We start from the raw sequence: 53,944 nt of genomic DNA, 5'->3' as shown, positions 1-53,944 counted from the left end.
CTCCCCAAAGGGGCGAGGGACAAAAGAGTGCACCAAACCATCCCCTCTCCCCTTTGGGGAGAGGGTTAGGGTGAGGGGAAAATGAAATGAAAATTTCGTTACGGCGGAAAATCTTAGTACTGACGGGCTTTTTTCACCTGCGCCTGAGCGTGCGCCGCGGCTTCACGCACGGCAGACGACTCTGCCACCTGCGCATCGCCGGTTCGCCACCAGGAGGCGTAATCGTGGGTCATGGTCTTCGGCAGCACCTTGATGTCCAGCAGCGTCGGGCCCGGATGCGCGCGCGACGCCTCCAGCGCTGCCAGCAGGCTTTGCTCATCGTGTACCCGCCACGCGCGGCAGCCGTAGCTCTCCGCGTTTTGCGCAAAATCGACCTTCACCAGCGGCCCGTCGAGCCGCCCTGTTTCCGGGTTGCGATGGCGGTTTTCCGTGCCAAAACTGCCCATGCCGTGCCCCATCTGCAGGTTGTTAATGCAGCCGAAGCTGGCGTTATCAAACAGCAGAACGGTGACCTTAATGCCCTCCTGCACCGCGGTTTGCAGCTCGGAGTGCAGCATCATGTAGGATCCATCCCCCACCATGGCGTACACCGGCAGCTCGGGCCTGGCGAGCTTCGCGCCGATGGCCGCCGCTATTTCGTAGCCCATGCAGGAGTAGCCGTACTCCAGGTGATAGCTGTCCGGCGTTTTAACCTGCCAGAGGCGCTGTAAATCCCCCGGCAGCGAACCGGCCGCCCCCACCACAATGGCGCTTTCTTCAATATGCTGGTTGATCAGCCCCAGCACCCGCGTCTGGGTCAGGCGGGTGTTGAGCGTCTCGCCGTACTCCGCCAGCCGCGCGTCCAGGTGCCCCGCCACTTCGGGCGCGTCGTCCGGACGCCACTGGCGATCCCACAGGCGGCGGCACTCGTCGCGCCAGGCGGATTTCACCTGGGCGATCGCCTCTCCCCAGCCGCTACGGTAATTGCCAAGCGCCTGGGTCAATGCCTGGAGCCCGGTCTGGGCATCGGCAATCAGCGCCGTGGCGTCCAGCTTCAGGGCGTCGAACTCGGCCACGTTCAGCAGCAGGAATTCGACGTCCGGATGAGAGAAGAGCGCCTTAGAGCCGGTGGTAAAGTCGGTGAGGCGCGTGCCGATGCCAATCACCAGATCGGCCTGCGGCGCGAGCTGGTTGGCCGCCAGCCCGCCCGTTACCCCCACGCCGCCCAGGTTAAGTGGGTGGTCACTTACCAGCGCCCCCTTTCCGGCCTGGGTTTCGGCGAACGGTAGATGCAGCGTCTCGACGAAGTCGCGAAACGCCTCATGCGCGCCGGAGTAGCGCACGCCGCCGCCGCACACCACCAGCGGACGACGCTTGCGGGCGATCAGCGCCCGCGCCTGCGCCAGACGCTGCGGATCGGGCGGACGACGCTCAATGTGGTGCACGCGACGCGCGAAAAAGCTCAGCGGATAGTCCCAGGCCTCGCCCTGCACGTCCTGCGGCAGGCAAATCGTCACCGCACCGGTATCTGCCGGGTCAGTAAGCGTTCGCATCGCGCTGAGCATGGCGCTCATCAGCTGCTCGGGACGGCTAATGCGGTCCCAGTAGCGGGAGACCGGACGGAAGCAGTCGTTGGTGCTGATGCTGAGATCGTGATACTGCTCGATCTGCTGCAGCACCGGGTCCGGCTGGCGGCTGGCGTAGATATCGCCCGGCAGCAACAGCAGCGGGATGCGGTTAGCCGTGGCGGTGGCCGCGGCGGTCACCATATTGGCCGCCCCCGGCCCGACGGACGAGGTGACGGCAAAGATGCGCTGACGGCGGTGCTGTTTGGCAAATCCCGTCGCCATATGGGCAATGCCCTGCTCGTTGCAGCCCTGCATCACCTGCAGATGGCCCGGATCCTGCTCCAGCGCCTGGCCGATACCCAGCACGTTACCGTGCCCGAAAATAGTCGCCACGCCCTCCACGAAGGGCGTTTCGTCACCGTCCACGCTGACGTACTGTTGATTAAGGAACCGGACCAGCGCCTGGGCCATGGTCATACGTTCGGTTTGCATAAAACCTCCTGTCAGCCCAGCGTCGGCATGGAGAACGCAGCGCCTGTCTCCTGCTGCATTTCCGGCCAGCGCGCGGTAATGGTTTTCATTCGGGTGTAGAAGCGCACGCCGTCGCTGCCGTGGACGTTGAGCGCGCCGAAGATGGAGCGCTTCCAGCCGCCAAAGCTGTGGAACGCCATCGGCACCGGGATCGGCACGTTGACGCCCACCATGCCCGCCTGCACCTCCTCGCAGAAGCGGCGCGCGCAGCCGCCGTCGCGGGTGAAGATTGCCGAGCCATTACCATATTCATGGCGGTTAATCAGATCCACCGCGCTGGCGTAATCTGCTACGCGCACCACAGAAAGCACCGGACCAAAAATCTCTTCTTTATAGATGGTCATCTCCGGGGTGACGTTATCGAACAGCGTCGGCCCGACGAAGTAGCCCTGCTCGTGGCCCTTCACGCTGAAGCCGCGGCCGTCCACGCGAAGCGTCGCCCCCTGCGCTTCCCCGCTGTCGATATAGCCCAACACCTTGCTGCGGTGGGCGGACGAGATGAGCGGCCCCATTTCGTTTTCCGGCGTCTGGTCCAGACCCGGCCCGACGCGCAGCGCGGCAATCTGTTTTTCCAGCCGGGCGCAGAGGTCATCGGCGGTGTTATCGCCCACCGCCACCACCACCGAGAGCGCCATGCAGCGCTCTCCCGCCGCGCCGAAGCCAGCCCCCATAATGGCGTTGGCCGCCATCTCCATGTCGGCATCCGGCATTAAAATGCAGTGGTTTTTCGCCCCGCCCAGCGCCTGACAGCGCTTCCCGTGGGCGGACGCGGTCTGGTAGATGTATTCCGCAATAGGCGTGGAGCCGACAAAGCTCACCGCCTGCACGCGCGGGTCGGTCAGGAGCACGTCAACGGACTCCTTATCGCCCTGCACCACGTTGAAGACGCCGTCCGGCAGGCCGGCCTCTTTCAGCAGCTGCGCCAGCGCGAGCGCGAGAGAAGGATCTTTTTCCGACGGTTTCAGCACGAAGGTGTTGCCGGTCGCCAGCGCAATCGGGAACATCCACATCGGCACCATCGCCGGGAAGTTAAACGGCGTGATCCCAACGCAGACGCCGAGCGGCTGCATCAGCGAGTGGCTGTCGACGCCGGTACCGACGTTCGCCGAGTGTTCGCCCTTTTGCAGATGCGGAATACCGCAGGCAAACTCCACCACTTCCAGGCCGCGGGTCAGTTCACCCACCGCGTCGGAAAAGACCTTGCCGTGCTCTTCGCTGATGAGGCGGGCCAGGCTCTCCATATTCTCTTCCAGCAGCGCCTTGAAGCGGAACATCACGCGCGCGCGCTTAAGCGGAGCCTGGCGTGCCCACGCGGGAAACGCCTGCTGCGCGGCGGCAATCGCCTGCTCCGTTTCCTGCGCCGTACTCATCACCACCTGGCGGATCTGCTTGCCGGTGGCCGGGTTGAAGATCGCCTGAACGCGCTGGCCTGAACCGGTGACACATTCGCCGTGAATAAAATTCGCTACCGTCTCCATCCTTAACCTCTCGCTGTTGATACGTGACTGTGACCTGAACGCTGTGTACTGGACACTATATATGAAACAAATATTCCATTTTAAGTTGAAATAAAATAAATGATGATTATTGTGATCAAGGATGGATTTTTATGTTAACAGCCAGCACCACTGACGCCACGTGCGCTATTAAGGAATTTCGGGCGAGGAAATGGCTGAAGCTTCTGTTTCATTTTTGCTGCCAGATGGATGGCCGACATTTAAAAGACGCGGTTTTGCGTTTAGAATCATATGACTGTATTTGGGGGATAACATGAGCACAGCAACCAGCCTGAACGAACTGCAGCAGCAAATCCGCGATCGCTACGATAGCCTGAGCAAGAGGCTGCAGCAGGTTTCCCGCTACGTGCTGGACAACACTAACAGCGTGGCCTTCGATACGGTTGCCGTTATTGCCGAGCGCGCCGACGTGCCGCCATCGACGCTGATCCGCTTTGCTAACGCCTTCGACTTCACCGGCTTCAACGAAATGAAACAGCTGTTTCGCATGAACCTGGTAGAGGAGACCGCCAGCTACAGCGACCGCGCCCGGCTGTTCCGCGAAATGGAGAGCGAGGCCGTGCCGGAAACGCCGCTCGATATCCTGCAGGAGTTTGCCCGCTCGAACGCGCAGGCGCTGCAGCAGCTGGCCGCCCGCGCCGAGCCCGAAATGCTGGAGCGTGCGGTACAGCTGCTGGCCGACGCCGACACCATCTACATCGCCGGACTGCGCCGCTCCTTTAGCGTTGCCGCGTACCTTACCTATGCACTGAGCCACCTGGAGTGCCGCCCTATCCTGCTCGACGGCATGGGCGGGATGCTGCGCGAGCAGATCAGTCGCATTAAGGCACGCGACATTGTGGTGTCGATCAGCTTCTCGCCGTACGCGGAAGAGACGGTGATGGTCAGCGAAACCGCCGCCAGCGTCGGCGCGCGGCAGATTGTGATTACGGACAGCCAGATCAGCCCGCTGGCGACGTTCAGCGATCTCTGCTTTGTGGTGAAAGAGGCGCAGGTGGACGCGTTCCGGTCTCAGTCGGCGACGCTGTGCCTGGTGCAGTCGCTGGTGGTGGCGCTGGCGTATAGGTTGGGGAGCGGGGAGAAATAGCTTACGGTAACGCTCAACAGGCCGGGTAACATAAACCCGCTACCCGGCATAATCACCGTTTCCGGTGAACATCCGCCCGCTCTTAGCGGTTTTCGATCTCAGGACACTCAGGATAGCTGACCGAAGCGAGGGCATTTAGACGCTGCCCCGTAATCTGTAACACGCGCAGCAAAAGCATGATGCCGCGGCGGGTATCAGGGTCGTTGAGGATAGTAAACACCTGACGAAGCGAAATATCCCCTTCCCGGTTAACCTGCTCCCCCACGCCATGCGTAGCGCGGTTCCCCCCTTCCCAGCCGACGGTCACGACATCGTCAAAAACGCCAGCCAGTTTTTCGACCATCGCGCTATCGGTCATTTCCAGCATGTCTGCGACGACAGCAAGCAGATCAACCAGATTATTCAGGCGATTGCCCGCCATAAGCGGGGCAAGGCTCTTTAGTAACTGTTCCTGGTCACTCATCAGAACATCCCCCTCACAACGCCCCAATACAGTCCACGAGTATAAAGAGTCACCGGAAAAGCCCTGACCCGGTCTTTCGGGTCCGGCAGAACGCATCTGATCCTCACATGTACCATGTCGAAAATCCGCGCCCCCTTTTCGCCATTTTTAATGTCCGATATTTAATTATTTCTACTGTCCGCATTCCGCCATTTCATCATCACTTATTAGCGTTGCGCTTTTGGCCATTTTGTGGCGCGTTTTTCTAGCTGATGGTTCAGGGTAATTAAGGTACCGCCTGACTGTACGCTCAGAGCAACCAACCTGGGTTGCAATATCGACAATGTTCGCACTTTGCTTACGCATTTGCTTTATCATGTAAAAGTCTTCTCTGCTCAGCATGTCGATGTACTTTCTGGTGTGAGAACCTCAAGGAAAAAACATGTCAGGTGGAGCGGACAATTCAAATGGTGAATTACAGTCCTATATCACTGGCGCTAACAGCATAGAACGTAAAGGTATTTTTGGCCTATCATGCGTCATTAAGATGCATAAACCTGCTCATCATCGATTAAGCGCTGGTGCTTCAGTTCCTTAAAAGTTCCCTCGGACAGATAAAGGACCCGGTCTGCAGATGCAATGGTTTCGGGGCGATGAGCGATGAGCAGGACAGATATACCCAGTTGACGTAGCGTCTGGCTTATCAGTATTTCACTCTCAATATCAAGATGGCTCGTCGCTTCATCCAGTAACAAAAATCCCGGTTTCTTGTACAGCGCCCTTGCCAGCAGAATACGCTGCTTCTGGCCTCCAGATAGTCCTCCACCGGTTTCCCCGATCAATGTCTGATATCCCATCGGCATTGCCATGATATCGCTGTCAATCATCGCAAGGCGGGCACAGTGGATCATTCTTTCAGGATTGCGGTCCTCACTGAAAAAGATGATGTTATCTGCTATGGAGCCCCGGAACAGGTGGTCATCCTGTAGTACGGTACCAATGCGCCGGCGTATCCGGAAATAATCCGGATGGGTATGCGGTATGCCAAATGTTCTGATCGTTCCTTCATCAGGGATATAAATCCCTAAGATAAGCTTTACCAGCGTCGATTTGCCACATCCGGATTTACCCGTAATGGCGACCACTTCGCCCGGGTGCAACGTCAGCGATACGCCGCGGAGTAGAGGCTTATTGCTACCCTTATGGCTGAAGATTATATGTGTAAGTGATAACGAAACATCGGCAGTTTCGGACTCTCTGTCCTGGAATACAGAGGAAACGGTAGATATGCTGCCACCCTCCTGAACGGGTTGCTGCAGATGGCCTTCTGTCGGAGTGAGCACAATATCAGCCAGACGCTCGTTATAAACATCAAGCATACGCCAGGCAAAAAACTTATCCGTCAGACTGCTGATGCTCGAAGAAAAACGCATCTGGTAAGACAAATAGGCAACCAGCATCCCGACGGTAAAGGTACCGTGCAGCACCTCATCGGCACCTTTCCATAAAATAACCGCCGATACCAGACTGCCGGTCAGTGTATGTGCAATGTCATAGCACATCAGCAGGCGGTTCTGGCGTAGCTGTGTATTTCTGCGGACTACATTTAAATTCAGCCAGGCGGCTTCGCGGTGTGCGGTGACACCGTTTATTCTCAGGCTCAGGATTCCGTTGAGGGTTTCAAGAAAATGCCCGGACTCCCTTGCACCGGCATCCCAGGCATCTTCCGCCGACTGCCGCAGGGATGGATACCACAACGCTCTCAGTACACCGTAAATGGCGGCAGCCAGCACCGCGATCACCGTCATTTCAGGACTGTACAGCAACATCATGAAGAGGGCGGTTACCACAAGCAGCACATCAAGAATACCTTCCAGTAACTGCGAGGTCAGCGCCTGTTGGATAGCATTTACTGCATCAAAACGTGCATTAATACTCCCCTTACTGCGTGCATCGAACCAGGATAAAGGGAGACGCACCAGATGATGAAATACCCTGGCGGTCCACTGCATATTAAAATTGACGGAGAGTGTGATGCTTGCCCACTGGCGGGCCAGCGACAGCAGCATCTGAGTCAGTGACAGCAGCAGCAGGGCAATGATGATGACGGTTAACAGGCTTCGATCTGCGGCCACAAGGACCTCATCGATAACCAACTGGTTGAGAAGAGGACTTGCCAGCGTCATGATTTCAAGTGCCAGGGAAAAAATCATAATCCGCGATATTGCAGGAAGCAGGCCGCTCGTCTTACCTATAAGCTGGCGCAGGCGTATTTTTTTTCTTTCATCCTTGACCGTGAAATCGCTGGCTGGCATCAACTCCAAAGCAACGCCGGTGAAGTGCTTTCCTGCCTCCTGCAGGGAGAGTGTGACCTTTCCTTTGTCGGGATCATAGATAATGAGATGTCTCCCGCGAACGCTGTGGAGCACAACGAAATGATTCATATTCCAGTGGAGAATACACGGTAAGGATAAGGACTTCAGATCTTCCGGTTCTAACCTGACGGCACGGGAAGACAGCCTGATATCTGCTGCGCACTCGATCAGCCTTTGAAGTGTCATCCCCTGAGTACTGGTACTAAAGCGTTCACGCAGTGTGGGTAAATCCGTCTGCAGACCATGCCAGCAGGCCATCATCGCCAGGCACGCCAGGCCACATTCCGCTGACTCTGTCTGACGAATCAGGTGAAGCCGTCTTTTGCTTGTCCAGTTTAGCGATCCCACTACAGTTTTCCTTTCAGGCTCCAGAGCGGTTCTGTCAGCCACTCCCATAAATGACGAGTATCCAGACTGACATCCCCCTCGAGTGTCATACCGGGACGCAGGGTTTCTTTTTTTCCATAAGCCAAGATGAAGGATTTATCCGGTACGACTATGACGCGATAGTGCCCTTCATTCTCCTTCCAGGTGACAGGAGAAACAGAGAGCAAATCCGATGGGCTCAGCGTTGTGCGGCTGATTTCACGTATAGTGCCGTACTGAACGCCAAACTTCTGATAGGGAAAGGCTGCGAACCGCAAAGCCACACGCTGCCCTGGTTGAATGAACCCGGCATGCTGACTTGTGGCGTAGAGTTCAATCTGCAGGCTTGCGTTGTCAGGCACTACCGTCGTCACCGGCTCCGATGCTCTGACAGACTGTCCCTGTCTGACAAGCACTGCCGCAACAGTGCCGGATACGGGCGACGTCAGGGTGAACTTCTCCTGTCCAGCCAGTTCCTCCTGCTGTTGTTTGATCCCCTGAAGCTGTCTGTCCAGTTCAGCTCTCCGGCTTTCTCCCTGGACGATTAGGTGATTTAGCTCGTCTTCAGCCGCTTTTATTGTGGTATTCAACTGCAAAAGCGCCTGACGCTGATCCTCTGCGTTTTGCTGTGCCGCAGAGTCATCGATTTGTTTCTGCTGGAATTCGATATCCGAAACGTAATGCGTACCGGCCAGTTTTTTATAGCGTCCCATGACTGCGGTGGTCAGCTGGACCTGCCGTTCAGCCAGCATCAGACGTTGCTCAGCACTTTTCACCTGTGGCTGCAGGGAGACAATTCGCTGCCGCACAGCTTCCTGTTGTTGCTGGTTATCCCGCGACTCTAGAATCTGCTGAGAGGCCAGCATGGAATATTGTGTTTTCAGGGAAAGACTTTCATTCGCCAGGGTACCGGTTCCCAACCCGTTAAAATGCTCACCACTTATAATATAAAGGGATTCGCCTGCGTCAACATGGCGGCCTTCTGAAACCATTAGATGAGTTACATATCCGGCATACTGCGGTGTAATCTTTACCAGGCCGGATGAGGGCATAACGATCCCCACCAGATGTGCCTTACGGGTGTAGTGACCAAAATAAACAAATAACGATATGCTCAAGAGCATGAAGAGAGCTGCTACAGAAAATATTGTTAGCGAAAAGGATGCCGGCAATATAATGGTTCCATATTCTGACTCTTTTTGATAGTTAAGCGCTTCATCCCTGAATATTTTCATTGTTAATCTTTATATTTTTTAGTTCATTTTATAATCACACAATGCAGCACAATGTGATTCAGCAATAATAATCTCACGCGCTGCATCATAAAATATGGTAAAAAATCATTTGGTGGATAATGATATAAATGAAAAGTATTTTTTACATCAGAAAATCACCACCGACACTCCCCTGACATACCACCAGGGTTGGTATCATGCCAGCCACCACCTCGCTCACTACCGCCAGGTTTCAGGCAGTTTTGCATATAAGACTTGATGCCATCGACAGCCGCGCCTCTTATTGCTCCACGCACAAAACCAGTTGTGGCCCCCCCTACAACGCCAGGAACTCCCCCAGGTATTCCTGATATACCTCCAGCTATCATTCCGGCGTAACCAGAAGCTATGGCACCATGCAATGCATCGTTCTTAACAGAGTTCCAGCAATGTTCATGGTCACCTGAGTTACCTCCACCACTCACCGCTGAAATGTCATCCACACTTAATTCTATGATATTATTCATTTTTTTCTTTCCTTTGAAATAAAATCGACAACGACTATAGATAACCCTACATACAATAAAATGATTTCTGTAGAGTACGCCTCCAGGCTATTAACTCTCTCTATGAGAAAAGCTAATGGGATACAAAGTAAAATTGCTATTACCTCAAGAATAATAAATAGTTTTATGTTTCTTTTGCGTTCTTTAGCGGGCATCAAGAATGACACTTTTTCACCTTTAACCTTCGTAAAAGATTATTAATTCAAACATCCCGCATTCTATTATAAGAATACGATTAATGGCTGAGTTAGGTTCTGATAATGGAATATTAGCGAGGAACTTAAAGCGTTATTTTTCATTCCCGCCTAATGCGAACATAGTTATACTAATAGCTCCGATGAATTCTATTAAATCCATTTTTTGCGTTATTTCCTCTACTCACTATTGCACGCACTAAAAGTGGATGAATAGTGAATATTTGTAAACTTTTGTAAGTTTAATACTTATTCACAACTTATAGTTTTAAAAGACACCACTGCTCAACTCCATCTATTTTACAACTACTTATATTTGTAGGCGGACTATTCAGAATACACCTGTAAAGATCGCAACCTAATCTGACGCTCCGTTCAGCATGAAATGTAAACCGAGCCAGTGGCGTCCTTTCAGGGCGAGCGTCACCGCTTCACGGCTCCGATGGTTTGCATGCCCTGAGCCCCGTTTTATACTCTTCTTCATGTATATTCCGCGCGCCGCAATTTACGATTTACTCTCTGGCCTGCTCTGACGTATGTATCATAGATACAGGAACTCACTAGCATGATCGGAGATTGCATATGCTGATATATAACGTTTTTGGACGGCATATTGGCGTTCAACGTAAGAATGATCGGTGGCTGGTATTTCGTGCTGACCTGACGGAGAGAAAGTTTTCTCGACTCTATGACATCGCTATTCCAGACGATATGGCTGAAGGCGAGATTGCCGGCTGGCTGAGTGACATTTTCCATGAAGCCGCAACCGATCGTCATCCAAATGTGGAACGCATCGAATAAGGATTTAATGGATAGCCTTACATTGTGCCCGCACCTGGCACTAACCTGACATGGTGTTGCCAGCCTTTGTCCTAAAAAAAGCCCGCAATCCGCGGGCTTAGAGATAATTTAGAACCTGTTAGTACCAGACGTTTCCGGTTGGGAAATCATTCCCACTCTATTATCAACGATCAAAAAAATCCTTTTAATTACATGAAATTGAATAATAAATCCATAGTAATACCACTGATAATACCATTCTCAGCTGATTCAACTGAAAAATGTTTGATCTGGCAACACTCGTGTACCTCGGCCGATCGTACAGATATTACTATACCCACCAACATATGATGCAGACACCTCGTTCACGCAATGCATAGAGGCTCCAACTCTCAGCCACCCGGCGATCATTTCGGCCGCAACTTCCTCAGTGATGCAAAGCGTCTCGGTTTGAGTTGTTCTGAGTATCGTCATACCTCTCTTTTCCCGAGAACGCCTACCTACAACTGTGGTTATTTATACCTATGCCTTCACCAACTTAGCAGACATAGGGTCATATACATACTCGATAATGCTACCATCCTTGATACGTGAAACAGCCTCATCGATGATGAATAACGGAACGAGAAACCATTCTTCGGGCTGCACAGGATGGCCGAAACGATCGTTAATGGTAATGTTAAGCCGAGCGGGTGCGAACAATCTGTGAAACAGGTTTTCCATCCGGGTGCGGTTGATGCCTGCGAGCTTGTATGAAGCTACCACCTCGACCTTCGCTAATAGATATGTGGAATCGTGTTCAGCATTGGCAATACGAGTCTCTACCTTGCCGCCAGTAACACCAATCTTGTGAATGACATCACGATGTTCGGTCACATAAGGGTTATCAGATAGCGAACGCAATACATAAATGGTGCCACTTTCTAGATCATTCTCTTCTAAAGCATCGCTGAATAAAGGGCCCATGTCTGGATCGGTAATTCGACGTGCTGTTTCGTCTTTATACAAAGCACGAACCAATGACAGCCGAAGTAGGTTGCTTTCTGTACCATTCGAGTAAATGACACGCAGCCGAGCATCTTTCTTCCCCTGTGGCGAATCGAACTCTTCACCTTCCTCAGCCACATAAGCCGTTTGACCATCCAGGATGAACCAATGGCCCACTTCAATCGTTGCATACTGCCCAAAAGGTCGGGTCACTCTTAACCCTGAACTTAGATCGCTGCGCACCTGCTCAAATAGCGGTTTGAACGCATCAAAATCCTCGCACGGCTTGCGATCCGCGACCCCTTGTACAGCACGCTTTTCGGCGCTAGCACGAACATAACGCAAGACTGTAATATCGTCCTCGCTGCTAACATCAGCCAGTTCGGCAGCCAAATTATCGATATCAATAACTTCGTCCGCTGACTCCACTACTTGGCCCCCTCCGGTCAATAAGCCCTGATGATCCAGTGGCTCAAGCAAGGCACGACAGTCTGGAAGACTGCGTAAACGGTCAAGCCGCACAGCATAGAGACGCTCGAATATCTCACGATCTTCGCCGTGTTGCGGCGATCGTCCATATTGTTCAGCGAAGCGCTGGATTTCCTCAAAACCTGCGATAATACGTTCCTCGCTGGCTGAACGTCCTTTTTTCTTCTGAGGTGGTGCAAACTCGGCAAGTTCATCAGCCAAATCGTCTAGATCAAATTTACTCATAACGCCCCTCCGCCCTAAAACGCATAAACGCGGCGGCACCTTCGGCAAGGTGCTTTTCCCAAGCATCCGGTGAAGTTAGCGATGGAAGGCGTCCACGTTCACGTTTGAATTCAGCAGCACGCTTTGCGATAACTTTGGCATCTTCAGGTGTTATAGCAGTACGCTTGGCCGAGATGGCCGCCTCGACCTGCTTCAAGCTGTCTTCGCTCATCGTCTTAGCGAGAATGGCGTAAGCTTCACCGAAGGGATTGATGCGATCGATAAGGTCTATGTCTAAATCACGTACATCCATCGCAAAGCGACGCACGCCATCGATCAGAGCAGTATTGAGTGTCCCATTGTTCTCATCGGTGATAAGCTTCTTGGCCTGCTGAGTAAGGTTGAGGGCGGCTATGGCGTGCTGACGTACAGCCTCCTGATCTTCAACGTCAAGTTCAGGGTACTTTTCCTTGATGATCTTACCCATACGAACTTGTGTTAATTCTTCGGGTATCAGCTCTTCGTCGAACAGACCTCGTTCAATGGCAGATTTATCCTGCACAAAGGCCGCGATCACTTCGTTTAAATCTTCCTGACATATGCGCGCAGCCTCTTTGCTCTTGGGCTCGGCAAGACCCTTAATCTCGATTTGATACGTTCCTGTCTGCTCATTTACACCAAAATTGTAGTTATCCGGATCATACCCTTTATCACCATAGTCATAGCCTGGGATCGGTCCGCTTTCTGGGTTTTTGGGCCTGAACTCGAAGCGCGGAGCAAGTACCTGCTCCATCAGCAGGCTGGCTGCAATAGCTTTCAAAGTATCGTTGACTGCCTCAGTGACAGCCCCTTCAACAGCGTCTGGCTCGGCGATCAGGTTAGTAAATCTCGCGCGGGTTTTACCCGGTGCGTCTCGAGTTGCGCGACCGATAATCTGCACAATCTCGGTCAAGCTAGCACGGTAGCCCACTGTCAGAGCATGTTCGCACCAAATCCAGTCGAAACCTTCCTTCGCCATACCGAGTGCAATAATGATGTCCACATAATCGCGATCTGACTTCATTTCTGCTGCACGAAGGCTTTCCTGAATCTTGCCTTGGCTAGTTGGGTCCACCAGATCAGCAATCCGTAGCACGCGTCCATCGAGGCATTTGACTAGCTGAAAACCAGTCACAGGATCCGCTCCTTGCCAATCGCCAAGCTCGCCGAGAATGTGCTCCACCTCTTTGATTTTATCCTTCGTGCTCTCTCGCGAATTGACGTTGGGTATATGGATAATGGTCTTCTTGTCAGGATCGAGGACATTAAGGATGTCATCGACGTAGGAGCCACTGTAGAAGAAGTAGCCGATGTCGAGTTGCTTAAGGTATTCGTAACCGTTGAGTTGTTCGTAGTAGGTGTAGGTGACGGTATCGAACCTCAACTCATCCTGCGGGGCCAACACGGCCTCCGCATCGCCCCGGAAGTAGGAGCCAGTCATGGCAACGATATGCGTCTTGTCCCGCGCGATGAACTGCCCCAGATGCTGACCGAGCTTGTTATCCGGGTTAGCTGACACATGATGGAACTCATCAACGGCAATCAGGCGATTGTCAAACGCCTCTACACCGTAGGCATCGACCGCGAAGCGAAAGGTCGCATGTGTACAAACCAGCACCTTATCGCTACCTTCAAGAAAAGTGCCGAGAGAATTCACCTTTCCGCCGTTGTCGTTACCGGGTGCGTTGCATAGGTTCCACTTAGGTTCGACATGCCAATCAGTCCAGAAACCATACTGCGACAGCGGTTCATCGTTGAAGCTAGCACCGATGGATTTTTCTGGCACGACGATGATGACCTGCTTTATCCCCTGATTTTCGAGTTTATCGAGAGCGATAAACATCAGCGCACGACTCTTGCCGGAAGCGGGCGGCGACTTGATGAGAAGGTATTGTTCTCCGCGCTTCTCATAGGCCCGCTCTTGCATTGGCCGCATTCCAAGGGTATTAGCCTTAGTCGATGCTCCATTGCGTGAATAAGTAACAGAGACGGAAGGTACTGACTTGATTTTGACGCTCATGCGTTGGCTCCCACTTTGCGCTTTTTGCCCTTGTCTGATGCAGCCGAAGCGGCCATCTTGGTGTAGAGGTCGAACAGTTTCTCAAGCCGCTCAGTGTCATTCTTAAAGCGACGACCAATGTAAATGCGTTCAAGCACTTCGTCATTACGCTCATGCGCCCCCCGCAAGTCAGCGGGCATCTTCTCGGGGTCGTAGAGATCTGCAATGGTCGCCGGAAAATGACGCTCCCGCGCCAGAAGTATGTCCTCTGCACAGCGCGTTAAGTCAGCCTTATTTTTCTCTGTCAATATCGGCATCGGGAAAGTGTTCCAACCAAGGGTATTGGAGTAACGAAAGTCGGTTTTCATCTTGCCGCAGACAGTAGCGATCCAAACTAAGTGTAAGCGGCTCGCGATAACTCCCATATTCCAAAGCGGGGCGTCGTAAAGAGCGAAGGCGAGGTTACTGACGACAGTTCCAGCAGGTTCGTAACCGCAGGGTAAGTACTCTCGGGATTCGGATGAAACACTGGGGACGATAAGAGTAGAGTGTTTCCCAATGAACATACGTTGGAATTGGTGTGACCTTTCGGCAATGTCCCTCGCAGTCTTTCCTCCATTGAGCCGCAAATCCCGTACTCCACGGATGCGTTGAGCAAGAGGAAGTATTGTTTGAGCCTCATCCAAATGCTGATCTTCAATCCACAGGCAATAGCGTTCCAAGCCACGAATTAACTCAGCAGAACCAACAATCCGTTTGACAAAGCGATGTTGTTGTTCGGGAGTAAGTTGAAGCGCGTCACGCTCCTCCCGTGAGAGCAATAAGAGACCACCGTCTATCGGCGTGTTTCCGAAAGTCATCTCGCTAAGTTCTGATAGAGGCTGACTGGCCTTCTGCACGATTATGGTTTCGCCTAAGGCCAAATAGGGATTTATGTATGAACCTTGGCGCTCAATTGTGTTTCCCGAACGATCCAAAGAATACAGGAGCCTCGGACTGTGAGGCTTCGCCGTTATACCAACGATAACCACAGTAACGCCTGCGTTATGGCTGGCGAGATTGGCCCATCGAAAGGAGGTGTATGCAAAATCAATCTGACAGCCGCTTGCAAAGATCGCTGGCCATAGAATTGGCACCTGCAAACCTTGGCAAATAGAATTCGTGGAAACAAAGGCGGCTATACCGTCGGTATGGGCGCAGTAGTCGGCCGCTTTAATCCACCATCCAGCAACATAGTCAAGGGATTTCCAGTTTTCGACTCGCTTATCGAAAAGAACTCGAAGATCGGATTTTTGCTCGTCTTTCTGATCACGGGAGCCCAAGTATGGAGGGTTACCGCAGATATAAGTTTCCCCCCCCTCGTTTTCGAAATCGATCTCAGCTTGCTCGTGTGGAAAATCAAGTAGACTATCAGTCTGTACTTTCACACCGGTTCCGCTCGGAGGACACACGCTCAACCAGTCAATCCGTAATGCGTTGCCACAAGTGATCCAGTTCTCGTTGCGTAAGGGCAGGAACTCGGCTAATGCCAGCTTCAAACCCCGATACAGCACGTCGCACTGGTACTCGGCGATAACCAACGCGAGGCGGGCGATCTCCGCCGGAAAATCACGCAACTCGATCCCGCGAAAATTGGTAAGCGGGATATCAGAGGCACGGTTTGGCTCTTCGCGACGCTGGTTAATCTCGGCCTCAATGGCGCGCATTTCCTTATAGGCAATGACTAGGAAGTTGCCCGAACCACAAGCTGGATCGAATACGCGGATGCGGGAGATTCGCTTGCGCAGGTTGATCAAGGCGCGTGGGTTGTCACCCGCTTCTTCCAGTTTTGACCGCAGGTCATCAAGAAACAGCGGGTTTAGGACCTTCAAGATGTTGGGAACACTGGTGTAATGCATTCCAAGCTTACCGCGTTCCTCATCATCGGTGACCGCCTGGATCATTGATCCGAAGATGTCCGGGTTGATTCTAGTCCAGTCCAAATTGCCAACATGCAGCAGGTAGGAACGAGCGATACGGCTAAAGCGCGGCACTTCTTCAGTACCCGAGAACAAAGCACCGTTAACATAAGGAAACTCCGCAGCCCAGCGCGGAATACCGATACCGGCACGCTCATCACTTGGAGTGTTCATAGCACGAAACAGCGTGGCGATGACGTCGTGCATATTTGAAGCATCACGTTCACTCATCTGCTCAATGGTCTCGGTGAAGCGTCCCTTGCCGATAAATATATCGGTATCTTCAGCGAAAAAGCAGAAAATTAGTCTCGCCATGAATTTGTTCATGTCGTGACGACGCTTCGCAGTACCCCATTCAGGGTTATCTTTCAATAGTTCGACATATAGACGGTTTAGACGGCTGGTAGCTCGAATGTCAAAGGCGTTCTCGCTAATCTGGCGAACGGTGGTAATACCTGCCAGCGGCAAAAAGAAGCCGAAGTGATCGGGAAAGTTTTCAAAGGCACAAGCGACGGTCTGGCCGCTATTGAGATCTTCGGCTTCAAAGTATTTTCCGTCCGTGGCCAAGATGAACTTCGCTTTGGCCTTAGTTGTTGCCGGGCTGGCTTTGAGTGCTGCCAGCATCTGCGTTACCTGATCTGTTTCGCAGACCAAAATGTGAATGTTGTTGGTCTGAAGAACGCCACCTAAGTCGGACTTGTTCGATGCCCCGGCGCGCAGGCGTTTGATAGTCGTTGCCTTGTTACCAAAAGCCTCAAGAAAAGCATAAGGAAACTCCACGGGATCAAAGTCTTGTTCCGCAAGATCCGTTATGGCTTGCTCAATTTCTACAGGGTTCATTTGCGTACAGCTCTCCATTGGCATGCTACCGCACTGCTGCTACCGATAATGTGCAGTGAACTCATGTCAAATCCTAAGTTTTCTTGGAAATTTTGGGCCATAAGCTTAACAGAATAGAACCCTGCTATGTATCGGATTCAGTCCCCTACTCAGCCTTCCACAAGGCACTGGTACCTTTTTAAAGCGAGAATTGTAGTTTCGAGAAAAGACTGCAGGCTGAAGCTGGAACTTTCATGACACTTCAAGGGCGGCTGTATTATGACATATGAGGTAGCAGCGGATTGATTATGTCCGTCGTTGTTCCTTACAATATCGCAACGCGTCAAGATTGCTCCAGAAGTCCTCATCAGTTCTAAAAATCGTAGCAAGAACGCGAGCTTCATCATCCGTAAGACGACGCAAACCGCAGATAATATCGTCAATATACCGCTTGCAGATACCCATAGCTTCCGCCAGTTCATCATGAGACATGTTCAGCGGTTTCAAAAATTCCTCTACCAGCATCTCTCCCACTGTCACAGGCCCGACGTTATCTGATTTTGTGTAGTGCGCAAAAATCTCAGAACGCCCCTGCTCATACGTCAGCTCACCTGAAATAATACGTGCCTTAATGGACTCATAGAGCGCAGTACCACTGGGGTCCATTCCTTCAAGTCTCAGGGAAGCCTCTGCTTTGCGAAAGCCCTCAATACGTAACTGTGAATCGGGAGTCCTGGACATGTTTTTTCCTTTTAGTTCCGTGAGTTAGGCTAGCTCAGTGAAAGCGTCAGCTCACGCTACCTCGTTAACTGACGCGCGTGATTCAAGATTTATTATTGCCGGATAAGCTATCTCCGGCAAAATCATCATGTTCGCGGTTATCCCGATGAGTAGCTGTCTGCTTACGTATCTGAGTCGCCAACTCCCCTCCAATAGTTTGTTGGACACGAGAAGAATTGCTACTTCGCTTCATTTTCTGGTACTCAGCAGCTCCGTTGGCCATGATGCTTCCCATATGGCTTGCCATGCGGCCAGCTCGTGAGAATGAAGCAAACCCCTGACTTCCTCCGCTGGCGCTAACTGAACTGCTCCATGCTGACGAACCACCGGAACTGCCGGAGGGTTGGCCTCCAGAAGTATCTACAGAACCGGTATCTTCCCCGCCGCCAAATCCTCCACCGGAACCGCCTCCACCGCCTGAACCAGATTCCTAGGCCATGGCAGCTTGCGCAGACTCGAACGCTGCCTTTAATGCAGAGGCTCCGCCGCTGACTTGAGCTGATGCCCCCATTGCCATTGCTCCAGCACCGCTGATGGCAGTAGCGGCAGCGCCAGTAATCATACCCGCCCCAAATCCACCAATCCCTTGTAAAGAAGCCCCTCCTACAACACCTGATAACAACAGTGGTAGCTTATTCGTTAATACTAACAGGATAATTGACGCCAGAAGCAAAACGATAAGACTATTAAGATCAGGAACATCATCTTTAATAAGAGAAAAATATTGATCTATAAATGATTGTCCAATCCCAATAATTAATGTCATCGTGAATAATTGAATGCCAATCGATAAAACAGTTCGTAAGTAATTAATTGCTATATCAGAGGTCCATTTCGAACCACCAAATCCAAGCAATATAACTCCTGCATAACATAACACCCATGCAGAAACCAACATGATTAGCATATTTATCGCTATAAGGGACATCACTACCAAAACGATTATCGCTACTGTTATCATAATGGTGGATATCATTGGCGACCAAATTGCTGCGGCTGAACTGACCTTTGTTAATATCGCAAACGCCATATCAACTATGCTTGAGGGCGAAATACCAGTACTTATTCCTAAAGCGTTTGCTGCAAGTTGCCTCATTGAATTAATTATGGATTGCGATATGGATGGGCCGTTGATTAAAAGATAATAAAAAAAACCAATGACGGCAAAAAAGCGAACTATTTCAGCAAGTACGCCTGTCAACCCTTCTCCTTGCATTGCCATCATACCAAATGTCCAAACCATACTTATTAATACCAGCCCCCAGAAGAGCCAATTTGCATAGTCAGCAATTACTGTTGTCCATGTACTGGCTACTTGTTGAAACTTATCTAATAAAGAATCAAGTAGCCCGCTACTATCTAATTCACCAGCATAGACATTTATAGAAAAGAAAATTATGATACCTAGAAAGGTGAGCTTACTCACTATTTTCATGATTACCATTCTCGTTTAGGGCTTGGATTGTTATTACTACGCAATGCACACTTATCGGATCTATGTGCATCAAATTTATTATCTGGTATCGATGAGCAATCGTTATCTTTTTTTCGCAAGAACATATAATCATTGAAATGATTATAATAAAAACCATCATAATTTTATTTTCATTCAGTTGTTCTTCACCAAATTCGCTTCGGGCTTGGTGTGTTCTGCCCAGCTAATACGTTCTCATCAGCAGCTATTTGTTGGGCTTCTTTATCGGCCTGAGCCTGTGCCAGTGTTGCCGCAGCGTTTTGTTGAGCTATCAGAAGCGAGCGGATTTGCAGTAACTGGTTTGTCTGCGCGCTGGCAAGCTGGTAGCGGCCTGAATAGCTTCCATTTGCCCTTGTGAGCCGGTTGCCTGAGTTTGCAAATCTGCAAGGTTATCAGCATCGCTCTGCAGGGTGTTCTGCTGTTCGTCAATTACCTTAAATAGAGCGTCATTGGCCTTTTTACGTGCCCCTGAACTGTTCTGTTCAGCTTCACGCAATGCGCTAATTTCAGACGAGGTACATTTAACATTGCTATTAAAGCAAGGTTATGTCCTGTAGTAGTTAACATCCTGATATCGTTTCAGGTACGCATCGAGACTCCCGGCCTGATTCTTGTAGTAATTAAGGGTATCCTGCACCCAACATGGTTTATTATTTTCCTTTATCAAAAAATACCATGTTGTAAAAAATTCAGAAAAGTCATTTAACTATCTGTTTTTAATCGATTTATAAAAAACAAATACCATAACTCAACCGAAATTTATCACATGGTACTTTTTCAAACCTGAATTCAAAACCAGAGAGTACCATCAAAAATTCCATTGAAAAAACCGTGCTTCCCGTTGCTAACAGCTGCCAGAAAGTGCCAGACATAAAAACAAAAAAGCCCACAGTTACGCGGGCTTAGAAGTAATTTACTGCTTATACGTGCAGGCTGTTGCCAGACGCGAAATCATTCCCACTCAATCGTAGCCGGTGGCTTACCGCTGATGTCATACACCACGCGGGAAATACCGTTTACTTCGTTGATGATGCGGTTAGACACGCGGCCAAGGAAGTCGTACGGCAGGTGCGCCCAGTGCGCGGTCATGAAGTCGATGGTTTCCACCGCACGCAGGGAGACAACCCAGTCGTACTTACGGCCATCGCCCATCACGCCGACGGAGCGAACCGGCAGGAACACGGTGAACGCCTGGCTTACCTTGTTGTACAGGTCAGCTTTGTGCAGCTCTTCGATGAAGATAGCGTCCGCGCGACGCAGCAGGTCGCAGTACTCTTTCTTCACTTCGCCCAGCACGCGCACGCCCAGACCCGGGCCCGGGAACGGGTGACGGTAGAGCATGTCGTACGGCAGACCCAGTTCCAGACCGATCTTACGCACTTCATCTTTGAACAGCTCGCGCAGCGGTTCAACCAGGCCCATCTTCATCTCTTTCGGCAGGCCGCCCACGTTGTGGTGAGATTTGATGACGTGTGCTTTACCGGTCGCGGAGGCCGCAGACTCGATCACGTCAGGGTAGATGGTGCCCTGCGCCAGCCACTTCACGTCTTCCAGCTTCAGCGCTTCTTCGTCGAACACTTCCACGAACACGCGGCCGATGATTTTACGCTTCGCTTCCGGATCGTTCTCGCCTTTCAGCGCGTCCAGGAAGCGCTGCTCGCCTTCCACGTGAACGATGTTCAGGCCGAAGTGGTCGCCGAACATGTCCATCACCTGCTGGGCTTCGTTCAGGCGCAGCAGGCCGTTATCCACGAAGACGCAGGTCAGGTTTTTGCCGATGGCGCGGTGCAGCAGCATCGCGGTCACGGAGGAGTCCACGCCGCCGGAAAGGCCGAGAATGACCTTGTCATCGCCAACCTGCTGGCGGATACGCTCCACGGCGTCGTCGATGATTTTTGCCGGGGTCCACAGGGCTTCACACTGGCAGATGTCGCGAACGAAGCGCTCCAGCATGCGCATACCCTGACGGGTGTGGGTCACTTCCGGGTGGAACTGCACGCCGTAGAAGCGTTTTTCTTCGTTCGCCATGATGGCAAACGGGCAGCTTTCGGTGCTGGCAACGGTCACAAAGTCAGATGGGATGGCGGTAACTTTGTCGCCGTGGCTCATCCACACGTCCAGCAGCGGTTTGCCGTCTGCGGTCAGGGAATCCTCGATACCGCGCACCAGCGCGCTGTCGTTAACCACTTCAACCTGCGCATAGCCGAACTCGCGCTCGCTGGAGCCTTCTACGTGGCCGCCCAGCTGCATTGCCATGGTCTGCATACCGTAGCAAACGCCGAATACCGGCACGCCCGCTTCGAACACGTACTGCGGCGCGCGCGGGCTGTTCTCTTCGGTGGTGCTTTCCGGGCCGCCGGACAGGATGATGCCGCTTGGATTGAATTCGCGAATCTGTGCTTCCGTGACATCCCACGCCCACAGCTCACAGTAAACGCCCAGTTCACGTACGCGACGCGCCACCAGCTGAGTGTACTGCGAACCGAAGTCCAGGATGAGAATGCGATGTTTATGAATGTTTTCCGTCATTGACGCTAATTCCGAGGCAAGTGAAACAGATTAAATAAATCGCCCGACACAAGGTCGGGCGAAGAAAATCAGGAGCCCAAACGATAGTTCGGAGACTCTTTGGTGATCGTCACGTCGTGAACGTGGCTCTCCTGGATACCCGCACCGCTGATGCGTACGAATTCCGCTTTGGTACGCAGCAGGTCAATGGTACCACAGCCGGTCAGACCCATACATGAGCGCAGGCCGCCCATCTGCTGGTGAATGATCTCTTTCAGGCGGCCTTTATAGGCAACGCGACCTTCGATACCTTCCGGCACCAGCTTGTCGGCGGCGTTATCGGTCTGGAAGTAACGGTCAGAGGAACCTTTGGACATCGCGCCCAGAGAGCCCATGCCGCGGTAAGATTTGTAAGAACGGCCCTGGTAGAGTTCGATCTCACCCGGGGATTCTTCGGTACCGGCCAGCATGGAGCCTACCATGACGGCAGCGGCGCCCGCGGCGATCGCTTTGGCGATGTCGCCAGAGAAGCGGATACCGCCGTCGGCGATAACCGGAATGCCGGTGCCTTCCAGCGCTTCAACCGCGTCAGACACGGCGGTGATCTGCGGAACGCCCACGCCGGTGACGATACGAGTAGTACAAATTGAGCCAGGACCGATACCCACTTTCACCGCGCTGCAGCCGGCGTCAGCCAGCGCGCGAGCGCCTGCGCCAGTGGCCACGTTACCGCCGATGATCTGCAGGTCAGGGTATTTGGCACGGGTGTCACGAATACGCTGCAGAACGCCTTCGGAGTGGCCATGAGAAGAGTCAATCAGCAGGACGTCAACGCCCGCCGCAACCAGCGCGTCAACGCGCTCTTCGTTACCGGCACCTGCGCCAACCGCAGCGCCAACGCGCAGACGGCCATGCTCGTCTTTACAGGCGTTCGGTTTACGTTCTGCTTTCTGGAAATCTTTAACGGTGATCATGCCGCGCAGGTGGAAGTTGCTGTCAACAACCAGCGCTTTTTCAACGCGTTTTTCGTGCATTTTTGCCAGCACCACGTCGCGGGTTTCACCTTCGCGAACGGTAACCAGACGCTCTTTTGGCGTCATGTATACGCTGACGGGCTGGTTCAGGTCGGTCACGAAACGCACGTCACGGCCGGTAATAATGCCGACCAGCTCGTTCTCTTCGGTCACCACCGGGTAACCGGCGAAGCCGTTACGCTCGGTCAGAGCTTTCACTTCGTGCAGGGTGGTGGTTGGCAGAACGGTCTGCGGGTCAGACACAATGCCGGATTCATGTTTCTTCACGCGCCGAACTTCTTCCGCCTGACGCTCGATGGACATGTTTTTGTGGATAAAGCCAATGCCGCCTTCCTGTGCCAGGGCGATAGCCAGGCGCGCTTCAGTCACGGTGTCCATAGCCGCGGAGAGCATAGGAATGTTCAGGCGAATGGTTTTCGTCAACTGCGTGCTGAGGTCGGCAGTATTCGGCAGAACGGTGGAGTGAGCGGGAACGAGGAGGACGTCGTCAAACGTCAGTGCTTCTTTAGCGATACGTAGCATGGGCAATATCTCTGACCTGGGTGGTTAAATATTGCCGTGGCATTATACAGAGCGTAACCGATTGCATCCACACTTTTTTAAAAAAAATGCTTGCGCTCACCTCTCAGCAGGTTACTATCGACTGAATAACTTGCTGATTTAGAATTTGATCCCGCTCACATGTTATCCTCTCAATCCCCCTCAATTTATACCGTCAGCCGCCTTAACCAGACGGTGCGTTTGCTGCTTGAGCAGGAAATGGGGCAGGTCTGGATCAGCGGTGAGATCTCTAACTTCACGCAGCCCTCTTCCGGCCACTGGTACTTTACCCTAAAAGACGATACCGCCCAGGTGCGCTGCGCGATGTTCCGCAACAGCAACCGCCGCGTGACGTTCCGTCCGCAGCACGGCCAGCAGGTTCTGGTGCGCGCCAATATCACCCTGTACGAGCCGCGCGGTGATTATCAAATTATCGTCGAGAGCATGCAGCCAGCGGGCGAAGGCCTGCTGCAGCAGAAGTACGAGCAGTTAAAGTCGAAGCTCTCCGAAGAGGGACTTTTCGACCAGCAGTTCAAAAAGCCGCTGCCCTCGCCTGCCCACTGCGTGGGCGTCATCACCTCGAAAACCGGTGCGGCGCTGCACGATATTCTGCACGTGCTGAAGCGTCGCGACCCTTCCCTGCCCGTCATTATCTACCCGACCGCCGTTCAGGGCGACGATGCGCCGGGCCAGATTGTGCGCGCTATTGAGCTGGCGAACGCCCGTCATGAGTGCGACGTCCTCATCGTCGGGCGCGGCGGCGGCTCGCTGGAAGATCTCTGGAGCTTTAACGACGAGCGCGTGGCGCGGGCAATCTTTGCCAGCCTAATCCCCGTAGTGAGCGCCGTCGGGCACGAAACGGACGTGACGATAGCCGATTTTGTCGCGGATTTGCGTGCCCCTACGCCGTCCGCGGCGGCGGAAGTGGTCAGCCGCAACCAGCTGGAGCTGCTGCGTCAAATCCAGAGCGGCCAGCAGCGTCTTGAGATGGCGATGGACTACTACCTCGCCAACCGGACCCGGCGCTTTACCCAGCTGCATCATCGTCTGCAGCAGCAGCACCCGCAGCTGCGCCTGGCGCGTCAGCAGACGGTGCTGGAGCGTCTGCGCCAGCGCATGAATTTTGCGATGGACGCGCAGCTCAAGCGCGCGGTATCGCGCCAGCAGCGCGTGACCCAGCGTCTGAACCAGCAGAACCCGCAGCCGAAAATTTATCGCGCGCAAACGCGGATCCAGCAGCTGGAGTACCGTCTGGCGGAAAACCTGCGTGCCCGTCTCAGCGCCACCCGCGAACGCTTTGGCAATGCGGTGACCCATCTTGAAGCGGTCAGCCCTCTTTCCACGCTGGCGCGCGGCTATAGCGTGACGACGGCAACGGACGGCAAGGTGCTCAAGCAAACCAAACAGGTCAATACCGGCGATGTGCTGACGACGCGTCTTTCAGACGGCTGGGTAGAAAGCGAAGTGAAATCAATAAAACCGGTGAAAAAGACGCGCCAGCGTAAAACCGGATAATTCTTCGCCGGTTACTTACTATACTGCTGCTATTCCCTTTTTTAATAAGGAGAGCAGCATGACCCATCTTTATAGCGTTATTCCCCCGTATATTCTGCGTCGTATTATCGAAAGCGGTTCCGAGCCGCAGCAGCGCTGTGCCCGCCAGACCTTAACCCATGTCCAGACGCTCATGGCCCATATGCCGGGCAAACCCGCCGCGCCGCACGTGAATAAAGCCGGACAGCTGGAGCGTGATATCTACGATGCGAAGCAAACCCAGGAGCTGCCGGGTACGCAGGTGCGTTATGAAGGCCAGCCGTCAAATGGCGATGTGGCGGTCGATGAAGCCTACGATTATTTAGGGGTTACCCACGATTTCTTCTGGAAAGAATATCAGCGCGATTCGCTCGATAATAAAGGGCTTATTTTAACCGGCACCGTGCACTACGGCAGGGAATATCAGAACGCCTTCTGGAACGGTCAGCAGATGGTGTTCGGCGACGGCGACGGGGAAATATTTAACCGCTTTACCATCGCCATCGACGTGGTGGCGCACGAGCTGAGCCACGGCGTGACCGAGACCGAAGCCGGGCTCATCTACTTTGAGCAGTCCGGCGCGCTGAACGAGTCTCTCTCTGACGTGTTTGGCTCGCTGGTGAAACAGTACCATCTGAAGCAAACCGCCGATAAGGCGGACTGGCTGATTGGTGAAGGGCTGCTGGCGAAAGGGATCAACGGCAAAGGGCTGCGCTCCATGTCTGAACCGGGTACCGCCTACAACGATCCGCTGCTCGGCAAAGACCCGCAGCCTGCGCACATGAAGGATTTCATTAAAACGCGCGAGGATAACGGCGGCGTGCATCTGAACTCCGGCATCCCCAACCGGGCATTTTATCTGGCCGCGACGGCGATCGGCGGCTACGCCTGGGAAAAAGCGGGTTATGCCTGGTACGACACGGTTTGCGATCGCAATCTGGCGCAGGATGCGGATTTTGAGGCCTTCGCAAAACTGACGATCGCGCACGGAGAGAAGCGCTCCGGCAGCGACGTTGGGGCGGCCATTAAACAAGCCTGGGAACAGGTGGGAGTGCTGTAAATGCAGGTTCCGGAACTGACGGATGACGCCGTGGTTGAGCTGGCCCGGGAAGGCGGCGTCGCTTTTATTCCCAAGCTCAGCGGGCAGCGCACCATCGCGCTCGCCTCGCTCAATGAGGCCCAGCGCCAGCGCCTGGTGAGCATCCTGGAGCAGGCGTTTCCACGCGGCCAGCCGCCAGGGCAAGCTACGTCACCCGGCAGCGGCGACCAGCGCTATTTCCGCATCCAGATTATCTGGACCGGACAAAATCAGGCGCACTACGCCGATATCATTGTGCTGGTGCCGGAGCAGGAAGCCCCCGAGTCGCTGGTCGAGCTGTGGAAGAAAGGCGAAGGCTGCGTGTGCGATTAACCTTCGACCGGAACAAACTCCACGCGTTTTTTAGAGATCAAGCCGTGGCCGTTCTGGCAGAAATAGTCCACCGCCCCGCAGGCTTTTAAAACCTGGAGCGGCTGATGGCACTCCGGGCAACGGGCTTCAAGCGCAATATCTTTATTGCAGCGCTCGCAGTGTGCTGCCCCGTTCAGGGGCTCAAGCGTAGCCTGGCAATCCGGGCAGGTTATCGACATATACTCTCCTGTTGAATTTTACCGGGGCAGGAAAAGCGCCCCGGTAGGCTGAATACGATCAGGCTTCAGCTGCCGGTTTAGTCTGCGCATTTTCCAGCATGCGGCGCACCGGAACAATGAGGACGATCAGCACCGCGGCACAAATCAGCAGCGCGATGGAGCAGCGCGCAAAGAGATCCGGCAGCATATCCAGCTGGTCGGCCTTCACGTGGCCGCCAATCAGCCCTGCCGCCAGGTTACCCAGCGCGCTGGCGCAGAACCACAGACCCATCATCTGGCCGCGCATTCTCTCCGGCGCCAGCAGCGTCATGGTCGCCAGGCCAATCGGGCTGAGACACAGTTCGCCGAGCGTTAGCATCAGGATACTGCCTACCAGCCAGAACGGCGACACGCCCGCCCCACCGCTGCTCAGCACGTTCTGCGCCGCCAGCATCATCAGGCCAAAGCCCGCCGCCGCACACAGAATACCGATAACAAACTTGGTGATGCTGCTCGGGCGAATGTTCATGCTCGCCAGCTTCGGCCACGCCCAGCTGAACACCGGTGCCAGCAGGATGATGAACAGGGCGTTGATCGACTGGAACCATACCGCCGGGATTTCGAAATCGCCGATCGTGCGGTTAGTGTAGTCGTTGGCAAACAGGTTGAACGAGGTTGGCTTCTGTTCGAACGCGGACCAGAAGAACGCCGCGGAGATCAGCAGAATAAAGCAGACCAGCAGTCTGGCGCGCTCTTTACGATTCAGGCCCGCAAAAACAAACAGATAAATAAAGTAGAGGGCAACGGACGCCGCAATGACGTAGACCAGCACGCTGGCTACCGCGACCGGGTTAATCACAATCACGCCCTGCGCAATCAGCGTCACGATCGTTGCCACGCCTGCCGCCAGCGCCAGCAGCCACACGCCCACGCCGTTACGCTTCACCACCGGGCTGTTCCAGGTGGAGTCGAGGCCGACTTCGCCGTCATAGCGTTTCATGGCCGGAACGGCAAACACGCGGAAGATGATCAGCGCCACCAGCATCCCGATGCCGCCAATGCCAAAGCCCCAGTGCCAGCCGTGAGTTTTAATCAGCCAGCCGGAAATCAGCGGCGCGATGAACGAGCCCATGTTGATGCCCATATAGAACAGCGAGAAACCGCCGTCACGACGCGCGTCGCCTTTTTTATACAGGGTACCCACCATGACCGAGATACAGGTCTTGAACAGCCCGGAGCCGAGCACGATAAACATCAGGCCGATAAAGAACAGGTTGTCGCCCATGATGGCCGAGAGCGCAATCGACAGGTGGCCGAGCGCAATCAGGATCGAACCGTACCAGACGGCTCTCTGCTGGCCGAGCCAGTTATCCGCCAGCCAGCCGCCCGGCAGCGCGGCCAGGTACATGGTACCGGCAAAGATACCGACAATCGCGGAGGCGTTTTCACGCGCGAGGCCCATCCCGCCGTCATAGACGGTGGCGGCCATAAACAGGATCAGTAGCGGGCGAATGCCGTAAAACGAGAAACGCTCCCACATCTCGGTGAAGAACAGCGAACCGAGCGGATACGGATGGCCGAAGAACGTCCGGCTCTCTTTATGATTAACAGAGGATTGCATAATTCTCCCGAAAGGTATGTGTCGTGCTTGTAAACACCAGCAGGTACGCCGGCCAGTTACGTATCTGGCCGATTTTTTTACATGCGGCGAAAAGTGAGTTAACCATTTGATAACCCGGCGCCAGGTTTGTCCAGTACCGGACCCTGGACTTTAAGATGAAAATTCGACGATTGTCTACTTTCTTAGATTTAAACTTGGTTAAAAGTGAATAGTGATTGACATCACACCGGGAAAACCGGCGGTATGATTGGGCAAAAAAAAGCCCGCGATCATCGCGGGCTTTCGTGAGACTGGAAAAGCTTATTTGCTTTTCTTAATGTGCTTAATCAGGCGCTTACGCTTACGCATCTGGTTCGGCGTCAGGGTGTTGCGCTTGTTGGCGAACGGGTTTTCCCCTTCCTTAAACTGGATACGGATAGGCGTGCCCATCACGTCCAGCGACTTGCGGAAGTAGTTCATCAGGTAGCGCTTGTAGGAATCCGGCAGATCTTTCACCTGGTTGCCGTGGATCACCACGATTGGCGGGTTATAGCCACCGGCATGGGCATATTTCAGCTTCACGCGACGACCGCGCACCAGCGGCGGCTGATGGTCTTCCGCTGCCATATTCATGATGCGGGTCAGCATGGCGGTGCTCTGACGACGGGTGGAGCTGTCGTAAGCTTCACGCACGGATTCGAACAGGTTACCCACGCCGCTGCCGTGCAGCGCAGAGATAAAGTGTACGCGGGCAAAATCGATAAAGCCCAGACGGAAGTCGAGGGTCTCTTTCACCTGCTCACGCACTTCGTTGCTCAGGCCATCCCATTTGTTGACCACGATAACCAGCGAGCGCCCACTATTGAGGATAAAGCCGAGCAGAGAGAGGTCCTGATCGGAGATCCCTTCGCGTGCGTCGATAACCAGCAGCACGACGTTGGCATCTTCGATCGCCTGCAGGGTTTTGATAACGGAGAATTTTTCCACCACATCGGTGATTTTCCCGCGCTTACGCACCCCGGCAGTGTCGATGAGGACATACTCACGCTCATCGCGCTGCATCGGGATGTAGATGCTGTCGCGGGTGGTGCCCGGCATGTCGTAAACGACCACGCGCTCTTCACCCAGAATACGGTTAGTAAGCGTAGACTTACCTACGTTTGGACGACCCACGATAGCCAGCTTGATCGGCAGATCCTGCGGGTTGAAGTCGTCTTCAGGCTCTTCTTCGCCCTCTTCTCCGTCTTCGAACTGCGCCCAGTATTCAGCGTCTTCGTCCACCTCTTCCGGCGGGTTCACTTCGTCAACCCACGGCAGCAGAACGGTTTCCAGCAGGCTGGTCACTCCGCGGCCGTGCGATGCCGCAATCGGGTAGATTTCACCCAGGCCCAGGGACCAGAAGTCCGCGACGGCCTGATCGGCATCAATGCCGTCGGTTTTGTTCGCCACCAGGAAGGTCGGCTTTTCGCGTGATCGCAGGTGTTTTGCGATAGCGGAGTCCGCCGGCATCAGGCCAGCGCGCGCATCCACCATAAACAGCACCACATCCGCTTCTTCAATCGCCAGCAGCGACTGTTCCGCCATGCGGGTTTCCACGCCGTCTTCTGTGCCGTCAATACCACCGGTATCAATACAGATGAACTCGCGTCCTTCCACCTCTGCACGACCGTACTTACGGTCACGCGTCAGCCCCGGGAAATCCGCAACCAGCGCATCACGGGTGCGTGTTAAACGGTTAAAAAGAGTGGATTTTCCAACGTTAGGGCGCCCGACAAGCGCGACCACAGGTACCATGTTTGAAGCCTCATAAAATTCAAAATAACGTCGCTTTCGCGGCGTTTTTAAAAATGTCAAAACGGCTCCTGAGTGAACAGGAGCCGTTTAGTATACTACAACCGCTGGGTAATTAACGCGTGATCGCGTACAGCGTGCCGTCTTTTGCCTGAATCAGCAGTTTGCCGTCAGCCACAACCGGATCGGTCAGGAAACCAGAGCTGTCGACTTTTTGCTGTGCAACAAAGCGGCCATTCTCCGGATCGATCCAGTGCATATACCCTTCGCTGTCACCGACCACCAGGCTACCGTTGTACAGCGCCGGTGCGGTCAGCAGGCGGTGCAGCAGATCGCTTTGCGTCCATAGCGTCACGCCACCTTCGGTGCTCAGCGCCAGCAGACGGTCATTCTGGTCAACCATATAGATACGGTTACCTTCCACGACGAAATCATTCACCGAGCCCAGCTCACGTTTCCACATGATCTGGCCGCTGCGCAGATCCAGCGCGGTCAGGTTGCCGTTATAGGCCAGCGCGTAAACCACACCGTTAACGATGACCGGCGTGGTGTCGACGTCGCTCAGACGATCGATTTCCGTTGAGCCAGTGGCCTGAGAGATACGCTGCTGCCAGATCATCTGGCCCTGCTGCATCAGCACGGCGCTCACGCGACCGTTGTCACCCCCTACAATGGCTGCACCAAACGCGGTAGCCGGTGCGGATTCGCCGCGCAGAGAGAGCGCAGGCATGTCCAGGTTAACGGTCCATTTTACCAGACCGTCCGCTTCGTTCAGCGCCTGCAGCTGGCCGTTGCTGGTATGAATCAGCACCAGACCGTCGCTCACCACCGGACGAGACAGAGATTCACCCGCCACGGTTGTTTGCCAGGCAATGGAGCCGTCGCTGCTGTTAAGCGCATATACCTGCGCTTTTTCGCTGCCTACGTAGACATGACCACCGGCAACGGTCAGACCGCCCGACAGCAGTGCAGATTTACGCGAGAACCAGCCGTCTTTTTCCGCCAGGTTAACGGACCATACTTCTTTCCCGTCATCGGCGTTCACCGCTTTTACGGTACCTTTGCGGTCAGCGGCATACACAACGCTGTCTGCATAGGCCGGATGAAGGTTGGAATAGAAATCACCAATCCCATTGCCCACGGAGACATCCCACGCGGTGGAGGGGGTAAACTGGTTTTCAACCGTTGGCAGCGGGGACATTTTCACAACGTCCTCTTCGCCACTGAACAGTGAACAACCACTCAATAACGTAACAGAAAGCAGTCCTGGCAGAAGTAATTTACGCAATTGCATCGGGTCCCTCTCAGACGGACAAATTATTTATTTTCATCTGCATCATTTCGCTCAGCGCAGGTGAAGCATTGCTATCCACGCCGGCTTGCCACGCTTTACGCGCGCCCGCTTTGTCACCTTTGCTCAGCAGTGCTTCACCGCGCAGATCGGCAACGATGGCAGCAAAACCTTCGCCTTTGATGGTATCGAGCGTTTTCAGCGCATCGTCAGCTTTTTTCTGCTGAACCTGAATACGTGCCAGGCGCAGATTGATTACCGCTTTCAGGTTTTCATCGCTGGCCGCAGCAAGGCTCTGAGAGAGCTGAGCAGCGGCTTTATCCAGTTCGTTCTTATCAACGTACTGCTGAGCCACTTCCAGCGCCGCCAGTGCACCGTAGGTATTTTTGTTGTCAGCCGCAAATTTCTCTGCCGCCGTCAGCGTTTGCGGCTGATCGGCACGAATTGCGCTCACGGTATTTTCATAGGAGAGAGACGCGCCGCGCGCGGAATCCGCCTGATGATTGTTCCAGTAACGCCAGCCCACCAGCGCACCGACACCTAAAATAACCCCAACAACCAGCGCTTTGCCGTTTTCAACAAAGAAGCGTTTAATCGCGTCGACCTGATCGTGTTCGTTCTCGTAAATTTCCACGCAGTCCTTCTCCTTAGCCCAATAGAGTGCGCAAGTGCGCCGCAACGCCGTCCTGCGTTACCGTTGTCTGCTCACCAGAGCGCAGGTCCTTCACCACCACTTCGCCGTTAGCCACTTCGGACTCGCCCAGCACCAGTGCGATACTTGCGCCCCACTTATCGGCACGAGCAAACTGTTTTTTGAAGTTGCCGCCGCCATGGTTGGTCATCAGCTTAACGCCCGGCAGCGCATCGCGCACGCGTTCGGCAAGCTGCATCGCCGCAGACTGCGTTTCCGCGCCTGAGGCCACCAGGTATATATCGACAACGGAATCTGCTTTAAATTCCGGATTGACTGCCTGAACCAGCAAAACAAGTCGCTCAAGGCCCATCGCGAAGCCAACCGCAGGCGCTGCACGACCGCCAAGTTGCTCTACCAGACCGTCATAACGGCCGCCCGCGCACACGGTGCCCTGAGAGCCGAGGCTGCTCGTCACCCACTCAAACACGGTACGGTTGTAGTAGTCCAGACCGCGCACCAGGCGCTGGTTCACGGTATAGGCGATACCCGCTGCTTCAAGCAGCTTGCACAGGCCCGCGAAGTGTTCGCGAGACTCATCGTCCAGATAGTCGCCCAGCGCAGGCGCATCGTTTAGCAGTGCCTGAACGTCTGCGTTTTTGGAATCCAGAACGCGCAGCGGGTTGCTGTACATGCGACGTTTGCAGTCTTCATCCAGCTTCTCTTTATGCTGTTCCAGGAACGCCACCAGTGCATCGCGATAGTTAGCACGCGCTTCCAGAGAGCCGATAGAGTTCAGTTCCAGGGAAACGTGATCGGCGATACCGAGGGCGCGCCACCAGCGGGCGGTCAGCATAATCAGCTCGGCGTCGATGTCCGGGCCCTGCAGACCAAAGACTTCCACACCCAGCTGGTTGAACTGGCGATAACGCCCTTTCTGAGGACGTTCGTGGCGGAACATCGGGCCGATATACCACAGGCGCTGCTCCTGATTGTACAGAAGACCATGTTCGATGCCGGCGCGTACGCAGCCCGCCGTACCTTCCGGGCGCAGGGTCAGGCTGTCGCCGTTGCGGTCCTCGAAGGTGTACATCTCTTTTTCAACCACGTCGGTAACTTCACCAATCGCGCGTTTGAATAACGGGGTCTGCTCTACAATCGGCAAACGGATTTCGCTGTAACCGTAGCTGCCGAGCACCTGCTTGAGTGTGCCTTCAATGCGCTGCCAGATGGCGGTTTCGCCAGGCAGATAATCGTTCATGCCGCGGATGGCTTGAATGTTTTTTGCCACGTTTATTCTCTTTCTATATACAAAAAAAACCCAAAGAATGGGTTCAATCATACATGGGAAGCTCACGGCTTCCCATCACGTTATTTTTCAACCTGCTGAACGCTAATACGCTGTGTCTCGTCCATCATCGCGGCTTTGGCGCGGATGCGGGCTTCAAGCTGGTCGATCATGTCGCTATTATCCAGACGATCTTTACGAACGCCATCTTCATAGAGACCACTTTTCTTGTTACCGCCGGTGACGCCCAGCGTTGAGACCAGAGCTTCACCCGGACCGTTTACCACGCAGCCGATGATGGAGACGTCCATCGGGGTAATAATGTCTTCCAGACGCTGCTCCAGGGCATTCACCGTACCGATCACGTCAAACTCCTGACGCGAGCAGGTTGGGCAGGCAATAAAGTTGATCCCGCGCGCGCGAATGCGCAGTGACTTCAGAATATCGAAACCGACCTTGATCTCTTCGACCGGATCGGCCGCCAGCGAAACGCGCAGGGTGTCGCCGATCCCTTCAGAAAGCAGCAGCCCCAGACCGATCGCGGATTTTACGGAACCGCTGCGCAGGCCGCCCGCTTCGGTGATCCCGAGGTGCAGCGGCTGGTCGATCTGTTTTGCCAGCAGGCGATAAGATTCAACCGCGAGAAATACGTCTGACGCTTTTACGCTGACCTTAAACTGATCAAAGTTAAGACGATCCAGATGATCAACGTGACGCATAGCAGATTCAAGCAGCGCCTGGGGCGTTGGCTCGCCGTACTTTTCCTGCAGATCTTTTTCCAGGGAACCGGCGTTAACGCCGATACGGATTGGAATATTCTTGTCGCGGGCGCAGTCCACCACCATGCGGATACGCTCTTCGTTACCGATGTTGCCCGGGTTAATGCGCAGGCAATCGACGCCGTATTCGGCCACTTTCAGTGCGATGCGGTAGTCGAAGTGGATATCAGCCACCAGCGGAACGCTGACCTGCTGTTTAATCAGTTTGAACGCCTCAGCGGCATCCATGGTCGGGACGGAAACGCGAACAATGTCCGCGCCTACACGTTCTAATGCTTTGATTTGATTAACCGTCGCTTCCACATCCGTGGTGCGCGTGTTGGTCATCGACTGAACGGCGATAGGTGCCCCATCGCCGATTGGCACATTCCCAACGTAAATCCGTTTCGATTTTCTACGTTGAATCGGAGCCTGGTTATGCATGAAAAATCTCCCGCGTTGCCCGTCTGTTACTGTGCTGCTGATTGTTCGGCATTAACGGTAAGACGCGCAACCTGGTTAGTTCTGATAAAGCGGCTCAGGTCGACAGGTTTTCCTTGATACTGGATCTGTACCGCTGCCGGAGCGCCGATTTTAAGTTTATAAGGAGCCTGGCCGGTTAGGTTTAACGTGCCATCTTTACGCTGCAGGCCGCTGAACAGTTTTTTACCTGTTGCGTCAGTCACTTCCAGCCAGCAGTCGGCGCTGAAGTTCATCACCAGCGCGTTAGGATCGGCGGCTGTTGTTGCCGTTCCTGCCGGACTGGTTGGCAGAGTCGCAGCGCTATTATCTGCAGGCTGGGTGGCAGCAGGCGCGTTCGCCGCAGTATCCACATTCGCCTGAGAAGGAGAAACCACCGCGTTTTGATCCTGAGACTGAGGTGCAGCGGTGTTAGCCGTTGCTGCCGGAGCCTGCGCTGCACCGTTCGCCGACGCGTCTGGGGCGGCGGTCTGTGGCTCGCTGGAGGACGCCGCACCGTCGGTATTCAGCGGCACGCTCTGGGCGTTGTCATTACCGGCCTGGTTGAGCTCGGCGGAGGATTGATCGGCCATGGTGGTGATCTCTTCCTGCTGCGCCTTGTGGTTTTGCCACCACCATGCGCCGGTCAGACCGACCACGACAAACAGCACCAGCCAGGTAAAGCTCATCAGCCAGCCATCACGTTTTTTACGACGTTTCCCCAGGGAGAAGGTCTGCATCGGCGCAACTTTTGCTGCACGGACCGGGGCCTGCTTCTCCATCATTGGCAGTAATTCGTTTTCGGGGATGTGAACCAGTTTTGCGTAAGAGCGGATATAACCGCGCAGAAATGTTGAAGCCAGATCGGCAGGCGCCTTATCTTCTTCAATATCGCGAACCGTGGAAACCTTCAGGCACAAGCGTCCCGCAACGGCTTGCTGGCTGAGTCCGAGTTGTTCACGGGCGTTGCGAAGACGAACGCCAGTGGAGAGTGCTTCATGTTGGTCGTGAGTGGCTTCAGTATTCATTCGCTACAACTACTGGTACGTGAAAAAAAGGGTTCAGGCGCCGGTGAGTCACAATGCCACCCGCACCGCGAAACTTCTGGTCAGTTAGCCTCGAACAGAGAGTATAAGACTGTCAGCCCGGAGATGACAGTACAGCCCTGCCCGTACGGCTAAACTGTTGTTACGTCGTTACATACTGCCCGAAAGTCGGATGAAACGCACCGTAATTATTGATCAGTCATCACGATTCTGACTGATTATTCAGTAAGGTTATGCTACACGGCGCAGATAATGCGCCGTGAGTGCATAAGAATCAAACAGCTTTAACCGCGATCGTCTCGCCCTGCATGCGCTTACGCAGGGTGCGCTTGGTACGGTCAATGACATCACCTGCCAGCTGACCGCATGCGGCATCAATATCATCACCGCGGGTTTTACGCACGATGGTGGTGAAACCATACTCCATCAGCACCTTCGAGAAGCGGTCGATACGGCTGTTTGAGCTACGGCCATACGGCGCGCCCGGGAACGGGTTCCACGGGATCAGGTTGATTTTGCACGGCGTATCTTTCAGCAGTTCAGCCAGCTGGTGCGCATGCTCGGTACCGTCGTTGACGTGGTCAAGCATCACGTACTCGATGGTGACGCGGCCCTGGTTGGCGTTGGATTTCTCCAGATAGCGGCGCACGGCAGCGAGGAAGGTTTCGATATTGTACTTTTTGTTGATCGGCACAATTTCGTCACGAATTTCGTCGTTTGGCGCGTGCAGGGAGATCGCCAGCGCGACGTCAATCATGTCGCCAAGCTTGTCCAGCGCAGGCACAACGCCCGACGTCGACAGCGTGACGCGACGCTTGGACAGACCAAAGCCAAAGTCATCCAGCATGATTTCCATCGCCGGAACGACGTTGGTCAGGTTCAGCAGCGGTTCACCCATTCCCATCATCACCACGTTGGTGATAGGACGCGTGCCGGTCACTTTTGCCGCACCCACGATTTTCGCGGCGCGCCAGACCTGGCCGATAATTTCGGATACGCGCAGGTTACGGTTAAAGCCTTGCTGCGCGGTTGAGCAGAATTTGCACTCCAGCGCACAGCCAACCTGAGAGGAGACGCACAGCGTGGCGCGGTCTTCTTCCGGGATGTAGACGGTTTCAACGCGCTGATCGCCTACGGCAATCGCCCATTTGATGGTGCCATCTGCCGAGCGCTGCTCTTCCACCACTTCCGGCGCGCGGATCTCAGCCACTTCTTTAAGCTTGTTGCGCAGGACCTTGTTGATGTCAGTCATGTCATCAAAATTGTCGCTGCAGTAATGGTACATCCACTTCATGACCTGATCGGCACGAAACGGCTTTTCGCCCATCTCTTTAAAGAACTCGCGCATCTGCTGACGGTTCAGATCCAGCAGGTTGATTTTTCCATTTTTATTGGGAACCGCAGGAATGGCGACTTCGGAGGTATTCACTAATTCAGACATAATATTTACCGGCCTCGTTGTTACACGTTATGGCCCATGGAGGGTTGAATAGAAACGCCCCGGAAAGCGGTCTGCTCGTCCGGGGCGTTGCATTGTACAAAGTCTGACGCAGGGATGCCACGTCTGGACGCGGCATTTACGAAAATAATGTGTAAACGAAACCGTTAAATTAACGGGTACGTGGACACACTTCGCCTTCTGCGAAGAAGAAAGCGATTTCGCGTGCAGCAGATTCAACGGAGTCAGAACCGTGGGTGCCGTTCTCGGTGAAGCTGTCCGCGTAGTCAGCGCGCAGGGTACCGGCCAGCGCGTTGTCCGGGTTGGTTGCACCCAGCAGGTCGCGGTGACGCTGTACTGCGTTTTCGCCTTCCAGCACGGAGACCACGATAGGACCGGAGGTCATGAACTCCACCAGGCCGTCAAAGAATGGGCGACCTTCGTGCTCAGCGTAGAAGCCGCGAGCCTGCTCAACGGTCAGGTGCAGCATTTTGGTGCCAACAATTTTGAACCCTGCTGATTCAAAGCGCGAGAAGATGCTGCCAATAACGTTTTTTGCCACCGCGTTTGGCTTGATGATGGAAAAAGTACGTTCAATAGCCATGATAACCTCTGTCAATGTTCTGTTGTTTTGCATACCTGAGTATGGTGTGGCGCGGATTATAATGAGCAATAGCGCCATTGCCTATGGTTCTGCATAACATTTTTTTAAAATGAGACGAAGATTAGCAACAGTCCGGGTTTCGCATGCCGTGCAGGTGACGCAGACACAGCGCGCACTGCTTTTCTTCACATTGAAATGACCAGAATGGACGATGGCATACGGAGCAGGTTGCCGCATGCGCCCGGTGAACGATGACGCTGGCCGGAGCTTCTTTTTTCATCACCTTCAGCGCGCGGTGCTGACATACCGCCTCGCATCCGCCGCATCCGGTACAGCGTGCAGCCTCAATAACCAGCGCGTCCTGCTCAAAGCGAATGGCATTTTCCGGACAGCTTCGCCAGCAGGCACCGCACAGAACGCATTTTTCGCCGTCGAGCGCGATGTCCGCTTCACTGACGCTCGCGAACGCTTTGCGCAGCATCCGCACGCCCGGCTGCACCGAACAGGCCGTCACATCCTCTTGCGGAATATGAATCAGCGCGCGCCGCGCGGAATCGATCTCTTTTTTAACCCAGGGTCGGAAATTCCAGGCCGCTTCACCGCGTCGACGGAGGACAAGGTTAAGCCCGGCGAGCGCCGCCATCCAGGCGGACGACTGCTCTGCTTCAAGACTGATAGCGCGAATGCCCTGCACCGTGTGCCAGAGGAGAAGTTCGTTAAGCGCGGGCGCGCGCCGGGTAAATGGCCCCACGAGGGTATCTCCCTGACGACAGCGTTTTTGCGGCGCGATGCCGACAATCGCCTCTGCAGGGCAGACAAACAGGCAGTCACCGCATTCAATACAGCGGCTTTCATCAACCCGCACGCCGGCATCCGTAAACGAGAACACCTGCATGGGGCACGCATCCGCACAGGCACGACAGGAGACGTGTCGAAAGCGGCGACGGACGCATGCATGCGTCACGTCCATCGCCGGAAGAGAGGCTTGATTCACCATCAGCCGATACTGAAGAAGACGAAACGCAGCATGACTTCGCCGACAATCAGCAGCGCGCTTCCCGCCAGCATCGTCCCCCGCGTTGACCTCAGCCCACCCGCGGCAAAGCAGAGCATTCCCAGGACTGAGACGCACTCGCCGATAAGGTGCACCGTGCGCAGCTGTTCAAGCATCTGCAGCGGAGCGTGAGGGAAGGTCACAGCGCCGGTATCAGCCGCATGGATGTCGGCCAGCCAGAGGGGCTGCATCAGCAGGCGCGCCAGCACCAGCAGAGCGACAATCACCACCGCTACGCGCACCGCGCTGCGGTTTTGGCCCCTCACCGCCATAAAAGCCGACCCGATAATGCCCACCGAGCCGATAAACAACACCAGCGTATTGATATGCTGCCACGTCACGACGGAGGCATGCATGTAGATTTGCGCCATGCAGAACACATCCACCAGCCCGACCAGGCCGGCGGCGACCAGAAGCGGCTTCCAGCCGGGCTGCTTCGCGAGCAGCAGCAGGATCGCAAGGCCGACGGCCGCCAGGTAGAGGCTGGCAAAGACGATTTCACGGCTGAGCCAGGAGCTGGACACATGACGCAGCGCGTTCAGAGCATTAAGCGGGTAGCCCATATGCAGCGCCGAGGAAAGCAGCCCGACGCTGGCCAGGACAAACGCCCCCACGGCCGTAGCCAGCACGCTGCGCTGTGGAGCACCCGCTGCGCCAAATGCCAGCCAGAGCGTCACGCCGACCGATCCCTGCAGGAACAGCGTAAAAATCAGCAGCGGTAACTCATGCATGATGCTTCCCCTCTTTCTCTGCACCCTGATGCGGCGTAATCACCAGATTCGGTTTAGTGATGGAGGAATCAGGCAATCCTTTCACATCACAAACCGCACCGTATTTCGCCCGCAGTTCATCAACGGGACCAAACTTGATCGCCTCCAGCGGACAGGTTGCCACGCAGACCGGCTGTTCCCCCTTCGCCTGCAGATCCACGCAGAAATCACATTTTGACATCTGCCCGGTCTGTTCGTTGAGCTGTGGCGCGCCGTACGGACACGACCAGGCGCAGTAGCCGCAGCCGACGCATTTGTCCGTATCAACACGCACGATGCCGTCTCCCGGCCGCTTGTGCATGGCGGTCGTCGGGCAGTTTTTCGTGCAGATCGGATCGGCGCAGTGGTTACAGGAGATGGAGAGGGTGTAGGCAAAAACGTTGTTGCTCACGCCGCCCTGCCCGGTCGAAATGAAGCTGCCGCCGTGAACTTCATACACGCGGCGAAAACGACGTCCTGGCTCCAGATTATTTTTGTCTTTACACGCTACCTGACAGGCTTTACACCCTGAGCAGCGTGACGAGTCGATATAAAAGCCCAGCTGCTTGTCGCTCACTGGCGCGTAGTGTTTAAACTGACTCATGCTTTTGCTACCTCCACCAGCATGGTTTGATGTGAATTCCCTTTCGCCAGGGCTGTGATCCGGGCCGAGCTGAGCACGTTCGCGCAGCCGCCTTTATCAATCCCCCTCTCGTCCGGCTGCCACCAGGCGCCTGCCTGCATGGCGACCACCCCAGGAATAATGCGCGGCGTAACCTCCGCCGGAATTTCACAAATGCCGCGTGCGTTATGGATACGGACGATATCTCCCTGCGCAATGCCGCGCTTTTGCGCGTCCTGAGGGTTAATCCACAGCTTTTGCTGCTGTGCTTCAATTAACCACGGGTTGGCGTACTGGGTAGAGTTGGCGCGGTTTTTCCCTTTCCAGGTGATCAGCTGTAGCGGGAAGGTTTTAGCCAGATCGTCTTCCGGCCCTTCGTGGGCTGGCACGTAGTGCGACAGTGCCGGGATCTCCGGATGCTGCATGTCGTACAGACGCTTTGAGAAGATCTCAATTTTTCCGGACGGCGTCGGGAACGGATGATTTTGCGGATCGCGAATGTTGTCTTCAAAGGCGACAAACGGCGCACTTTTGAAGAGATGCTGACGCGTCTTTTGCAGCGTCGCAAAGTCAGGCAGGTTTTCGTCCGGCATCGCCAGACGCGTCTGTTCCCAGATGTGCTCTATCCACGCTTTTTCGTCCCGGCCTTCACTGAATGCAGGCTCAATGCCGAGCTTCGCGGCCACCTCTCGCAGCCAGTCGTAGTCTGAACGACGCTCAAATTCGGGTTCAATCAGCTTCTCGGACAGGATCAGGTAGCTGGCCGTGCCCCACGTCTCGCCAATATTCCAGCGCTCCATAAAGCTGGTTTCCGGCAGCAGGAGATCGGCATATTTCGCGCTTGGCGTCATGAACAGATCGCTCGCGACGATAAACTGGATCTTCGACTCGTCTTCCAGCACGCGCGTCGCCTGGTGAAGATCGGGGTTCTGGTTTGCCAGATAGTTACCAGCCAGCGAGAACAGGATACGAATATTGCTGTCGAGCTTATCCGCCTCCTTCAGGCCAACGTCCGGCGTCACCATTGATGCGTCATCGGCTGCCTGCACCCAGTTCATGACCGATATTTTGGCTTTTATCGGGTTATCCGGCATGTCGGGGCCAGCGGCGAATTTTCGGTTAGCGCAGCCGCCATAGCCTGCCGCCCAGCCCCCTTTCACCCCGACGTTCCCCGTCAGCGTGGCCAGCAGCGTTGAGCCGCGTGCGGTGCGTTCTCCGCAATTATGACGCTGTGGACCCCAGCCCTGGATCAGCGCCGCAGGCTTCGTCGTGGCATAATCGCGCGCCAGCTGACGGATGGTCTGCGCAGGCACATGGGTAATTTTCTCAGCCCACTCAGGCGTCCTGGCCACGCCATCTTTCGCGCCGGTCAGATACGCGATCAGGGATTCATTGGCAGGAACCCCTTCCGGCATAGAACCTTCATCGAAGCCCAGGGTATAGCGCTGAATAAACGCGCGATCGTGCAGGTTTTCCGTCACGATGGTATACATCATTGCATCCATCAGCGCGTTGTCGGTGGTCGGAAGCAGCGGGATCCACTGGTCGGCCAGCGACGACACCGTATCCGAGTAGCGCGGATCGACGACGATAAAGCGGGTGCCGTTTTGCTTCATCTTCTGGAAAAAGTAGTTGCTGTGGCCAAAAATGGTCTCTGTCGGGTTATGCCCCCAAAGAATGACCAGTTTGGTATCCAGCAGCGTATCCAGCGAGCTGCCGCTGGCGGCGGTGCCGTAGGTATAAGGCGTTGCCGCCGCGGTGTTACCCATACTGACCGAGTGATAACTTTCAAGATATCCGCCGGTTAAATTCAGCAGACGACGAACCATTTTATCGCCTGAGAAGGTTCCCCCCGAAACCGCAGTACCGACATGCACATAGCGCGAGGCGGGGCCATACTTTTGCGTAATGGTTTTTAATTGAGTGGCAATCAGCGTCGTTGCTTCATCCCAGGAAATACGTTCAAATTTTCCTTCGCCACGTTTACCCACGCGTTTCATTGGATATTTTAGCCGGTCAGGGTGATACACAAATTTTCTGTATGCGCGCCCGCGAACGCAGGCGCGCATTACCGGCATTTCGGGATCCAGTTCATTATCCGGACGCGTGGAAATTCGCGTGACCACGCCGTCGCTGACGTGCGCCCGAATATCACATTTTCCGCCGCAGTCAAAGGTGCTACAGGTTTGAATCACTTTTTCTTCGGGCGCGTCCACTGCCGCTGGCATTTTTGATGCCTGCGCTTTTCCGGCCTTCACCACAAACGGCAGCGCGGCGAGCGCGGACCCGGCCTGAATAAAGTGGCGCCGGGAGAGAGCGGGATTAAGACTCTCTCTCAGTTTCTTATTTTTTTTCATTGCTCGTTCCTTCAAATAAAAACGCATTCTCGTTTTTTTGCAGAACCGAACATTGATAATTATCAAGCTAAGCCGCGTAGCTTATTTTAATAAGCCATTTCGAAATTCACCGTCGCTATTTGGCCTGTTTCATCCATTACAATTAATTGATATTCTCCAGGCAAAGATAATTTCAGTGAATATTTATTGTTATGGCCCTCTAAAGGCTCACCATTTAAAAACCACCATCGCTGCCCTTCTCCACCGCTGGTTGAGAGAGAGAGCATGACTGCTGTCTCACCCGGAAGATGCCTGATGACGGCCCCCTCCCTGACCCCTGACAGCATAAGCGGTGCGATATTGCTGTTGTCCAGAGGTGGGCAAACCGTTGATGCAGCCGGGAGACGCGCCGCTCTTTTTTCCGCAGCGGGCAGCCACGGCTCCAGCGGCAGCGGCCAGACATCCAGGACTTTTTCAGCTGCGTCAGGGCAATCTGCGGCCACGCGTTTGCCCGTTTTATCCAGCCAGACTGGGAAGCGAATGCCGCGTATGCCTTCCTGCTCGGGCAGAAGCAGCGTGGGCGGTTCACTCCCTTCCAGCAGCCAGGTCGACAGGCGACGTCGACAGTTTTCACTGCCTTCCGGCAGCGACTGGCCGCCCGGCCAGCAGATCGCGCCGCGTCCGACGCTCTTCGGACGCGGATCGCGCGGCAGGCGGGCTTCGTCTACCGTTGAGCGTGACTGAAGCAGGTTATTCACCTGGTTTAACAGCGGAACCGCGCTGGCGAAACCAAACTGTCCCGCTACGGGCGTGCCGTCCGGTCGTCCGGTCCAGATGCCTATCACGTAACGGGCATTCAGACCGATGGCCCAGGCATCACGGTAGCCGTAGCTGGTGCCGGTTTTCCACGCCAGCGGGGCAACCTGCGGTAGCGCATTATCCGGCAGCGGCTGCGCCTCGTTGGCCAGAATACGGCGAATAATCCACGCCGCGCCTGGCGATAACAGAGGCCGTTCAGTCAGCGGATCGCCCGGCTGCAACCGCAGCCTCCCCGCCTTACCGTGTCGGGCAAAGGCGCTGTAGGCCGCGGCGATATCTGCTAGCCGCGCGCCTGCCCCGCCGAGGATCAGAGACAGATTCGGCTGCGCCCCCGCGGGCAGGATCAGCGGCAAGCCTGCGTTGCTCAGCATACCGGCAAAGCGTTTTGGCCCGTAGGCTTCCAGCACCTGAACGGCAGGCAGGTTGAGGGAGCGTACCAGCGCCTCACTCATGCTTACCGGCCCGTGGAAGCCGCTGTCGAAATTTCCGGGGCGATAATCACCGGTTTTTCGTGGAACGTCCTGAAGCAACGAGGCGGGATGGATCAGGCCATCGTCCAGCGCCATGCCGTAGATAAAGGGCTTTAACACCGATCCCGGCGATCGGATCGCATTGACCATATCCACGTGGCTAAAACGCGTATCATCGTTGATATCCACAGACCCCACCCAGCCGCGCACTTTCATATCGGTGTGATCCACGACGATCATCGCCAGCGAGCTGCGCGCCGGCAGGCGCGATTTCCAGTTCATCGCCAGCTCCTCCAGCTGCCGCTGCAGTCCGGCATCCAGCGTGGTGACGATTTTCGTGTCGCGGCTTTTGCCGAGCATCATGCGCGCAAAGAGCGGCGCCAGCTGCGGCATCTGCCGGGGCGCCAGCCATACCGATTCCTCGCGAGACTCTTTGACCTGCTTTGCGGACCAGACCCCCTGCGTCGCCATACGCTCGAGCACTTTATTGCGCGCCGCTTCGGCACGCTCAGGCCAGCGATCCGGGCGCAAGCGGCTGGGTGCCTGGGGCAGCACTGCCAGCAGGGCCGCGTCGGAATAGCTGAGCTGAGACGGCGGCTTGCCCAGGTACGTCCAGCTTGCTGCCCCCACGCCCTGCAGCGTACCGCCAAACGGCGCGCGGTTGAGATAGAGCGTGAGGATGTCGCGTTTGGAAAGATGCCACTCCAGCTGCATAGCCCGCCAGAGCTGGCGAATTTTGCCGCCAAAGGTGCGCGGGTGCGGATCCAGCAGTCGCGCGACCTGCATGGTGAGCGTGCTTCCGCCAGAGACCACTTTCCCTGAGCTGAGATCCTGCCAGGCTGCGCGCAGGACAGAGAGCGGGTTAACGCCTGGGTGCTCCCAGAACCAGCGATCTTCGTACTGGATCAGCGCCTCAAGATAACGGGGAGAAACCTCTTCGATCGTCACCGGGTAGCGCCATATCCCGTCGCTATCGGCAAAACGCCAGAGCGGCGTGCCCTTCTCATCCACCACCACCCGCGCGGGGTTAACCTCTTTCAGCGGCAACGGCCACAGGCGGTCAGCGGCGACAATCAGCCCCCATAAAACGAGAAGCGCTCCCGCCAGCCACAGCCAGCGGGAGCGTGTCAAACGTGCCATTCGCATATTACGGAACAACAATCAGCGGGCCACTGGCCGCCCCCGTTGCCCGCCACTGCGGAACGTACATCGACTCTACCATCGGCACCGGCACCTGGTAGGTTCCCGGCGTCACGGCACGCGCCAGATAGACCAGCGTAACCGGCTGACCTTCGTTCACCGGCACGGCGGCCACAAAGCGGTCGTCGCGGAACTCCATATGCTGAATATCGGCCTGCTGCATCTGGCTGAGCAGGTTCTGTACCTCGCTGCCGCTGTCCTGCAGGCTGGCGCTGCTGCTCGCCAGGTTCTGGTTTTCCAGCTCCAGACCCGCAGGGAGGAGATCCACCACCAGCGCATCCGGCACGTTCTGGCTGGCCTTCACTTCCAGCCACACCAGCACCAGTTCGCCGCTCTTCAGTGAAGAGAGCGATTTACTGCTGCCGTCGGTTGCCAGGATATGACGTTCAACCTGCAGCACGTTCGAGCTCGGCTCAGGGGCATATTCCGGATAACCGGTGCTGTCCAGGCGCACCCACAGTGGTGAAGTGCCGGTATTGGTTACCTGCAGGGCGCCAAGCTGGTCGCCGCTTACGTTTTGTACCTGCGCCTTATCCCCGCCCGATGCGGTATCAGACAGCGTGGTTTTCGCCTGCCACGAACCGGACAAGGTTTGCAGCGAACGTCCCGCCAGGAACAGCGCGTTGCTTTCCTGAGTGGACAACCAGCGCTGGCTGAAGGCCTCTTCGGAAAGCGCGTTTAGCAGCGTATTTTGCGCATCCGGCAGCAGCTTGTACTCCTCCAGAAGAGAGAGCATCAGCGCGTTATCGCGAAGCTGGCTGCCGTAATCGGCCATCCAGTTTTTGCTGTCGTTGCGCGGGGTTTTGAGCGCCAGATCCAGCGCCTGCTGGCTACGCGGCGCATCGCCCATCAGCTTGAGCGCCATGCCCAGCTGCATCAGCGGCAGTCCGGACGCCGCCTGAGCGTGACGATCCCAGATTTCACGCAGCGCGCCCAGCGGCGCTTTTTGCTGACGCGCCAGCACCAGCGCGGCATACGCCTGCACGGCGAACCTGCTGGCCTGCGTATCGTCGCTGTAGCGAATGGACATCATGCCCGGATCCTGCAGGTAGCGCAGCAACCGGCTATTGGCGTTGTTCACGGCATCGGCAGGCACGCTGTAGCCCTGCTCGCCCGCGCGCACCAGGAAGTCGGTCACGTAAGCCGTCAGCCAGTACTCTTCCGGACCGTTTTTGTCCCACAGCGCGAACCCGCCGTCTTCACGCTGCATCTGCAGCAGACGGGAGATGCCGATATCAATCGCTGCGCGGCGCCTATCGTCGCTGTCGCCTTTGATGCCAAGTGCAGCAAGCTGCGCCGCGTTGGTGTAGAGCGACGGGAACAGGCCGCTGGTGGTCTGCTCGAGGCAGCCATACGGATAGGCCTGCAGTTCGCGAATATAGCGCGCCAGGTTGAGCGGTGGTTTACCGCTCAGCAGCAGCTGTCCCTGCAGGGTATCAGGAGAGAAACCGGTGCTGTGCTGCGCCGGTGCGGTCCAGGATTCGCCAGGGTTCAGCATGGCGCCGGTATTGACCGTCTGCGCCGGGAACGCCGGGCGCACGCCGATTTTCCAGCTCTTCTGCTGCGGGGCGAAGGTCTCGCCTGGAAGCTGCAGGCCGGTCACCCGCGCGGTCACTTCACCGTCACCGTATCCGTCCAGCGCGCGCACCGGAATAAACAGCATGCTGCGCGCGCCCGGTGGCAGCTGGACAGGCTGAGGCTGTGCGCCTTCCAGCGCCAGTTTGCCGGTAGAGGACAGGGCGACGTTGAGCGTTTGCGGCTTGTCGGTCAGGTTAGTGATATCCAGCGTCAGGCGCGAGGTATCGCCGCTTGCCAGGAAACGTGGCGTATTCAGCTCGGTAATGACCGGCGCGGCGACAATAATCTTGCTTTCACTGCTGCCGAAATCGTCTTCCGTCCAGGCCTGCGCCATCAGACGCAGCTCACCGTTAAAGTCTCCAATCGGCAACGTGATTGTGCCTTCCCCGTTGGCATCCAGCGTGACCGGCTGAGCCTGCTGGGCGATAATGGTGACGTGATTAACCGGCGGTTTGCCGCCGCGCTTCAGTTCATCCCCATCGCCACCAAAACGCAGCGCGGCCAGACGCCCCTGCCCTTCAATGACCTGGCCGTAAATATCGTAGATATCCGCGCCGTAACGCTTCTGACCAAAGAAAGCCTGCCACGGATCCGGCGTAACGTAATCGGTAATGTTCAGCACGCCGCTGTCCACCGCCGAGACCAGCACGTTTACCTTCTGCGGAACCGCCCCCTCTTTCACGCTAGCTTTCACCTTCACCGAGAGCGTCTGGTTTGGACGCATTTTCTGTGGGTTATCGAGCGCAATGTTCAGGCGGCGGTTTTCGTCGCCCATCGGCAGATGCAGCAGGCCAACCGCGCGTTTCGGCGTGGCGGATTTCGATTTATCCCCAGGACGGACCACCAGCGTGCTCAGATAGAGGTCGTGACGTTTCCAGGCCTTATCGACCGGAATAGCGAGATCCAGCCCGTTTGCCGGTACGTCGATCTCCTTCCACCACAGCGGCCCTTCACTGGACTCAATCATCGCATAGCCCTTGCCTGCGGCTGGCGCGGCAATGTGCAGGTTGATGGTGTCGCCAGGCTGATAGGCTGGCTTATCCAGCTTAAGCGTTACGCGGTCAGGGCGCGCAGCGCCGGTGCCGTCGCTGTTATCCTGCCAGCTGTAGCCTGCCCAGAAGCGCACGCTGCTGACCATCTCGTCAGGTGCTTTCACCTCAAGACGATAAGAGCCCCATTCCACCGGGAAGGTGACCTTGCCGGTTTCATCGGCCTTGAGCGTCAGCTCCTGCTCGCCTTCGACCAGATCTTTTTGATCGAACTGAGACTGCCAGCCTTCGCTCTCAGACCAGTTCCAGAAGTAGTCGCGGCGCTCGCGGATCAGGCGCACCTGAAGCCCGGAAACGGCCTTTTTCGCGCCGCTGGCATCGGCATACACGATGTCGAAGCTGGCGTTGCCGTTCTCGTCAACAATCGGCTGGCTGACGGTGGTATCGGTGCGGTAGTCGTAAACGGCTTTACTGGCGAACTGAGGGCGAATACCCGGCAGCTCAGCCGCTGGCCAGATGGCCTGCTCGGCGCGACGCGTCACCGGACGGCCGCCGGACTCCAGCAGGCTGGCCTGCAGGATCAGCTGCAGCGGCGAGTGCACCTCTTTCCACTGGCTTTCGGTAGAAACCTGTCCACGCCCCTTTTCGTCCAGCGTAAGCTGAACTTCATCCAGGCTGCGGCTCAGGTTCTCCTCGGCGATATCGCCAAACTGGAAGCCCGGCAGCGCGGCCACGGCTTCACGCAGCGGACGCAGGAAAAACTGGCCCTGCAGGGAATTACCGTTGGCAGGCGCGCCGTACAGGTAATAACCGACGACGTTAAAGTCGACGTTATCCTGCGGTGAAACCGGCGTTTTTTGCCCGCTGAGGTTGAGCGCCATACGCTCTGGCATGAAGTCTTCAACGTGGAAATCCCACAGGCGCTGCAGGTTATCGCCCGTGTTGGCGCGGATATGCCACATGCCGGTTTGCGCCCCACCATCCAGCGGATAGTTAAAGCGATAGAGTCCGTTCTCTGGCTTGACGACAACAGTACGCGCGACCTGTCCATCCGGACGCAGCACGTCAAGCTTCACGGGCTGGTCGGGAAGCGGCTTACCGTCGCTGTCGCGCAGGAGACCGTTAAGGATCACCGTTTCGCCCGGGCGGTAGAGATCGCGTGGGCCAAACATAAAGAATTGTTTGCTGTAGCCAGGGCTCCCTGCGATATCGAATTCGGCCAGATCGAGGGCCGGTAGCTTGAGGTCAAGCAGCGTGGTCTGGCCGTCTTTGCTCGCCAGAATCAGCGCGGCTTCTTTGTCCGTTTCGAGCTTCGCATGACCGTCGGCATCGCTGTTCGCTTCGGCAAGGGTCTGCCCTTTGTCGTTCAACAGGGTGACGGTGACGCCGGACTGCGCCGCGCCGTTCTCCAGGCTCTGGGTGAAGATGTCCAGGCGGTTATGGTAACGGTGTGCGGACAGACCAATATCGCTTAAGGTAAAGAGCGTTGCGGCGTTGCTGTAGTTATAGTGCCCGGCCTGGTTCATGACCGCGATATAAACGCCAGACTGCTGGAGCGGCTTGATATCCTTGAGGGGCAGCAGCAGTTTTTCGCGCGTGTTGCGCGCCGGATTAAGATCGAAACGACCGGTGTAAACCAGCTCCGCCATCTTCAGCAGGTTGTCGGATTCCCAGTTGGTCAGCGAGTTACGGTACTCCCACTGGCTGACAAGGGAGGCCAGCGATTCCGGCTTCACGCGGTAGAAGTTGACGTCAACATTGTTGACGTTGAGCGCCATCACCGGCAGACCTTCCACCACCTTACCCGGCAGCAGCGAGCCGCGGCTGGCAAAACCTACCGTCGGTTCAACGTCCCGGGTGGTCAGGGCTTTTTCATAATCAATGCCGAACGTCGCCTTGTTCAGCGCCTGCAGGCCCCGTTCAACGGTGACGACCAGGTTGCGGTTGGGCTCAAGATGGCGCAGGCGAAGCTCTTTCAGGTTAGGCGCAAGTTCCCACGCTCCGTCAACCTTGCCGCTTTTCTTATCCACGACGTGAACCGTTTTGGCGAAGTCCTGATCGGGGTTCAGCGGGACAGAAAAGGTCAGCACCAGCGTGGCGGCACCGTCGAGCTGAACTTCGGAGGCATCAAGCAGCGTCAGCGCTTTTCCCTGACTCTGCGCGGCCAGTTTAGCCAGCGTTTCTGCATTGGGTTTTTCCGCAGCTTTCGGCGTGGATGCGGTAGATGCCGCGGGAGCCGCAGCCTGAGGTTTATCGTCGCTGTTATCACAGCCGGCAAGCGTAAACGTGGTAAGCAGCGCAAGAGAGAGCGCGGCTAAGCGAAACGGTTTCATCCTTTGTCCCTGGCCCATGGAGCCTGTTGGTCGTCGTCCGGATAAGTATTATCCGCAAGTTTCATTAATTCAAAAAGTCCAATTTTAGATTCTGGAAAGCGCCTCGCAGAACGGTATTACGCCGCTGCGCCGTGATGGAACCGCGATCACAGCACGTAACGTCACATGTTACCTTTTACGTCATTTGTTTTTAAAACAAGAAGATAGCTGGATAAGTGCATCTGCTGACTGCTAGTTTTATGACCATAACGCACCCAGAGTGCGCGGTTCAAAAAGAGAGAAAGCCATGAAACGAGCCGTGAACGCCCTACAAAATTTCGGAAAATCATTGTACGGACCGGTACTTATCTTACCGATCGTCGGTCTGTTTATTGCCTTTGGTAACGTGCTGGGCAACGGTAATCTCGCTGAATATCTGCCGTTTCTTGGCCATCCGCTGATTCAGCATCTTGGTCAGCTTATTGCAAAATCTGCCGTGTCGGTGTTGGTGAACCTGGCGCTGGTGTTTGCCGTCGGGATCCCGATTGGGCTGGCAACGCGCGATAAAGGCTACGCGGCGCTGATTGGTCTGGTGACCTTCGTGGTGTTTATCAACGCCATGAACGTAACGTTACAGCTTCAGGGCGAGCTGGCGCCAGCGGACCAGATGAAAGCGGCCGGGCAGGCCATGGTGCTGGGCGTACAGGTGCTGGAGATGGGTGTTTTCGCCGGGATCCTGACCGGGGCGCTGTCGGGATATCTGTACAATAAATATTCCGGGGTACAGTTTAACGGCGCGATGGCGATTTACTCCGGCCACTGTTTTGTTGCCATTGTGATGCTTCCGGTTTCCATGCTGCTCGGCGTGGTAATGAGCGAACTGTGGCCGTTTGCCCAGCACGGGATTAGCGCCCTGGCGCTGGCCATCAAAGGCTCAGGCCCGTTCGGCGTGGCCATCTACGGCTTCCTGGAACGTATTCTGGTCCCCACCGGCCTGCACCATCTGGTCTATACCCCGTTCCTCTATACCGAGCTGGGCGGCACGCAGGAGGTGTGCGGCGCAACCTATCAGGGCGCGCGTAATATCTACTTCGCCGAGATGGCCTGCCCGGAGGTGAAGCAGCTCAGCAGCACCGTCGTGTGGGACGCGCGCGGAATCAGCAAAATGTTCGGCCTGCCCGCCGCCGCGCTGGCGATGTACATGACCGCCAGGCCGGAGCGTAAAGCCGTTGCGAAAGCGATTCTGATCCCGGCGGCGCTGACCTCACTGCTGGTGGGCGTCACCGAGCCGATTGAGTTCTCCTTCCTGTTCGTCGCCCCACTGCTGTTCGTGGTGCACGCGCTGCTGACCGGCATCGGCATGATGCTGTTCTCCCTGCTGGGCGTTCACGCCATCGGCGCCAACGGGATTATCGATTTCATCCTCTACAACCTGCCGCTCGGCACGGAGAAGTCCAACTGGCCGATGTATCTGCTGGTCGGGCTGATCATGTTCGCTCTCTACTTCCTGGTGTTCCGCTTCCTGATCCTGCGCTTCAACATGAAGACGCCGGGCCGTGAGGATGACGATAAAGAGACGCGCCTCTACAGCAAGCAGGAGTATCAGGCGAAGGGCAATAACGACGGGCTGGGTGAGTCCATCGTGATGGGCCTCGGCGGCAGGGAGAATATTGAGGTTGTGGATAACTGCTATACCCGCTTACGCGTCACGGTGAAGGACGTCGGCATTATCGACGAGCCGCGCCTGAAGGCCACCGGCGCGAAAGGGGTCATCAAACAAGGTAACAACGTTCAGGTGGTCTACGGGCTGCACGTCAAAAAAATGCGAGAAGCCGTTGAGACGTTTCTCTGAAAGGAGCTAAAAATGTTAACACCCCCATTTATTCTGTCGATTGCCGGCGGCGGCAGCACCTACACGCCGGGCATTGTGAAAAGCCTGATGGTGCGCCAGCAGGATTTTCCGCTGGCCGAAATCCGCCTCTATGACATTGACGAGGCGCGTCAGAACACCATTGCGCCGGTGGTTGAGAAAGTGATTCGCGACCACAGTGAAAGCATCAAATTCACCGTCACCACTGACCCGGAAGTGGCGTTCAGCGGCGCGCATTTCGTCTTCGCCCAGATGCGCGTCGGTCAGTACAAAATGCGCGAGCAGGATGAGAAGATCCCCCTGCGGCACGGCGTGGTCGGTCAGGAGACCTGCGGTCCCGGCGGGCTGGCGTACGGGCTGCGCACGATCCTGCCGATGGTGGAGCTTATCGATCTGGTGGATCGCTACGCGCATCAAAAAGCCTGGATCGTGAACTACTCCAACCCGGCGGCGATCGTCGCCGAAGGCGTGCGCCGCCTGCGCCCGAACGCGCGGGTGCTGAACATCTGCGACATGCCCGTCGCCGCCATGCGCAATATGGGCGCGATTCTGGGCGTGGATCGCCACAGGCTGGAGGTGGACTATTTCGGCCTGAACCACTTCGGCTGGTTTACCCGCGTGCTGGTGGACGGCGAGGACAGGCTGCCCGAGCTGCGCAAGCATATCGCTAAGTTTGGCCTGCTCACGGAAGACGCCGCCAAAACCGATCCGCAGCATTCCGATCCTTCCTGGGTGAAGACCTGGCGCAACATTAAGCCGATCGTCGACAACTTCCCGGAGTATCTGCCGAACCCGTATCTCCAGTACTACCTGATGCCGAACCAGATTGTGGCGCATCAAAACCCGGACTATACCCGCGCCAACGAAGTGATGGACGGGCGCGAGAAAAAGCTGTTCGCCGCCGCCGAAGAGTATAAGCGCACCGGAATTTTACCGGATGCCTTCCACGTGGGCGTTCACGGCGAGTTTATCGTCGACGTGGCCTGCTCGCTGGCCTTCAACCTGCGGAGCCGCCATCTGGTGATGGTGGAAAACCGCGGGGCAATTACCAACCTGCCTTACGATGCCGTGGTGGAAGTGCCCGCGTATATCACCTCCGAAGGCCCGGAACCGATTCGCATCGGTCGGGTGCCGCTGTTCCATCAGACGCTTTTGCAACAGCAACTCGCATCTGAACAGCTGCTGGTGGAGGCGGCTATGGAAGGGAGCTATGAGAAAGCCCTGCAGGCGTTTACCCTCAACCGCACCGTACCCACTATGGAACATGCAAAAGCGATTCTGGATGAGATGATCGAGGCCAACCGCGACTACTGGCCTGCGCTGCAAAAAGCCTGGCAGGATGGCGAACCGGTGAAAAAATAGGGGCTTGCTCTCGAGTTGAACGTGGTTTGCTTGTCGGTGTCAGAAAAAACACCGACAATCCTTTTTTACGGAAAAGAATGGAGGCAACCCATGTCCACCTCATATTTTGTCGCCGCCGACTGGCTGATTGAGCACGGCGACGACCCGGAAGTTCAGATTATCGACGCGCGCATGGCCCCTCCGGGCCAGGAGCACCGCGACGTGCCCGGTGAATACCGCGCAGGGCATCTGCCTGGCGCGGTATTCTTTGATATCGAAGCCCTCTCCGACCATACCTCTCCCCTTCCGCACATGCTGCCGCGACCGGAAGCCTTTTCCGTGGCGATGCGCGAGCTGGGCGTCAGTAAAGATAAGCATCTCGTTGTCTATGATGAAGGCAACCTCTTCTCCGCGCCGCGCGCGTGGTGGATGCTGAAAAACTTCGGCGTGGAAAAAGTGTCGATTCTGGCGGGCGGGCTGGCGGGCTGGAAGCGCGACGAGCTGCCGCTACAGCAGGGTGACGTGACGCTGCCGGAAGGGGATTTCGACGCCACGTTCGACGCGCACGTGGTGAAGCGCCTGACCGACGTGCTGGTCGTTAGCCATGAAAAAACGGCGCAAATCGTCGATGCCCGTCCTGCTCCGCGCTTCAATGCCGAAGCGGATGAGCCGCGTCCGGGACTGAAGCGCGGACATATTCCGGGCGCGCTGAACGTGCCGTGGGGCGACCTGGTGTTTGAAGGCGAGCTGAAAACCACCGACGAGCTGCGCGCTATTTTTGACCGCGCGGGCGTCGATTTACGCCGTCCGATTATTGCCAGCTGCGGTTCCGGCGTCACGGCCTGCGTGGTGATTCTGGCCCTCGCCACGCTCGGCGTAAGCGACGTCACGCTTTACGACGGTGCATGGAGCGAATGGGGCGCGCGGGACGACCTGCCGGTTGAACCGGCGAAATAATGGATAATCGCCTGGCCACGCTGTTAACGCGCGGGGCGTCCCTGACCCGCGCAGAGTATCGCGTCCTCGCCCACCTCACGGAGCATCCGCTGCTGGTGGGCAACATCACGGTGCGCGAGCTGGCGCAGGCGACGTTTGTTTCCACCGCCA

Annotated in this window: 36 protein-coding genes and 3 pseudogenes (1 of these 39 running past the window's edge); 9 read left to right on the top strand and 30 right to left on the bottom strand. The window is 55.6% G+C overall.

The annotated features are described in order from the left end of the window. Positions 1–113: 113 nt before the first annotated feature. Complete coding sequence (gene iolD / locus ACMWKK_RS16810; RefSeq protein ID WP_112779890.1) at positions 114–2,039, bottom strand: 3D-(3,5/4)-trihydroxycyclohexane-1,2-dione acylhydrolase (decyclizing); 1,926 nt, start codon at positions 2,037–2,039, stop codon at positions 114–116. 11 nt (positions 2,040–2,050) lie between these two features. Beyond that, positions 2,051–3,556, bottom strand: coding sequence for a CoA-acylating methylmalonate-semialdehyde dehydrogenase (locus ACMWKK_RS16805; protein ID WP_112779891.1), 1,506 nt, complete (start codon positions 3,554–3,556; stop codon positions 2,051–2,053). 292 nt (positions 3,557–3,848) lie between these two features. Here ACMWKK_RS16805 and ACMWKK_RS16800 point away from each other — a divergent pair, with 292 nt between their 5' ends. Then, the gene (locus ACMWKK_RS16800; protein WP_045325987.1) at positions 3,849–4,682 is read left to right on the top strand and encodes a MurR/RpiR family transcriptional regulator; all 834 of its coding nucleotides are present in this window, start codon (positions 3,849–3,851) and stop codon (positions 4,680–4,682) included. 82 nt (positions 4,683–4,764) lie between these two features. On the opposite strand, the gene ACMWKK_RS16795 is transcribed toward ACMWKK_RS16800, so the two are convergent. From ACMWKK_RS16795 to ACMWKK_RS16780, 4 genes and pseudogenes are all read right to left on the bottom strand, one after another. Then, entirely contained in the window at positions 4,765–5,145 is a 381-nt protein-coding gene (locus ACMWKK_RS16795) for a DUF1641 domain-containing protein (protein ID WP_139156874.1), read from the bottom strand. A gap of 219 nt (positions 5,146–5,364) precedes the next feature. Beyond that, positions 5,365–5,526 (bottom strand): annotated as a pseudogene (locus ACMWKK_RS16790) (IS21 family transposase); the annotation flags it as partial. A 140-nt stretch (positions 5,527–5,666) separates the two neighbouring features. Continuing rightward, positions 5,667–7,847 (bottom strand): peptidase domain-containing ABC transporter, encoded by a 2,181-nt coding sequence (locus ACMWKK_RS16785; protein ID WP_080351123.1) that lies wholly within the window; start codon positions 7,845–7,847, stop codon positions 5,667–5,669. Beyond that, the gene (locus ACMWKK_RS16780) at positions 7,847–9,100 is read right to left on the bottom strand and encodes an HlyD family secretion protein (RefSeq protein ID WP_112779893.1); all 1,254 of its coding nucleotides are present in this window, start codon (positions 9,098–9,100) and stop codon (positions 7,847–7,849) included. Before ACMWKK_RS16780 ends, ACMWKK_RS16785 begins: the two co-directional genes overlap by 1 nt. A 1,321-nt stretch (positions 9,101–10,421) precedes the next feature. On the opposite strand from ACMWKK_RS16780, the gene ACMWKK_RS16775 reads away from it, so the two are divergent. Continuing rightward, positions 10,422–10,640 carry a hypothetical protein gene (locus tag ACMWKK_RS16775; protein ID WP_045325990.1) on the top strand — a complete coding sequence of 73 codons (219 nt, stop codon included), beginning with the start codon at positions 10,422–10,424 and terminating at the stop codon, positions 10,638–10,640. A 501-nt stretch (positions 10,641–11,141) separates the two neighbouring features. On the opposite strand, the gene ACMWKK_RS16770 is transcribed toward ACMWKK_RS16775, so the two are convergent. The 8 genes and pseudogenes from ACMWKK_RS16770 to guaB all read right to left on the bottom strand — a co-directional run bounded on the left by ACMWKK_RS16770 (position 11,142) and on the right by guaB (position 23,432). Beyond that, the gene (locus tag ACMWKK_RS16770; RefSeq protein WP_112779894.1) at positions 11,142–12,320 is read right to left on the bottom strand and encodes a GIY-YIG nuclease family protein; all 1,179 of its coding nucleotides are present in this window, start codon (positions 12,318–12,320) and stop codon (positions 11,142–11,144) included. Beyond that, positions 12,313–14,358, bottom strand: a complete 2,046-nt coding sequence (locus ACMWKK_RS16765) for a DEAD/DEAH box helicase (protein ID WP_112779895.1) — start codon at positions 14,356–14,358, stop codon at positions 12,313–12,315. The genes ACMWKK_RS16770 and ACMWKK_RS16765 overlap by 8 nt, the downstream gene beginning before the upstream one ends. Continuing rightward, positions 14,355–17,135 (bottom strand): class I SAM-dependent DNA methyltransferase, encoded by a 2,781-nt coding sequence (locus ACMWKK_RS16760; RefSeq protein ID WP_112779896.1) that lies wholly within the window; start codon positions 17,133–17,135, stop codon positions 14,355–14,357. The genes ACMWKK_RS16765 and ACMWKK_RS16760 overlap by 4 nt, the downstream gene beginning before the upstream one ends. Before the next feature lie 285 nt (positions 17,136–17,420). Further along, the gene (locus tag ACMWKK_RS16755; protein WP_112779897.1) at positions 17,421–17,855 is read right to left on the bottom strand and encodes a HigA family addiction module antitoxin; all 435 of its coding nucleotides are present in this window, start codon (positions 17,853–17,855) and stop codon (positions 17,421–17,423) included. 82 nt (positions 17,856–17,937) lie between these two features. Then, positions 17,938–19,329, bottom strand: a pseudogene (trbL, locus tag ACMWKK_RS16750) (P-type conjugative transfer protein TrbL). A 185-nt stretch (positions 19,330–19,514) separates the two neighbouring features. Further along, positions 19,515–20,020 (bottom strand): annotated as a pseudogene (locus ACMWKK_RS16745) (conjugal transfer protein TrbJ); the annotation flags it as partial. Positions 20,021–20,319: 299 nt separating this feature from the next. After that, positions 20,320–21,897, bottom strand: a complete 1,578-nt coding sequence (gene guaA, locus ACMWKK_RS16740; RefSeq protein WP_045371072.1) for a glutamine-hydrolyzing GMP synthase — start codon at positions 21,895–21,897, stop codon at positions 20,320–20,322. Between the two features lie 68 nt (positions 21,898–21,965). Then, positions 21,966–23,432 carry an IMP dehydrogenase gene (gene guaB, locus ACMWKK_RS16735; protein ID WP_008502128.1) on the bottom strand — a complete coding sequence of 489 codons (1,467 nt, stop codon included), beginning with the start codon at positions 23,430–23,432 and terminating at the stop codon, positions 21,966–21,968. A 159-nt stretch (positions 23,433–23,591) separates the two neighbouring features. Between guaB and xseA the strand changes: the two genes are divergently transcribed. From xseA to ACMWKK_RS16720, 3 genes are read left to right on the top strand one after another with little or no spacing between them, the layout of a single operon-like run. Continuing rightward, positions 23,592–24,965 (top strand): exodeoxyribonuclease VII large subunit, encoded by a 1,374-nt coding sequence (gene xseA, locus ACMWKK_RS16730; RefSeq protein WP_112779898.1) that lies wholly within the window; start codon positions 23,592–23,594, stop codon positions 24,963–24,965. 58 nt (positions 24,966–25,023) lie between these two features. Then, positions 25,024–26,043: a M4 family metallopeptidase gene (locus ACMWKK_RS16725; RefSeq protein WP_112779899.1), complete on the top strand. Its 1,020-nt coding sequence runs from the start codon at positions 25,024–25,026 to the stop codon at positions 26,041–26,043. After that, entirely contained in the window at positions 26,044–26,394 is a 351-nt protein-coding gene (locus ACMWKK_RS16720; protein WP_112779900.1) for a protealysin inhibitor emfourin, read from the top strand. It abuts the gene before it with no gap. Here ACMWKK_RS16720 and ACMWKK_RS16715 read toward each other — a convergent pair. The 16 genes from ACMWKK_RS16715 to ACMWKK_RS16640 form a co-directional block, all read right to left on the bottom strand. Next, on the bottom strand, positions 26,391–26,612 hold the full coding sequence (locus ACMWKK_RS16715) for a zinc ribbon domain-containing protein (RefSeq protein WP_112779901.1): 222 nt from the start codon (positions 26,610–26,612) through the stop codon (positions 26,391–26,393). The genes ACMWKK_RS16720 and ACMWKK_RS16715 overlap by 4 nt on opposite strands. A gap of 58 nt (positions 26,613–26,670) precedes the next feature. Beyond that, positions 26,671–28,212 carry a peptide MFS transporter gene (locus tag ACMWKK_RS16710; RefSeq protein ID WP_112779902.1) on the bottom strand — a complete coding sequence of 514 codons (1,542 nt, stop codon included), beginning with the start codon at positions 28,210–28,212 and terminating at the stop codon, positions 26,671–26,673. Between the two features lie 300 nt (positions 28,213–28,512). Beyond that, positions 28,513–29,985 carry a ribosome biogenesis GTPase Der gene (gene der, locus ACMWKK_RS16705; protein ID WP_023308811.1) on the bottom strand — a complete coding sequence of 491 codons (1,473 nt, stop codon included), beginning with the start codon at positions 29,983–29,985 and terminating at the stop codon, positions 28,513–28,515. 112 nt (positions 29,986–30,097) lie between these two features. Further along, entirely contained in the window at positions 30,098–31,276 is a 1,179-nt protein-coding gene (gene bamB, locus ACMWKK_RS16700; RefSeq protein WP_045326015.1) for an outer membrane protein assembly factor BamB, read from the bottom strand. 10 nt (positions 31,277–31,286) lie between these two features. Next, a complete protein-coding gene (locus ACMWKK_RS16695) occupies positions 31,287–31,907 on the bottom strand; it encodes a YfgM family protein (RefSeq protein WP_112779903.1) in 621 nt (206 codons plus the stop codon). A 13-nt stretch (positions 31,908–31,920) separates the two neighbouring features. Further along, positions 31,921–33,195: a histidine--tRNA ligase gene (hisS, locus tag ACMWKK_RS16690; RefSeq protein WP_045326022.1), complete on the bottom strand. Its 1,275-nt coding sequence runs from the start codon at positions 33,193–33,195 to the stop codon at positions 31,921–31,923. An 80-nt stretch (positions 33,196–33,275) separates the two neighbouring features. Further along, positions 33,276–34,394, bottom strand: a complete 1,119-nt coding sequence (gene ispG / locus ACMWKK_RS16685) for a flavodoxin-dependent (E)-4-hydroxy-3-methylbut-2-enyl-diphosphate synthase (RefSeq protein WP_023308814.1) — start codon at positions 34,392–34,394, stop codon at positions 33,276–33,278. Between the two features lie 26 nt (positions 34,395–34,420). Next, positions 34,421–35,437, bottom strand: coding sequence for a cytoskeleton protein RodZ (rodZ, locus tag ACMWKK_RS16680; protein ID WP_406542871.1), 1,017 nt, complete (start codon positions 35,435–35,437; stop codon positions 34,421–34,423). 292 nt (positions 35,438–35,729) lie between these two features. After that, complete coding sequence (locus tag ACMWKK_RS16675; RefSeq protein WP_014171168.1) at positions 35,730–36,896, bottom strand: bifunctional tRNA (adenosine(37)-C2)-methyltransferase TrmG/ribosomal RNA large subunit methyltransferase RlmN; 1,167 nt, start codon at positions 36,894–36,896, stop codon at positions 35,730–35,732. A 169-nt stretch (positions 36,897–37,065) separates the two neighbouring features. After that, positions 37,066–37,497, bottom strand: a complete 432-nt coding sequence (gene ndk, locus ACMWKK_RS16670; RefSeq protein ID WP_045326029.1) for a nucleoside-diphosphate kinase — start codon at positions 37,495–37,497, stop codon at positions 37,066–37,068. Between the two features lie 121 nt (positions 37,498–37,618). Then, entirely contained in the window at positions 37,619–38,494 is an 876-nt protein-coding gene (locus tag ACMWKK_RS16665) for a 4Fe-4S binding protein (protein WP_112779905.1), read from the bottom strand. Further along, positions 38,494–39,282 carry a dimethyl sulfoxide reductase anchor subunit family protein gene (locus ACMWKK_RS16660; protein WP_112779906.1) on the bottom strand — a complete coding sequence of 263 codons (789 nt, stop codon included), beginning with the start codon at positions 39,280–39,282 and terminating at the stop codon, positions 38,494–38,496. The genes ACMWKK_RS16665 and ACMWKK_RS16660 overlap by 1 nt, the downstream gene beginning before the upstream one ends. After that, positions 39,275–39,904: a DMSO/selenate family reductase complex B subunit gene (locus ACMWKK_RS16655; protein ID WP_045326037.1), complete on the bottom strand. Its 630-nt coding sequence runs from the start codon at positions 39,902–39,904 to the stop codon at positions 39,275–39,277. The genes ACMWKK_RS16660 and ACMWKK_RS16655 overlap by 8 nt, the downstream gene beginning before the upstream one ends. Further along, a complete protein-coding gene (locus ACMWKK_RS16650) occupies positions 39,901–42,279 on the bottom strand; it encodes a DMSO/selenate family reductase complex A subunit (protein WP_309472263.1) in 2,379 nt (792 codons plus the stop codon). The genes ACMWKK_RS16655 and ACMWKK_RS16650 overlap by 4 nt, the downstream gene beginning before the upstream one ends. 86 nt (positions 42,280–42,365) lie before the next feature. Further along, positions 42,366–44,693 (bottom strand): peptidoglycan glycosyltransferase PbpC, encoded by a 2,328-nt coding sequence (gene pbpC, locus ACMWKK_RS16645; RefSeq protein ID WP_406542870.1) that lies wholly within the window; start codon positions 44,691–44,693, stop codon positions 42,366–42,368. 1 nt (position 44,694) lies between these two features. Then, positions 44,695–49,647, bottom strand: coding sequence for an alpha-2-macroglobulin family protein (locus ACMWKK_RS16640; protein ID WP_112779908.1), 4,953 nt, complete (start codon positions 49,645–49,647; stop codon positions 44,695–44,697). 286 nt (positions 49,648–49,933) lie between these two features. On the opposite strand from ACMWKK_RS16640, the gene ACMWKK_RS16635 reads away from it, so the two are divergent. The 4 genes from ACMWKK_RS16635 to ACMWKK_RS16620 all read left to right on the top strand — a co-directional run. Further along, entirely contained in the window at positions 49,934–51,478 is a 1,545-nt protein-coding gene (locus ACMWKK_RS16635; protein WP_112779909.1) for a PTS transporter subunit EIIC, read from the top strand. Between the two features lie 12 nt (positions 51,479–51,490). Continuing rightward, positions 51,491–52,858 carry a 6-phospho-alpha-glucosidase gene (locus ACMWKK_RS16630; protein ID WP_406542869.1) on the top strand — a complete coding sequence of 456 codons (1,368 nt, stop codon included), beginning with the start codon at positions 51,491–51,493 and terminating at the stop codon, positions 52,856–52,858. 90 nt (positions 52,859–52,948) lie between these two features. Beyond that, on the top strand, positions 52,949–53,794 hold the full coding sequence (sseA, locus tag ACMWKK_RS16625) for a 3-mercaptopyruvate sulfurtransferase (RefSeq protein WP_112779911.1): 846 nt from the start codon (positions 52,949–52,951) through the stop codon (positions 53,792–53,794). Beyond that, positions 53,794–53,944 carry the start of a MurR/RpiR family transcriptional regulator gene (locus tag ACMWKK_RS16620; RefSeq protein ID WP_045326051.1) on the top strand. The gene runs 620 nt beyond the window's last position, so 151 of the gene's 771 nt are visible here — the first part of the coding sequence; it begins with the start codon at positions 53,794–53,796; its stop codon lies off the right edge, out of view. Before sseA ends, ACMWKK_RS16620 begins: the two co-directional genes overlap by 1 nt.

The organism is Enterobacter sp. 01-M-03-SI-ECC, from assembly GCF_047530215.1.
Classification (GTDB): Bacteria; Pseudomonadota; Gammaproteobacteria; order Enterobacterales; family Enterobacteriaceae; genus Enterobacter; species Enterobacter chengduensis.
This window is presented reverse-complemented; position numbering and strand designations above follow the sequence as displayed.

Bases quoted from the DNA above. Each gene is read 5' to 3' on its own strand.
- ispG (WP_023308814.1), bottom strand. From the start codon at position 34,394: ATGCATAACCAGGCTCCGATTCAACGTAGAAAATCGAAACGGATTTAC.
- ACMWKK_RS16800 (WP_045325987.1), top strand. From the start codon at position 3,849: ATGAGCACAGCAACCAGCCTGAACGAACTGCAGCAGCAAATCCGCGAT.
- ndk (WP_045326029.1), bottom strand. From the start codon at position 37,497: ATGGCTATTGAACGTACTTTTTCCATCATCAAGCCAAACGCGGTGGCA.
- ACMWKK_RS16720 (WP_112779900.1), top strand. From the start codon at position 26,044: ATGCAGGTTCCGGAACTGACGGATGACGCCGTGGTTGAGCTGGCCCGG.
- ACMWKK_RS16780 (WP_112779893.1), bottom strand. From the start codon at position 9,100: ATGAAAATATTCAGGGATGAAGCGCTTAACTATCAAAAAGAGTCAGAA.
- ACMWKK_RS16760 (WP_112779896.1), bottom strand. From the start codon at position 17,135: ATGAACCCTGTAGAAATTGAGCAAGCCATAACGGATCTTGCGGAACAA.
- ACMWKK_RS16770 (WP_112779894.1), bottom strand. From the start codon at position 12,320: ATGAGTAAATTTGATCTAGACGATTTGGCTGATGAACTTGCCGAGTTT.
- xseA (WP_112779898.1), top strand. From the start codon at position 23,592: ATGTTATCCTCTCAATCCCCCTCAATTTATACCGTCAGCCGCCTTAAC.
- ACMWKK_RS16660 (WP_112779906.1), bottom strand. From the start codon at position 39,282: ATGCATGAGTTACCGCTGCTGATTTTTACGCTGTTCCTGCAGGGATCG.
- bamB (WP_045326015.1), bottom strand. From the start codon at position 31,276: ATGCAATTGCGTAAATTACTTCTGCCAGGACTGCTTTCTGTTACGTTA.
- ACMWKK_RS16635 (WP_112779909.1), top strand. From the start codon at position 49,934: ATGAAACGAGCCGTGAACGCCCTACAAAATTTCGGAAAATCATTGTAC.
- ACMWKK_RS16725 (WP_112779899.1), top strand. From the start codon at position 25,024: ATGACCCATCTTTATAGCGTTATTCCCCCGTATATTCTGCGTCGTATT.
- ACMWKK_RS16715 (WP_112779901.1), bottom strand. From the start codon at position 26,612: ATGTCGATAACCTGCCCGGATTGCCAGGCTACGCTTGAGCCCCTGAAC.
- pbpC (WP_406542870.1), bottom strand. From the start codon at position 44,693: ATGCGAATGGCACGTTTGACACGCTCCCGCTGGCTGTGGCTGGCGGGA.
- sseA (WP_112779911.1), top strand. From the start codon at position 52,949: ATGTCCACCTCATATTTTGTCGCCGCCGACTGGCTGATTGAGCACGGC.
- ACMWKK_RS16710 (WP_112779902.1), bottom strand. From the start codon at position 28,212: ATGCAATCCTCTGTTAATCATAAAGAGAGCCGGACGTTCTTCGGCCAT.
- ACMWKK_RS16765 (WP_112779895.1), bottom strand. From the start codon at position 14,358: ATGAGCGTCAAAATCAAGTCAGTACCTTCCGTCTCTGTTACTTATTCA.
- ACMWKK_RS16655 (WP_045326037.1), bottom strand. From the start codon at position 39,904: ATGAGTCAGTTTAAACACTACGCGCCAGTGAGCGACAAGCAGCTGGGC.
- iolD (WP_112779890.1), bottom strand. From the start codon at position 2,039: ATGCAAACCGAACGTATGACCATGGCCCAGGCGCTGGTCCGGTTCCTT.
- ACMWKK_RS16640 (WP_112779908.1), bottom strand. From the start codon at position 49,647: ATGAAACCGTTTCGCTTAGCCGCGCTCTCTCTTGCGCTGCTTACCACG.
- guaB (WP_008502128.1), bottom strand. From the start codon at position 23,432: ATGCTACGTATCGCTAAAGAAGCACTGACGTTTGACGACGTCCTCCTC.
- der (WP_023308811.1), bottom strand. From the start codon at position 29,985: ATGGTACCTGTGGTCGCGCTTGTCGGGCGCCCTAACGTTGGAAAATCC.
- ACMWKK_RS16805 (WP_112779891.1), bottom strand. From the start codon at position 3,556: ATGGAGACGGTAGCGAATTTTATTCACGGCGAATGTGTCACCGGTTCA.
- ACMWKK_RS16795 (WP_139156874.1), bottom strand. From the start codon at position 5,145: ATGAGTGACCAGGAACAGTTACTAAAGAGCCTTGCCCCGCTTATGGCG.
- ACMWKK_RS16675 (WP_014171168.1), bottom strand. From the start codon at position 36,896: ATGTCTGAATTAGTGAATACCTCCGAAGTCGCCATTCCTGCGGTTCCC.
- ACMWKK_RS16755 (WP_112779897.1), bottom strand. From the start codon at position 17,855: ATGTCCAGGACTCCCGATTCACAGTTACGTATTGAGGGCTTTCGCAAA.
- guaA (WP_045371072.1), bottom strand. From the start codon at position 21,897: ATGACGGAAAACATTCATAAACATCGCATTCTCATCCTGGACTTCGGT.
- ACMWKK_RS16665 (WP_112779905.1), bottom strand. From the start codon at position 38,494: ATGGTGAATCAAGCCTCTCTTCCGGCGATGGACGTGACGCATGCATGC.
- ACMWKK_RS16775 (WP_045325990.1), top strand. From the start codon at position 10,422: ATGCTGATATATAACGTTTTTGGACGGCATATTGGCGTTCAACGTAAG.
- rodZ (WP_406542871.1), bottom strand. From the start codon at position 35,437: ATGAATACTGAAGCCACTCACGACCAACATGAAGCACTCTCCACTGGC.
- ACMWKK_RS16650 (WP_309472263.1), bottom strand. From the start codon at position 42,279: ATGAAAAAAAATAAGAAACTGAGAGAGAGTCTTAATCCCGCTCTCTCC.
- ACMWKK_RS16630 (WP_406542869.1), top strand. From the start codon at position 51,491: ATGTTAACACCCCCATTTATTCTGTCGATTGCCGGCGGCGGCAGCACC.